59 protein-coding genes and 1 pseudogene (1 of these 60 cut by a window edge) are annotated in these 52,907 nt (G+C 70.5%); 23 read left to right on the top strand and 37 right to left on the bottom strand.

The window, feature by feature from the left end; genetic code table 11:
* A pseudogene (locus ASE44_RS18695) lies at positions 1-414 on the top strand (hypothetical protein); the annotation flags it as partial.
* Positions 415-704: 290 nt separating this feature from the next.
* Here the strand turns inward: ASE44_RS18695 and ASE44_RS09970 are convergent.
* From ASE44_RS09970 to ASE44_RS09995, 6 genes are all read right to left on the bottom strand, one after another.
* Positions 705-1,883, bottom strand: a complete 1,179-nt coding sequence (locus ASE44_RS09970) for a glycoside hydrolase family 1 protein (protein WP_056779358.1) — start codon at positions 1,881-1,883, stop codon at positions 705-707.
* Positions 1,884-2,019: 136 nt separating this feature from the next.
* Complete coding sequence (locus ASE44_RS09975) at positions 2,020-3,789, bottom strand: ABC transporter ATP-binding protein (protein WP_056009084.1); 1,770 nt, start codon at positions 3,787-3,789, stop codon at positions 2,020-2,022.
* The gene (locus ASE44_RS09980) at positions 3,786-4,706 is read right to left on the bottom strand and encodes an ABC transporter permease (protein WP_056779362.1); all 921 of its coding nucleotides are present in this window, start codon (positions 4,704-4,706) and stop codon (positions 3,786-3,788) included. The genes ASE44_RS09975 and ASE44_RS09980 overlap by 4 nt, the downstream gene beginning before the upstream one ends.
* Positions 4,703-5,674 carry an ABC transporter permease gene (locus ASE44_RS09985; protein ID WP_056011596.1) on the bottom strand — a complete coding sequence of 324 codons (972 nt, stop codon included), beginning with the start codon at positions 5,672-5,674 and terminating at the stop codon, positions 4,703-4,705. The genes ASE44_RS09980 and ASE44_RS09985 overlap by 4 nt, the downstream gene beginning before the upstream one ends.
* An 8-nt stretch (positions 5,675-5,682) precedes the next feature.
* The gene (locus tag ASE44_RS09990) at positions 5,683-7,359 is read right to left on the bottom strand and encodes an ABC transporter substrate-binding protein (protein WP_082455941.1); all 1,677 of its coding nucleotides are present in this window, start codon (positions 7,357-7,359) and stop codon (positions 5,683-5,685) included.
* A 187-nt stretch (positions 7,360-7,546) separates the two neighbouring features.
* A complete protein-coding gene (locus ASE44_RS09995) occupies positions 7,547-8,656 on the bottom strand; it encodes a LacI family DNA-binding transcriptional regulator (RefSeq protein WP_056779365.1) in 1,110 nt (369 codons plus the stop codon).
* 218 nt (positions 8,657-8,874) lie between these two features.
* Between ASE44_RS09995 and ASE44_RS10000 the strand changes: the two genes are divergently transcribed.
* Positions 8,875-9,675: an isocitrate lyase/phosphoenolpyruvate mutase family protein gene (locus ASE44_RS10000; protein ID WP_056009092.1), complete on the top strand. Its 801-nt coding sequence runs from the start codon at positions 8,875-8,877 to the stop codon at positions 9,673-9,675.
* A 98-nt stretch (positions 9,676-9,773) separates the two neighbouring features.
* Here the strand turns inward: ASE44_RS10000 and ASE44_RS10005 are convergent, their stop codons facing one another.
* The 6 genes from ASE44_RS10005 to ASE44_RS10030 are packed head-to-tail and all read right to left on the bottom strand — an operon-like array spanning position 9,774 to position 14,982.
* Positions 9,774-10,640: a prenyltransferase gene (locus tag ASE44_RS10005; protein WP_056009095.1), complete on the bottom strand. Its 867-nt coding sequence runs from the start codon at positions 10,638-10,640 to the stop codon at positions 9,774-9,776.
* On the bottom strand, positions 10,637-11,017 hold the full coding sequence (locus ASE44_RS10010; RefSeq protein WP_056779367.1) for a lycopene cyclase domain-containing protein: 381 nt from the start codon (positions 11,015-11,017) through the stop codon (positions 10,637-10,639). The genes ASE44_RS10005 and ASE44_RS10010 overlap by 4 nt, the downstream gene beginning before the upstream one ends.
* A complete protein-coding gene (locus ASE44_RS10015; protein ID WP_056009101.1) occupies positions 11,014-11,367 on the bottom strand; it encodes a lycopene cyclase domain-containing protein in 354 nt (117 codons plus the stop codon). Before ASE44_RS10015 ends, ASE44_RS10010 begins: the two co-directional genes overlap by 4 nt.
* Positions 11,367-12,947, bottom strand: a complete 1,581-nt coding sequence (gene crtI, locus ASE44_RS10020; protein ID WP_056779370.1) for a phytoene desaturase family protein — start codon at positions 12,945-12,947, stop codon at positions 11,367-11,369. Before crtI ends, ASE44_RS10015 begins: the two co-directional genes overlap by 1 nt.
* Complete coding sequence (locus tag ASE44_RS10025) at positions 12,944-13,912, bottom strand: phytoene/squalene synthase family protein (RefSeq protein ID WP_082455942.1); 969 nt, start codon at positions 13,910-13,912, stop codon at positions 12,944-12,946. Before ASE44_RS10025 ends, crtI begins: the two co-directional genes overlap by 4 nt.
* Positions 13,909-14,982, bottom strand: a complete 1,074-nt coding sequence (locus tag ASE44_RS10030; RefSeq protein WP_082455943.1) for a polyprenyl synthetase family protein — start codon at positions 14,980-14,982, stop codon at positions 13,909-13,911. The genes ASE44_RS10025 and ASE44_RS10030 overlap by 4 nt, the downstream gene beginning before the upstream one ends.
* An 85-nt stretch (positions 14,983-15,067) precedes the next feature.
* Here ASE44_RS10030 and idi point away from each other — a divergent pair, with 85 nt between their 5' ends.
* Positions 15,068-15,613, top strand: coding sequence for an isopentenyl-diphosphate Delta-isomerase (idi, locus tag ASE44_RS10035; protein ID WP_056779373.1), 546 nt, complete (start codon positions 15,068-15,070; stop codon positions 15,611-15,613).
* Positions 15,614-15,656: 43 nt separating this feature from the next.
* On the opposite strand, the gene ASE44_RS10040 is transcribed toward idi, so the two are convergent.
* Together ASE44_RS10040 and ASE44_RS10045 are read right to left on the bottom strand one after the other, a co-directional pair.
* Complete coding sequence (locus tag ASE44_RS10040) at positions 15,657-16,094, bottom strand: YdeI/OmpD-associated family protein (RefSeq protein ID WP_056779377.1); 438 nt, start codon at positions 16,092-16,094, stop codon at positions 15,657-15,659.
* Positions 16,091-17,014, bottom strand: a complete 924-nt coding sequence (locus ASE44_RS10045) for an EamA family transporter (RefSeq protein ID WP_056779380.1) — start codon at positions 17,012-17,014, stop codon at positions 16,091-16,093. The genes ASE44_RS10040 and ASE44_RS10045 overlap by 4 nt, the downstream gene beginning before the upstream one ends.
* 45 nt (positions 17,015-17,059) lie before the next feature.
* On the opposite strand from ASE44_RS10045, the gene ASE44_RS10050 reads away from it, so the two are divergent.
* The gene (locus ASE44_RS10050) at positions 17,060-17,539 is read left to right on the top strand and encodes a MarR family winged helix-turn-helix transcriptional regulator (protein WP_056779382.1); all 480 of its coding nucleotides are present in this window, start codon (positions 17,060-17,062) and stop codon (positions 17,537-17,539) included.
* Between the two features lie 20 nt (positions 17,540-17,559).
* On the opposite strand, the gene ASE44_RS10055 is transcribed toward ASE44_RS10050, so the two are convergent.
* Positions 17,560-18,087, bottom strand: a complete 528-nt coding sequence (locus ASE44_RS10055; protein WP_056009120.1) for a hypothetical protein — start codon at positions 18,085-18,087, stop codon at positions 17,560-17,562.
* Between the two features lie 63 nt (positions 18,088-18,150).
* A complete protein-coding gene (gene dcd / locus ASE44_RS10060; RefSeq protein WP_056009122.1) occupies positions 18,151-18,741 on the bottom strand; it encodes a dCTP deaminase in 591 nt (196 codons plus the stop codon).
* Between the two features lie 135 nt (positions 18,742-18,876).
* On the opposite strand from dcd, the gene ASE44_RS10065 reads away from it, so the two are divergent.
* Positions 18,877-19,626 (top strand): type 1 glutamine amidotransferase, encoded by a 750-nt coding sequence (locus ASE44_RS10065; protein WP_082455944.1) that lies wholly within the window; start codon positions 18,877-18,879, stop codon positions 19,624-19,626.
* A 91-nt stretch (positions 19,627-19,717) separates the two neighbouring features.
* On the opposite strand, the gene ASE44_RS18815 is transcribed toward ASE44_RS10065, so the two are convergent.
* The 5 genes from ASE44_RS18815 to hxlB all read right to left on the bottom strand — a co-directional run bounded on the left by ASE44_RS18815 (position 19,718) and on the right by hxlB (position 23,411).
* On the bottom strand, positions 19,718-19,882 hold the full coding sequence (locus ASE44_RS18815; RefSeq protein ID WP_162852292.1) for a hypothetical protein: 165 nt from the start codon (positions 19,880-19,882) through the stop codon (positions 19,718-19,720).
* 153 nt (positions 19,883-20,035) lie between these two features.
* Positions 20,036-20,212: a hypothetical protein gene (locus ASE44_RS18485; protein WP_157579855.1), complete on the bottom strand. Its 177-nt coding sequence runs from the start codon at positions 20,210-20,212 to the stop codon at positions 20,036-20,038.
* 80 nt (positions 20,213-20,292) lie between these two features.
* Positions 20,293-21,825: a carboxylesterase/lipase family protein gene (locus tag ASE44_RS10070; RefSeq protein ID WP_082455945.1), complete on the bottom strand. Its 1,533-nt coding sequence runs from the start codon at positions 21,823-21,825 to the stop codon at positions 20,293-20,295.
* Between the two features lie 267 nt (positions 21,826-22,092).
* Positions 22,093-22,719 (bottom strand): 3-hexulose-6-phosphate synthase, encoded by a 627-nt coding sequence (hxlA, locus tag ASE44_RS10075; RefSeq protein WP_056779385.1) that lies wholly within the window; start codon positions 22,717-22,719, stop codon positions 22,093-22,095.
* Between the two features lie 71 nt (positions 22,720-22,790).
* On the bottom strand, positions 22,791-23,411 hold the full coding sequence (gene hxlB / locus ASE44_RS10080; protein ID WP_056779389.1) for a 6-phospho-3-hexuloisomerase: 621 nt from the start codon (positions 23,409-23,411) through the stop codon (positions 22,791-22,793).
* 101 nt (positions 23,412-23,512) lie between these two features.
* Between hxlB and ASE44_RS10085 the strand changes: the two genes are divergently transcribed.
* On the top strand, positions 23,513-24,793 hold the full coding sequence (locus ASE44_RS10085) for a LuxR C-terminal-related transcriptional regulator (protein ID WP_056779392.1): 1,281 nt from the start codon (positions 23,513-23,515) through the stop codon (positions 24,791-24,793).
* A gap of 39 nt (positions 24,794-24,832) precedes the next feature.
* Here the strand turns inward: ASE44_RS10085 and ASE44_RS10090 are convergent, their stop codons facing one another.
* The 7 genes from ASE44_RS10090 to ASE44_RS10120 form a co-directional block, all read right to left on the bottom strand.
* Positions 24,833-25,426 carry a short chain dehydrogenase gene (locus ASE44_RS10090; protein ID WP_056779394.1) on the bottom strand — a complete coding sequence of 198 codons (594 nt, stop codon included), beginning with the start codon at positions 25,424-25,426 and terminating at the stop codon, positions 24,833-24,835.
* Between the two features lie 38 nt (positions 25,427-25,464).
* Positions 25,465-26,085, bottom strand: coding sequence for a hypothetical protein (locus ASE44_RS10095; RefSeq protein WP_056779397.1), 621 nt, complete (start codon positions 26,083-26,085; stop codon positions 25,465-25,467).
* Complete coding sequence (locus ASE44_RS10100) at positions 26,082-26,849, bottom strand: hypothetical protein (RefSeq protein ID WP_157579857.1); 768 nt, start codon at positions 26,847-26,849, stop codon at positions 26,082-26,084. Before ASE44_RS10100 ends, ASE44_RS10095 begins: the two co-directional genes overlap by 4 nt.
* Positions 26,846-27,229 (bottom strand): PadR family transcriptional regulator, encoded by a 384-nt coding sequence (locus ASE44_RS10105; protein WP_056779402.1) that lies wholly within the window; start codon positions 27,227-27,229, stop codon positions 26,846-26,848. The genes ASE44_RS10100 and ASE44_RS10105 overlap by 4 nt, the downstream gene beginning before the upstream one ends.
* Positions 27,230-27,308: 79 nt before the next feature.
* Entirely contained in the window at positions 27,309-27,920 is a 612-nt protein-coding gene (locus ASE44_RS10110; RefSeq protein ID WP_056779407.1) for a DUF1349 domain-containing protein, read from the bottom strand.
* Positions 27,921-27,943: 23 nt separating this feature from the next.
* Complete coding sequence (locus ASE44_RS10115; protein ID WP_056779410.1) at positions 27,944-28,603, bottom strand: YigZ family protein; 660 nt, start codon at positions 28,601-28,603, stop codon at positions 27,944-27,946.
* A 30-nt stretch (positions 28,604-28,633) separates the two neighbouring features.
* The gene (locus ASE44_RS10120; protein WP_056779414.1) at positions 28,634-29,497 is read right to left on the bottom strand and encodes a CPBP family intramembrane glutamic endopeptidase; all 864 of its coding nucleotides are present in this window, start codon (positions 29,495-29,497) and stop codon (positions 28,634-28,636) included.
* A 134-nt stretch (positions 29,498-29,631) separates the two neighbouring features.
* Between ASE44_RS10120 and ASE44_RS10125 the strand changes: the two genes are divergently transcribed.
* Positions 29,632-30,012 carry a metalloregulator ArsR/SmtB family transcription factor gene (locus tag ASE44_RS10125; protein WP_056779417.1) on the top strand — a complete coding sequence of 127 codons (381 nt, stop codon included), beginning with the start codon at positions 29,632-29,634 and terminating at the stop codon, positions 30,010-30,012.
* A 27-nt stretch (positions 30,013-30,039) separates the two neighbouring features.
* The gene (locus ASE44_RS10130; protein WP_056779419.1) at positions 30,040-30,525 is read left to right on the top strand and encodes an SRPBCC domain-containing protein; all 486 of its coding nucleotides are present in this window, start codon (positions 30,040-30,042) and stop codon (positions 30,523-30,525) included.
* Positions 30,526-30,676: 151 nt separating this feature from the next.
* Here the strand turns inward: ASE44_RS10130 and ASE44_RS10135 are convergent, their stop codons facing one another.
* The 3 genes from ASE44_RS10135 to ASE44_RS10145 form a co-directional block, all read right to left on the bottom strand.
* The gene (locus ASE44_RS10135; RefSeq protein ID WP_056009158.1) at positions 30,677-31,519 is read right to left on the bottom strand and encodes a nucleotidyl transferase AbiEii/AbiGii toxin family protein; all 843 of its coding nucleotides are present in this window, start codon (positions 31,517-31,519) and stop codon (positions 30,677-30,679) included.
* Positions 31,516-32,055 carry a hypothetical protein gene (locus ASE44_RS10140; RefSeq protein WP_056009160.1) on the bottom strand — a complete coding sequence of 180 codons (540 nt, stop codon included), beginning with the start codon at positions 32,053-32,055 and terminating at the stop codon, positions 31,516-31,518. The genes ASE44_RS10135 and ASE44_RS10140 overlap by 4 nt, the downstream gene beginning before the upstream one ends.
* A gap of 105 nt (positions 32,056-32,160) precedes the next feature.
* A complete protein-coding gene (locus ASE44_RS10145) occupies positions 32,161-32,655 on the bottom strand; it encodes an FBP domain-containing protein (RefSeq protein WP_056779422.1) in 495 nt (164 codons plus the stop codon).
* Between the two features lie 328 nt (positions 32,656-32,983).
* Between ASE44_RS10145 and ASE44_RS10150 the strand changes: the two genes are divergently transcribed.
* Positions 32,984-34,192 (top strand): cysteine desulfurase-like protein, encoded by a 1,209-nt coding sequence (locus ASE44_RS10150; RefSeq protein ID WP_056779425.1) that lies wholly within the window; start codon positions 32,984-32,986, stop codon positions 34,190-34,192.
* 11 nt (positions 34,193-34,203) lie between these two features.
* Here ASE44_RS10150 and ASE44_RS10155 read toward each other — a convergent pair whose 3' ends face one another.
* Positions 34,204-34,482 (bottom strand): hypothetical protein, encoded by a 279-nt coding sequence (locus ASE44_RS10155; protein ID WP_056779428.1) that lies wholly within the window; start codon positions 34,480-34,482, stop codon positions 34,204-34,206.
* A 97-nt stretch (positions 34,483-34,579) separates the two neighbouring features.
* Complete coding sequence (locus ASE44_RS10160; protein WP_056009170.1) at positions 34,580-35,062, bottom strand: MarR family winged helix-turn-helix transcriptional regulator; 483 nt, start codon at positions 35,060-35,062, stop codon at positions 34,580-34,582.
* An 84-nt stretch (positions 35,063-35,146) separates the two neighbouring features.
* Between ASE44_RS10160 and ASE44_RS10165 the strand changes: the two genes are divergently transcribed.
* Together ASE44_RS10165 and ASE44_RS10170 are read left to right on the top strand one after the other, a co-directional pair.
* Positions 35,147-36,031 carry a PD40 domain-containing protein gene (locus tag ASE44_RS10165; protein ID WP_056779431.1) on the top strand — a complete coding sequence of 295 codons (885 nt, stop codon included), beginning with the start codon at positions 35,147-35,149 and terminating at the stop codon, positions 36,029-36,031.
* A 26-nt stretch (positions 36,032-36,057) separates the two neighbouring features.
* Positions 36,058-36,756: an IclR family transcriptional regulator gene (locus tag ASE44_RS10170; protein ID WP_056779434.1), complete on the top strand. Its 699-nt coding sequence runs from the start codon at positions 36,058-36,060 to the stop codon at positions 36,754-36,756.
* A gap of 6 nt (positions 36,757-36,762) precedes the next feature.
* On the opposite strand, the gene ASE44_RS10175 is transcribed toward ASE44_RS10170, so the two are convergent.
* Entirely contained in the window at positions 36,763-38,136 is a 1,374-nt protein-coding gene (locus tag ASE44_RS10175) for an MFS transporter (protein WP_056779436.1), read from the bottom strand.
* Positions 38,137-38,292: 156 nt separating this feature from the next.
* On the opposite strand from ASE44_RS10175, the gene ASE44_RS10180 reads away from it, so the two are divergent.
* The 8 genes from ASE44_RS10180 (at position 38,293) to ASE44_RS10215 (ending at position 46,154) form a co-directional block, all read left to right on the top strand.
* Complete coding sequence (locus tag ASE44_RS10180) at positions 38,293-39,075, top strand: 2-keto-4-pentenoate hydratase (protein ID WP_056779438.1); 783 nt, start codon at positions 38,293-38,295, stop codon at positions 39,073-39,075.
* The gene (locus ASE44_RS10185) at positions 39,060-39,872 is read left to right on the top strand and encodes an HpcH/HpaI aldolase/citrate lyase family protein (RefSeq protein WP_056779440.1); all 813 of its coding nucleotides are present in this window, start codon (positions 39,060-39,062) and stop codon (positions 39,870-39,872) included. Before ASE44_RS10180 ends, ASE44_RS10185 begins: the two co-directional genes overlap by 16 nt.
* A gap of 58 nt (positions 39,873-39,930) precedes the next feature.
* A complete protein-coding gene (locus ASE44_RS10190; RefSeq protein ID WP_056779443.1) occupies positions 39,931-41,451 on the top strand; it encodes a fumarylacetoacetate hydrolase family protein in 1,521 nt (506 codons plus the stop codon).
* On the top strand, positions 41,448-42,167 hold the full coding sequence (locus ASE44_RS10195) for a GntR family transcriptional regulator (RefSeq protein ID WP_056779447.1): 720 nt from the start codon (positions 41,448-41,450) through the stop codon (positions 42,165-42,167). The genes ASE44_RS10190 and ASE44_RS10195 overlap by 4 nt, the downstream gene beginning before the upstream one ends.
* Positions 42,164-43,678, top strand: a complete 1,515-nt coding sequence (gene hpaE / locus ASE44_RS10200) for a 5-carboxymethyl-2-hydroxymuconate semialdehyde dehydrogenase (RefSeq protein ID WP_056779450.1) — start codon at positions 42,164-42,166, stop codon at positions 43,676-43,678. Before ASE44_RS10195 ends, hpaE begins: the two co-directional genes overlap by 4 nt.
* A 52-nt stretch (positions 43,679-43,730) precedes the next feature.
* Positions 43,731-44,870, top strand: coding sequence for a 3,4-dihydroxyphenylacetate 2,3-dioxygenase (gene hpaD, locus ASE44_RS10205; RefSeq protein WP_056779453.1), 1,140 nt, complete (start codon positions 43,731-43,733; stop codon positions 44,868-44,870).
* 94 nt (positions 44,871-44,964) lie between these two features.
* Complete coding sequence (locus tag ASE44_RS10210) at positions 44,965-45,567, top strand: GNAT family N-acetyltransferase (RefSeq protein WP_056779457.1); 603 nt, start codon at positions 44,965-44,967, stop codon at positions 45,565-45,567.
* The gene (locus ASE44_RS10215; RefSeq protein ID WP_157579859.1) at positions 45,564-46,154 is read left to right on the top strand and encodes a DUF6578 domain-containing protein; all 591 of its coding nucleotides are present in this window, start codon (positions 45,564-45,566) and stop codon (positions 46,152-46,154) included. Before ASE44_RS10210 ends, ASE44_RS10215 begins: the two co-directional genes overlap by 4 nt.
* A gap of 7 nt (positions 46,155-46,161) precedes the next feature.
* Here ASE44_RS10215 and ASE44_RS10220 read toward each other — a convergent pair whose 3' ends face one another.
* Positions 46,162-46,740 (bottom strand): TetR/AcrR family transcriptional regulator, encoded by a 579-nt coding sequence (locus tag ASE44_RS10220; protein WP_056779465.1) that lies wholly within the window; start codon positions 46,738-46,740, stop codon positions 46,162-46,164.
* Positions 46,741-46,785: 45 nt separating this feature from the next.
* On the opposite strand from ASE44_RS10220, the gene ASE44_RS10225 reads away from it, so the two are divergent.
* Complete coding sequence (locus ASE44_RS10225; protein WP_056779466.1) at positions 46,786-47,982, top strand: DUF418 domain-containing protein; 1,197 nt, start codon at positions 46,786-46,788, stop codon at positions 47,980-47,982.
* Positions 47,983-47,986: 4 nt separating this feature from the next.
* Positions 47,987-49,384 (top strand): epoxide hydrolase N-terminal domain-containing protein, encoded by a 1,398-nt coding sequence (locus ASE44_RS10230; RefSeq protein ID WP_157579861.1) that lies wholly within the window; start codon positions 47,987-47,989, stop codon positions 49,382-49,384.
* Positions 49,385-49,510: 126 nt separating this feature from the next.
* Here ASE44_RS10230 and ASE44_RS10235 read toward each other — a convergent pair whose 3' ends face one another.
* Positions 49,511-50,494: an alpha/beta fold hydrolase gene (locus tag ASE44_RS10235; protein WP_056009199.1), complete on the bottom strand. Its 984-nt coding sequence runs from the start codon at positions 50,492-50,494 to the stop codon at positions 49,511-49,513.
* 128 nt (positions 50,495-50,622) lie between these two features.
* Here ASE44_RS10235 and ASE44_RS10240 point away from each other — a divergent pair, with 128 nt between their 5' ends.
* A complete protein-coding gene (locus tag ASE44_RS10240) occupies positions 50,623-51,852 on the top strand; it encodes an FAD-dependent monooxygenase (RefSeq protein WP_056779468.1) in 1,230 nt (409 codons plus the stop codon).
* Positions 51,849-52,613: a YqjF family protein gene (locus ASE44_RS10245; protein WP_082455947.1), complete on the top strand. Its 765-nt coding sequence runs from the start codon at positions 51,849-51,851 to the stop codon at positions 52,611-52,613. Before ASE44_RS10240 ends, ASE44_RS10245 begins: the two co-directional genes overlap by 4 nt.
* A 6-nt stretch (positions 52,614-52,619) precedes the next feature.
* On the opposite strand, the gene ASE44_RS10250 is transcribed toward ASE44_RS10245, so the two are convergent.
* A protein-coding gene (locus ASE44_RS10250; protein WP_056779471.1) for an SRPBCC family protein crosses the window boundary here: on the bottom strand, positions 52,620-52,907 show its 3' portion. 198 nt of this gene lie beyond the right edge of the window; only the last 288 of its 486 coding nucleotides appear in the window; the start codon falls outside the window, past its right edge; it ends in the stop codon at positions 52,620-52,622.

Below are 52,907 nucleotides of genomic sequence, written 5' to 3' on the forward strand. Positions count from 1 at the left end.
GACGGCCACCCCGGCCGCGACCACACCGTCGGTCACGGACGGCCCGGCGGTCCCGGCTTCGGTCACGATCACCACTCCGGTGGCGCGCCGTTCGGCCGGGGCCACCACCGTGGGCACCGCGGTCCGCGTCGCTCGACCGCCGAGATCGTCATGGACTTCGCCGCGCGAGGCTGGGTCACCGTCGACACCGACGGCATCACCCTGACGGACACCGGACGCGAGGCTCACGACGCGCTCCGCACGAAGGTCGACGCGGTCCGCCAGACCGTCACCGACGCCGTCTCGCCCGAGGACCTCGCGACGACCCTCGCCAGCCTCGGGAGCATCGCCCGGGCCTTCGGCTGGGACGAGCGCACCGCCCACGGACGCGGCCCAGGTGGTCGCTCCGGTCGCGGCCCGCACGGCGACCGCTGACCGGTCGCCGGCGTCACCGGCCCATGCGTCCCGCACCGGACCACCACACGAAGAGCCCCGGGCAGCAACCGCTGCCCGGGGCTCTCTCCGTCCACAACTCAGGACCAGCACCGCGCGTCGCGGACGACCGGACCGCAATCGGGCGCGCCGCGCCGGAGGCGTCCTGAATTGCGGACACACACCATCTGCGGTCCCTTCGTTCACAACTCAGGAGACCCGTCGCGTGGCGCGACTCGTCAGCGGGGCCCGGGGACGGACACGCCGGAGACGTCCTGAATTGCGAACCTCAGTTAGTCGGTGAGGCCGTTCACCTTCGCGACGTTCCCGAGCCACGCGAGGCTCGGCTTGGGCGTCCGCACGAAGGTCTCGCGGTCGACGGCGATGAGGCCGAAGGTCGGCCGGAAGCCACTCGCCCACTCGTAGTTGTCGAGGGCACTCCAGTGCAGGTAGCCCTCCAGCTGGATGCCGTCCTCGATGCACGCGTGCAGCTCGCGGAGCGCACCGTCGGTGTAGTCGATCCGGCGCGGGTCGTCGGAGGTCGCGATGCCGTTCTCGGTGATCATGATCGGCACCCCGCCGGACAGCTCCCACGCACTCCGCACGCCCTCGGCGGCAGCCGGCGGGTAGAACTCCCACCCGGTGAGCGTCGTCTCGACGCCGTCCTCGACGGGCAGCGGACCCTTCGGCCCGATGAACGTGCGCGTGTACGCCTGGACACCGAGGAAGTCGTCGCCGGCGGACTGTTCGAGGTACCAGTCGTCGCGCGGGTAGCCGTACTCGCGCAGCATCTCGTCGGAACCGGGCTCACCGTTCGAGCGGAACGCCTGCGTCGCGATGGTCCAGCCGGACTTCAGGCCAGACACCTGCGACAGCACCTCACGCGAACGCTTGTGCGATTCGAGGAGCGCGTCGGCGACGAAGAGGTCCGGGTTGGGGAGCCCGTACGCGACGAGGTTCGCGGCGTCCTCGCCACCGGCGAGCATCGCGGCGATGTTCGGCTCGTTGATCGTGCAGACGTGCTCGACACCCTCGCCGACGATCGGCAGGGTCAGCTCGGTGTACCGCGCGAAGAGGTCGGCGGCGTCCTTCGCCCGCCAGAACCCGTCACGCTCGAACCAGCGCGGCACCGTGAAGTGCATGAGCGTGACGACCGGGTTGAGCCCGAGCTCGTGCGCGGTGTCGACCATGCGGCGGTAGTGGTCGACCTCGGCCCGCGAGACGACGCCGCGCTCGGGCTCGATGCGTGCCCACTCGATGCTGAAGCGGTAGGTGTTGAGCCCCGCGTCGGCAAGGAGCTGCATGTCCTCGCGGTAGCGGTGGTAGCTGTCCATCGCGTCGCCCGAGGGCTCGACGATGTTCGTCCCGGCTTCGTGCTCGTGCACCCACCAGTTGCTGTTGATGTTGTTGCCCTCGATCTGGTGGGCAGCGGTGGCGGCGCCCCAGAGGAAGCCGTCGGGGAAGGTCAGCACGGGTGTTGCTCCTGTTTCATGTTGGGGTGTGGCCCTTCGACAAGCTCAGGGACCGGGAGTGGTGTGGCCCTTCGACAAGCTCAGGGACCGGGAGGGGTGGCTCAGGGACCGGAGAAACCGCAGGGACGGGACGGGCTCAGCGCTTGGCGCGCGCCGGGTTGGGGACCGCGTCGAGCAGCTGGATCGTGTACGGATCTTGCGGGTGCTGCAGGACGTGCGCGGTCTCGCCACGTTCGACCACACGGCCCTGATTGAGGACCATGATGTTGTCGGTCACGAGTCGCGCCGACAGCAGGTCGTGCGTGATGTAGAGCATCGAGACGCCCCACTGCTCGCGGAGGTCCTCGAGCAGCGCGAGCACACCGGCCCGGAGCGACACGTCGAGCATCGACACCGGCTCGTCGGCGATGAGCACCTGCGGGTCGCTCGCGAGCGCCCGGGCGATCACGACGCGCTGCCGCTGCCCACCGGAGAGCTGGTGGGGAAGCTTCGCCGCGAACTGCTCGACCGGCGAGAGCCCCACCGTCTCGAGGAGCTCGAGCACACGCTTGCGGACGGCGTCGCCCTTCAGCCCGGTGAAGTTCACGACCGGACGGGTGAGCGTGTACTCGACCGTGTGCAGCGGGTTGAGCGCCGCATACGGGTCCTGGAAGATCATCTGCACGTTCTTGTGCAGATTCCGGATGCCCTTGCGGTTCAGCTGGGCGACGTCGAGGTCGCCGAAGCGGACCGCGCCGGACGTCGGCTTCTCGATGCCCGTGATGAGCTTCGCGATCGTCGACTTGCCGGAGCCAGAGGCCCCCACGAGGGCGAGCGACTGCCCGGGTTCGAGCGTGAACGACACGTCGTCGACGGCCGTGACCGCGGACTCACCACGACGCGGCGGCGGGTACACCTTCGAGACGGCGTCGACGATGACCGCCGACTCCGCCGAACGACCGGCGCGCGACGAGGCCTTGCCCGACTCGGAGCTCGCGCTCGTCGCGGTCGGGACACTCGTCGTCGTGCCGGAGACGGGAGCCGTGCCCCGGTTCGCCCGTGAGGGGAAGCCGGGCAGCTCGACGACCGCTGCACGCGGGTCGGCGTAGTGGCTGAGCAGCATCCGTGTGTACGGATCCTGCGGACGCTCGAGGATGTCGCGGCTCGGGGCGTCCTCGACGATGCGGCCCTCGTGCATGACGAGCACGCGCTGGGTCGCCTCGAGGACGACGCCGAGGTCGTGGCTGATGAGGATGGCGGTGAAGCCCTCCGACTGCTGCAGCTCGGTGATCGTGTCCATGATCGCGTGCTGCACGAGCACGTCGAGCGCGGTGGTGGGCTCGTCGAACACCATGAGTCGCGGTTCGAGCGAGAGGGCGAGCGCGATGGACACGCGCTGACGCATACCGCCGGACAGTTCACCTGGGAACCGGGCGAGGACCTGCGGCGTGAGCCCGACCTTCTCGACGAGCTCCGCCATCCGTGCATCCCAGCGGTCGCGGGAGACGTGCCCGTGCGCCTTGAAGATGTCGACGAAGTGGTTGCGGATCGTGCGGACCGGGTTGAGCGCGTTCATGCCCGACTGCAGCACCATGGCGAACCCGCCCTGACGCTGCTCGCGGAGCGCTTCCTCGTCGAGCTCGCGGATGTCGGATCCCCCGAAGAGGATCTGGCCACCGTTGATGCGCGCCGGCGGCTTCTGCAGCCGGGTGGCCGCGAAACCGAGCGTCGACTTGCCCGAGCCCGACTCGCCGACGAGACCGATGAACTCACCGGCACCGACGGAGAACGACACGTGGTCGACGGCCTGCACCGGTGCGGCACCGACGGACTCGTAGACGACGGAGAGGTCGCGGACCTCGAGCAGCGCTCCCGTGCCGGGGGCCGGAGCCGGTGCGCTGTCGGCCTGGAGGTTGACGGCGTTCATCGGGACTTCCCTTCACGGAGGCGCGGGTTGCTGATCGCGTCGACACCGAAGTTGATGAGGGTGAGGCTCATCGCGAGGAGCGCGATGCAGAGACCGGGGGCGAAGAGGAGGATCCACTGACCGGTGAGCAGGGCGTTGGAGTTCTGCGCCCAGTAGAGGATCGTGCCCCAGCTGACGATCGACGAGTCGCCGAGTCCGAGGAACTCGAGGCCCGCCTCGGCCAGGATCGCGCTCGTCGCGGCACCGAAGAAGCCACCGGCGATGAGCGAGGTCATGTTCGGGAGGATCTCGTTGAACACGATGCGGAACGGGCGGTCGCCGGAGAAGCGGGCGGCCGTCACGAAGTCCCGCGAACGCAGCGACTGCGTCTGGCTGCGGAGCACGCGGGCACCCCACGCCCACCCGGTGATGACGATGACCGCGACGATCATCACCAGCCCACCGTTCTGGAGGTACGCGGCGATGACGATCATGAGCGGCAGACCCGGCACCACGAGGAACAGGTTGACGATGAAGTTCACGACCTCGGCGCCGAAGCCCTTGATGTAGCCCCAGCTGAGACCGATCAGGACGGCGACGATCGTCGACAGGATGCCGGCGATGAAGCCGACGGTGACGCTGATCTGCGAGCCGTAGATGAGCTGACTGAGGACGTCCTCGCCCGCCGCCGTCGTCCCGAACCAGTGCTCGGGGCTCGAGTCGGCGTTCCGCGGGAAGCCGTCCTGGCTGGCACCGTACGGGGCGAGGAACGGGGCGAAGATCGCCACGAGGATGAAGAAGCCGAGGATGATCAGGCCGAGGCGTGACTTCCAGTTGGCCCAGAGCGTCGCCGCCGATCGACCGATGAAGGCGAACTTCCTCGGCGGACGGACGGCTTCGTCGGACTGCAGTGTCTTGACGTGCTGTGTGGTGGTCATCGGCGGGTCCTTGGGTCGAGTACGCCGTACAGGATGTCGACGAGGAAGTTGGCGACGAGCACGCTCACCGTGATGAGGAGGAAGAGCGCCTGCATGAGCGGGTAGTCCTGACCGATCACCGCGTTGAACAGGAGGAAGCCGATACCGGGGTATCCGAACACCTGCTCCACGAGGATCGAGCCACCGACCACACCGCCGAGCGCGAGCCCGAAGCCGGTGAGGTTCGGGAGGATCGCGTTGCGGGCCGCGTACTTGACGGCGACCGTGCGACCGCGGAGTCCGTTCGCCTCGGCGAAGGTCACGTAGTCGTCACCGAGCGTGTTGATCATCGCGTTGCGCATGCCGATGATCCACCCGCCGAGGCTGGTGACGAGGATCGTCAGCGCCGGCAGCACCGCGTGGTACGCGACGTCGACGATGAAGTCCCAGGTGAAGGCCGGCGAGGCCGTCGGTCCGAAGGCGCCCGAGGTCGGGAACCAGTGGAGGACGTACCCGGCGAAGAACAGCAGGAGCAGCGCGGTCCAGAAGTACGGGAAGGTGCTCGCGAAGGTACCGGTCAGGGTCGGCAGGGCGTCGAGCCAGGTGTTCCGTCGCCAAGCCGCCAGCACACCGATGAGCGTGCCGAGGATGAACGCGACGATCGTGACGATGCCGAGCAGGATGATCGTGTACGGGAACGCCTGCCAGATGAGCTCACCGACCGACTGCGGGAAGAAGGTGTACGAGACCCCGAAGTCGAGGGTGACGACCTGGTGGAGGTACGTGACGTACTGCTCCCACAGGTTGCCGCCGGGGACACCGAGCTGGGCCTCGATCGCCGCCCGCGTCGCCGCGGAGACGGGGCCGTTCTGCGCGAGCTTCGCGATCGCGGCGTCGGTCGGGGAACCGGGCATGAGCCGCGGCAGGAGGAAGTTCAGCGTGACGGCCGCCCAGAGGGTGAGGACGAAGAGGCCGAGTTTGCGCACCATGTACACGGTCACTCACCGTCCTTCCGGAGCTTGAGGTGCGTGAACACGAGGAGCGGGGTCTGGTCGTAGGTCTGCAGCGGCGCGTACGGGTTGTCCGCATCGGGCCAGCCGGTGAACTTCTTGTCGTTGTACAGGCCCCAGAGTCCGCCGTAGTACATCCCGATGACCGGGAAGTCGCTGTAGACGATCTGCTGCATCTGGTGGCTCAGCCCCAGGCGGGTCGCCTCGTCGGTGGTCGCCTTGTACTGCGCGAGCAGTGCGTCCATCTGCGGGTTCCGGTAGCGACCGAAGTTGCTGGACGTCGTCTCGCCGAGCGGCTTCGCGAACTCGCTGTTGAAGCTGTTGTTGAAGCCCTGGAACATGATGCCGTTGCCCATGCCGCCCATCGCGACCTCGAAGGTGCCGCTCTGGATGGCCTGCTGGTAGCCCGGGGGCTGCGGCTGCTTGATCTGCACGTCGATGCCGAGGGCGCCGAGCTCCTTGCGGACCTCCTGCACCGCACGCAGCCAGTCGGCGTAGCCGTTGGCCGTCGTGATCGAGAAGCTGAACTGCTTGCCCGCCGCGTCGACGAGCTTGCCGTCCTGCTGCGTGTACCCGGCGGCGGCGAAGGCCTCGAGGGCCCCGGCGGTGTCCTGGGTGATCATGCCCTGGTTCGGCAGGGTCGGGTCGAGTTCGTCCTCCTGGTTGGGGAGCATGAGGCTCGACTGGCCGGCGGCACCGAGGTAGCCCTCGGTCGCCGCGTCGGCGATCTTGTCGCGGTCGAGCGCCAGGGCGATGCCGCGACGGACGTCGACGTTGTCGAACGGGGCGACGTCCATGTTGGGCACGAGCCCGATCACGCCGCCCGGCGGGAACCAGAACTTGTTGTGGTCGTTGGCCGCGCCCCAGGTGCCTTCGACGTTCGACAGGAACGAGTAGGCCCAGTCGAAGCCCTTCGTCACGATGTCGAGCTCGCCGGTGGCCGCGGGGATCACGAGGTGGTTGACCTCGATCTTGTCGGCCTGCCAGTACGTCTCGTTCTTGTCCATCGTGTACTGCTGCGAGGTGTAGTTGCCGAGGACGTACGGACCGGTGCCGACCGGGTTCGGGTTCCGCCAGGTGTCGGGGCTCTTGACGTCCTTCCAGATGTGCTCGGGGACGATCAGCGTCTGCGAGACGATGTCGGCCGCGGGGGCGTCGTCGTCGAGCAGGTGCATGATGACGTGCTGGCCCTTCACCTCGACCGTGTCGATGTGCTGCCAGGCGCCCTTCTGGTCGAGCGTCGGGTACTGCTTGATGAGGTCGAAGGTGAACTTGACGTCCTCAGGGGTGAAGGCCTCGCCGTCCGACCAGGTCGCACCCTCGCGGATCGTGTAGTCGATCGTGCGCGCATCGGGGAGGTCGACCTGCTCGGCGAGCCACGGCGTCTCCTTGCCGTCGAGCACGTTGATGATCACGAGGGGCTCGTAGATGTAGCTCGAGGCCGAGCGCTTGTTCACGAGGTAGGGGTTGAAGTTCCGCTCGAGCATCGGGGTGCCCTTGTCGGAGGCCAGCAGCATCGTGTCGGCGGGGATCGAGGGATCCGGCTCGCTCTTGATCTGGATGCTGCAGCCGGAGACGAGCAGGGCCGCCGCGGCGATCATCGCCGCCGCTCCGAGTCGTCTGCGCCTGCGGACCTGGGTCCGCTCATGCGTCGTGTGCGTCATCGCCACCGTCCTTGCTGAAGTCTGTACCCGTTGAGTGTAAGCGCATACATTGCCCTGTGCAACCCGTGTCGGATTTCCCGGCTCGTTCGCAACTCAGGACCGCGCCGGCGCGGCGGGCTCGCGGCGCACGGACGCGGCGCGGCACGCCGAGGACGTCCTGAATTGTGAACGCGAGCAGAGGCGATGGTCAGGACGTGACCGGCTCGGAGCTCTCCCGGAGGACGACCTCGACCGGCAGACGGACGGACATCGCCGGGAGCTTCGGTTCGGCCAGCCGGCGGGTGAGCGCCTGCACCGAGACCCGGCCGAGGGTCTCCATCGGCTGGCGCACGGTCGTGAGCCGGGGCGTCGAGAGGCGGCCGGCGTCGATACCGTCGAAGCCGGTGACGATGAGCTCGTCCGGAACCCCCACCCCGGCGATCCGGGCGGCGTCGATGACACCGAGCGCCATCTGGTCGTTGGCGCAGACCACGGCGCGCGGCAGCACACCGCGACCGAACAGCTCCCGACCGACGCGACGACCGCCCTCCCGCGTGAAGTCACCGCGCAGCGTCGGCGCGTCGGGGACGTCGAGCGACCGCTCGGCGAGGGCCGCCTGGAAGCCGCTCCACCGCTCCGCGTCGTCGGGCGAACCGAGGCTCCCCGACACGTACTCGAGCTCGCGGGCGCCCAGGTCGTCGATGAGGTGCGCCGTGAGGGTCCGCATGCCCTCGGTGTTGCTGACCGAGACGTGGTCGAGGTCGTCGCCGCGACGGGGTCCGGCCATGACCACGATCGGGACGTGGCGCGACAGCCTCGCGAGTTCCTCCTCGCTCGCACTGCCGGCGAGGACCATCAGCCCGTCCACCCGGCCCGCCATGTCGCGCACGGTCTGCGTCGCCGTCGACCCACGGCCGACCCCGACGAGGAGCGCGAAGCCGCTCCGCCAGGACTCGAGCTCGCAGCCGCGAAGGACCTCGTCGAAGTACAGGTTGAGCGTCCTCGTGTCGGTCCGCTCGGGGATGTCGCGGACGACGCGGGCTCCCCCGGCGGCGGCCTCGTCACCCTCGAGCGCGATGTCGCCGAGATCGTCCATGGCGTCGAGCCCCTGGAAGAACAGGCCGATGACGCCCGTGCGCCGGGCCGCGAGTCCGCGGGCGGCACCGCTCGGGACGTATCCCAGCTCCGCGACCGAGGCCAGCACCTTGTCGCGGGTGGCCGGCTTCACATCGTCCGGCCGGCCGAGTACCCGCGAGACGGTGGCGATGGAGACGCCCGCGTGGTGCGCGACGTCGTAGACCGTCGGCGGTTTCGTCATGGGAACGCCTTCCTTCGGGGACCAATGATACGCAGGGCATCACGGTCGTCCGGTCGGCGACGGCCCCGGGATGCCGTGTGTGACCGGTCCGTCTTCCGTCACGGGACCCCGCGCTTCGGACGGCTCGCGCCGTCCGCGGAGCGCATCGAACCCGAACGTTCGCTGAATTCCGGACGCTTGTCGGGCAGCCGGTGGACGCGCGCTGGCAGACTGCGGAGATGACCGATCTGCAGGCGAAAGCCACCCTCCTCAACTCCCTCCACCAGCCGGGTACGCCCCTCATCGTGACGAACGTGTGGGACGCCATCACCGCCAAGGTCGTCTCCGAGGCGCCCGGCGTGGTCGCCCTCGCCTCCGCGAGCCACTCCGTCTCGAACGTGCGCGGCCTCGAAGACGGCGGCGGGCTCGACGTCGACGAGGCGATCGCCGCCGCGAAGATCATCGTGAGCGCCGTCGACCTGCCGGTGACGATCGACTTCGAGAAGGGCTACGCCGACGACGCCGCGGGTGTCCGCGAGAACGTCCGTCGCCTGATCGTCGAGGCCGGCGCCGTCGGCATCAACCTCGAGGACTCCGTCGGCGCGGCGAAGGCTCCGCAGTTCCCGATCGAGGAGGCCGCGGCCCGTGTCGCCGCCGCTCGTGCCGGAGCCGAGGACGCCGGTGTCCCGCTCGTCATCAACGCCCGCGTCGACACCCTCGCCGGCGACCCCGAGGCGTGGGACGAGGCCGTCGCACGCGCCAACGCCTACCTCGAGGCGGGCGCCGACGTGATCTTCTTCCTCGGACTCGGCACGGAGGAGCTCGTCGCGAAGGCGATCGAGCAGGTCCACGGCCGCATCTCCGTCATCGGCTACCCGGGCGCCGTGCCGCTCAAGCGACTCGCGGAGCTCGGCGTCTCCCGCGTCAGCTTCGGACCCGGCACGCTCGGCCTGACGCTCGCCGCCCTGCAGCGCGCCGCGACCGGCCTCACCGAGCTCGGCGAGTACCCCGAGGACCTCGGCTTCTCCTTCGAGCTCTAGCCTCGACCGACGACCCTGTCTCAGGAGTTCCCGGGCGCGGCGCCGCATGACGCGGGCGGCGCACCGACGGACTCCTGAGACAGGGTCGCGGCGTTCGATCAGGACGTCAGGAACCAGTACCAGATGATGAGCATCGTGACAAGGAACCCCGTCAGGAAGTTCAGGCGGAGGAACCGCTTCCAGCCGGCGTTCGCGCCCTCGGCGTCCTCCTCGCGGAGGTTCCAGAACGGCAGCACACTCGCGGCGTACGGCAGGGCGAGCAGGCCGGCCAACGGGATCGGCCACGGCGTCACGAGCATCAGCGCACCACCGGCGAGGTAGGCGACGAAGGCGAACCGCACCGTCGGGGCCGCTCCGATGACGGTCGCGATCGACCCGATGCCGCCCTCCCGGTCCGCGATGATGTCCTGCACCGCGCCGAAGGCGTGGCTGGCGATGCCCCAGAGGAAGTAGCCGACGAGCAGCGCCCAGAGCGCCGGGGTGAACACCGCGCCGGCGAGCACGAGCCCGTAGACCGCCGGGCTCACGAAGTGCGTGCTCGAGGTGAGCGAGTCGAGGAACGGCCGTTCCTTGAACCGCAGGCCGGGCGCACTATAGGCGACGAGTGCGAAGACGCTGATCGCGAGCACGAGCCAGGACAGCGGCGACCCGACGACCACCAGGTAGACGAGGAACGGGACGTTCGTCGCGATCGCCGCGAAGATCGTCAGCCGGTGCATCCGCCGGTCGAGCACCGCGCCCTCCACACCGCCCTTGCGCGGGTTCCGGAGGTCGGACTCGTAGTCGAACACGTCGTTGATCCCGTACATGGCCAAGTTGTACGGGATGAGGAAGTAGAGCGTCCCGAGCCAGAAGGTCAGGTCGAGCTCGCGGGTGGTCAGCAGATAGGCCGCCGCGAACGGATAGGCGGTGTTGATCCACGACAGCGGTCGTGAGGACAGCACGAGCTGGCCGAGTCGGTTCATGCCGGGTCCTCCTGGGACGGGGATGGGGAGACGGGAGCCGGGGTGCGACGTTCGAGCAGCACCCAGAGCGAGGGCAGCAGGACGGCGGCGGCGATGGCGTAGGCGAAGTCCTCGAGCGGGGCGACCCCGATGAAGGCGCCGGAGATGAGCTCGGGGTCGTAGCCGACGAGCCCGATCCCGATCATGACGTTGTCGAACAGGGCGGTCATGAGGAGCAGCACGACGAGGACGCCGCCGACACCGAGCAGCCAGGTGCCGGCCGTCGGGCCACTCCCTGGCGCGCCGCGGCGACGGCGGGCGTCGAGCCGCACGACGGCGAGGAGGGCGACGACCGCCACGACGGCGAGGAACCACGCGTTGAGTCCGGCGTACGTCATCGTCCGCTCACCCCGGTGGCGGCGTCCGTCCCTCTGGCTGTGCGCCCGGTCAGGTGCCGCGCCGCCCCGAAGAGGTTCATCGTCAGGTAGCAGAGGAGAGTCAGGAAGAAGACCTCCTCGATCGGCAGCTCCGGAGCGATCTGCAGTCCGGTCATGAACGAGGTCTCGCCGCGGAAAAAGATCCCCAGGCCGATGCCGAACAGGTCCCAGACGAGGAAGAACACGACGCCGACCGGCAGGATGACGGCGGCCCGCCGCCGGTCCGCCCAGAAGAACAGGCGGAACCGGCGGTCGAGCATGACCATCCCGGTGATCGAGACGAGGAGCGCGAGCAGGTACAGCAGACCCATCAGTCGGCGGCCACGGAACGTCTGCGCAACGGCACGGACATCGGCCCGGTCGTGATGTCGCCGCGCATGCGCTTCACAACGAGCTCGGCGCTGATGAGGCACATGGGGAGCCCGATGCCGGGGATCGTGGAACCACCCGTGTAGTAGAGGCCGTCCACCTTCTTGCTGACGTTGCCGCTGCGGAACATCGCGCTCTGCGAGAGGATGTGCGCCGGCCCGAGCGAGGTGCCCTTCCACACGTTGAGGTCGTTCACGAAGTCGGCGGGACCGACGTCGCGGCGGACGACGATGCGGTCGGCGAGGTCGGGCACGCCGGCCCAGGCGGCGATCTGCGCGATGGCCGCGTCACCGATCTCCGTGACCTGGGCGTCACCGCCACCGCCGATGGTGGGGTCGGCGGGAATGGGCACGAGGATGAACAGGTTCTCGTGTCCCTCGGGGGCGACCCCGGCGTCGGTGGCGCTCGGGCGGCAGACGTAGAGCGATGCCGGGTCGGGCACGCTCGTCACCTCGCCGAAGATGCGGCCGAAGTTGTCGCGCCAGTCGGTGGTGAAGAACAGGCTGTGGTGCAGCAGTTCCGGCAGCTCACCGCGGACCCCGAGCATGACGAGCACGGCGCCGGGGCCGGCGGTGCGCTTCTCCCAGTACTCGGCGGGGTAGGTCTGCAGCTCACGCGGGAGGAGCGTCGTCTCGGTGTGGTGGAGGTCGGCGGCCGACACGACGTTGTCGGCGTGCAGGAGCTGACGGCGACCGTCGGCGTCGAGGTAGTTGATCCCGGCGACACGCGAGCGACGACCGGCGGGCATCGTCGTGATGCCCGTGACCTCCGCGCCCGTGACGATCTCCACGCCCTCGGCACGCGCCAGCTCGGCGATGGTGTCGATGATCCGGGAGAACCCACCCTGCGGGTAGAGCACGCCGTCCTCGAGGTCGAGGTAGCTCATCAGGTGGTACATGCTCGGCGCGTCGAACGGTGAGGACCCGAGGAAGACCGCCGGATACCCGAGGATCTGCTGCAGGCGGACGTCGGAGACGGTGCGGGCGGTGAGCGTGTCGAGGTCCTCGGTCAGGAGCTTCGCCAGCTTCGGCATGCGCGCGAGGACCTCGCGGCTCGCGAGCGTCCGGTACGACTCGAAGGTCGTGTAGAGGAAGCTCCGGATCGCGATCTCGTACGTCTCCTTGGCGCTGCGGAGGTACTCGTCCATCTTCGCGCCGGCACCGGGCTCGACGGATTCGAACAGGGCCAGGTTGTCGGCGCGGTTCGCGGCGAGGTCGAGGTGGCCGTCGCGGCCCTCGGAGTAGACCCGGTAGGCCGGGTCGAGGCGGCCCAGGTCGAGCTGTTCCGCCGCCGAGGTGCCGAGGAGTCGGTAGAAGTGGTCGAAGACCTCAGGCATGAGGTACCAGCTCGGCCCCGTGTCGAAGGTGAACCCGTCCTGCTCCCAGGTGCCGGCCCGCCCGCCGAGCACGTCGCGGCGTTCGAGCAGGGTGACCTGCTGACCGTCGCGGGCGAGCAGGGCCGCGGTGGCGAGTCCGCTGATGCCGCCGCCGATGACGACGGTGCGGGTGGGGGAAGTGGTCATGACAGGGAGCTCTCGTCGATCGTCGGGATGGAGGCGGTGGTGCCGGTGGAGGTGGGCGTCCGGCCGGCGAGTGCGCCGGCGGCGATCCGCAGCTTCACGGGGTCGGGGACGCGCACGCGGGTGCGGACGAGGTCCGAGGCGGGGGTGGTGCGGATCCGTCTCGCCAGTTCGGAGAACAGCTCCTGCGCGAGTGCGACGGCACGACGACTCGACTTCGGCAGCTGGGCGAGCACGGCGGCCGAGCGGTCGAGGTCGGCCTCGATGTCGTCGAGCAGGCTGTGCTTCTGCGCCTCGGTGAGGTCGTCGACGGCGACGCCCGGGAAGTAGCTGCGACCCAGTTCGTCGTGGTCGGCCGAGAGGTCTCGCAGGAAGTTGACCTTCTGGAACGCCGCGCCGAGGCTCCTGGCTCCGACGACGAACGCGGCGCGCTGGGCGTCGTCGACGTCGTGGCCGCGCAGGAAGATCCGGAGGCACATGAGGCCGACGACCTCGGCGGAGCCGTACACGTAGTCGCGGAAGGTCTCGGGCGTGTGGACGGTGCGCGAGAGGTCCGCCCGCATGGACGCGAAGAACGGCCGGGTGAGGTCGGTCTCGATGCCCGCCGACCGGGCGGTGATGGCGAAGGCGTGCACGACGAGGTTGCTGCTGTACCCCGTCTCGACGGCGTCCTCGGTGTCGCGCTCGAGGGCGTCGAGCATGGCGAGGACCCGCTCGGGGTCGAGCCCGGCGGCCGCTGCGACCCCGTCGACGATCTCGTCGGCGATCCGGACGAGCGCGTAGACGTTCTCCACGTCCTGCCGGATCTCGCCGCCGAGGAGCCTGGCCGCGAGCCCGAAGGAGGTGGAGTAGCGCCGGATCACGATGCTGGCCGTCTCCTGCGCGACCCGGTCGTAGAGTCGTCGGGCGTCGCCGACGGCCGAGTCGTCGTCGTTCGGGTGCCCCGTCCCGTTGCCGCCCGCGGTCATCGCGACCGCTCGAGCACCGTGGCCACGATGGGACGCAGTTCCTCGCGGAGCTGCTGTGGGATGCTCGGCGACGCCAGTTGCTCCCAGGCCCGATTGGCGTAGTCCCCCGCGAGCAGCGTCGCGTGCTGGCGTGCACCCGTGGAGGTGAGCACGTCGCGCAGCACGGCTGCACCGTCCTCGTCGAGGTCCGGGTCGCCGAAGAGGTGCTCGACGGCGTGCCATTCGGGCTGCTCGGCGGCGAAGGCCACCATGACCGTCAGCTTGCCCTCTCGGAGGTCGCCGATCGTGGTCTTGCCCGTGGTCTTCGCGTCGCCGAAGACCCCGAGGACGTCGTCGATGATCTGGTAGGCGATGCCAATCTGCTGCCCGAACGCGCCGAGGGCGTCGATCGTGGCCTCGGGCGCTCCGGCCAGGACCCCGCCGGACTGCAGCGGCGCCTCGAAGGAGTAGTACGCGGTCTTCAGGCGTTCCATGCGGATGATGTCGTCGACCGTCGGGACGACGCCGCCGACGGTGAAGTCGACGTCGGCGAGTTCACCGGCGGCCGACGCGGAGATGGCGTCGTCGAGGATCTCGCGGAGGCGGGTGCGGACCGAGTCGGCACTGCCGGCGCGGTCGATCAGGCGGTAGGACGCCGACAGGGCGAGGTCGCCCGCGATGACGGCGACGGACATGCCGCGGTGCTCGGCGAGCGGCAGGGGGATGCCGGCGGTCTGCGCGATGTCCCGGTAGCTGCCGGAGACGTTGGGGCTGCCGCGTCGGACGAAGTCGCGGTCGATCACGTCGTCGTGCACGATCAGCGCGGTGTGGAGGAGCTCGTAGGCGGCCGCGACGTGGGCCGCGGCGACGACGTCGTCTCCGCCGAGCGCCTCGTAGGCGGTCATGACCATGCGGGGGCGGAAGCGCTTGCCGCCGGCCATGCTGCGTTCGATGGTCTCCCAGAGCCGCAGGTACCCGGCGCCGCCGAACGACACCGCCTGCGTCTTCGCCAGTTCGAGGAACCGCTCGAGGGCGTCCTCGACCTGGTGCTGTTGCCGGTAGGGCACGTCGACGACGTGGTGGGTCTCCATAGCACGAGGCTACTTCACCGAGCCTGGAGATTAGTACGCTAGCTGTCCATTCGCGTTCGCCCCGATCGTCGGGGAGAATGGACACATGTCGGTACCCGAAGAACTCGTCGTCCTGCTCGCCGAGGACGGCACCCGCATCGGCACCACGCCGAAGGCGACCGTCCACACGCAGGAGACGCCCCTCCACCTCGCGTTCTCCTGCCACGTCATCGGTCCCGACGGCCGCATCCTCGTGACCCGCCGCGCCCTGTCGAAGCTCACCTGGCCGGGCGTCTGGACGAACTCGTTCTGCGGTCACCCGGGCCCCGAGGAGGACAGCGTCGACGCGGTCCTCCGCCGCGCGAGCGCCGAGCTGGGCCTGCCGATCTCGGCGCCGCACCTCGTGCTGCCCGACTTCCGGTACCGCGCCGTCGACGCCTCCGGCGTGGTCGAGTACGAGATCTGCCCGGTCTACGTCGCCTACACCGACGCTGTGCCCGAACCGAACCCGGCCGAGGTCATGGAGTGGGCTTGGGCCGAGCCCGCATCCCTCCTGGAGTCGGTCGAGCGCGCGCCATTCGCCTTCAGCCCGTGGCTCACCCTGCAGTTGCCGCTCGTCGTACCGCTCCTCGCCGAGACGCCTGCGCGCTGAGTCTGCTCGGTGCGGTGCCCGTCCGGAGGCGTCGGCCTCGCCGTCACGCGCCGCGGAGCGCCTCGACGGCCGCGGCCAGGCGTTTGTCGCGCGTCGAGTCCGTCTTCGCGAGCGCGATCGGCTCGGCGAGCGCACGCTGCCGACTGAACGACAGCGCCCCGTAGGCGGCGAGCGCCTGCTCGTCACCCGCGAGCGCCTGTTCGAGTTCCGGCGGCAGGGGGAAGACCCGCGGAGCCGTGTCGACCTCGAGTTCCACCTCGACCTCGTCACCGCCGGCGACCCCGGCCGCAGCCCGGTTCGCGGCGCTGAGGGCGATGAGGAAGCGGCCACCCATCGGCGTGATCGTGCTGCGGTAGGTGGTCGCGCCGACGGTCACGACGACCGGGACGCGCTTGCCGGCGCCGAGCTCGTCGATGACGGCGTCGGGGACGAGGATGCCGGTGTTGTTGCCCTGCAGCTCGATGACGGTGCGGAATCTCATGCGCTCAGTATGGTCTTCGGTGCTCGCGCCGTGAAGACCAGGACGAGGGAGCCGGCGACGACCCCGATGCCGAGGAGCTGGCCGAGGCTCAAGCCCTCACCGAGCACGGCGACCCCGAGGAGCACGGCGACGACCGGACTCAGCAGCCCGAGGAACGAGACGGAACCGACCGGGAGGACGCCGATGCCCCGGAACCACAGGGCGTAGGCGAGTGCGGTGCCCACGACGGCGAGGTAGGCGTAGCCGCCCACCGCGGCGGGACCGGGTGCGTCCGCGGGCAGCCCCTCGACGACGAGGAGGACCGGCACGAGGACGAGCCCGCCGGCGACGAGCTGCCACGCCGTGACGGCCAGACCGGACGCGGTGCTCGCCGAACCCGTGCGGCGGCCACCGAGCCGCCGACCCGTCGACGGCCGGCCCCACCGCTTGCTCAGCACCGAGCCGAGGGACATGGACACCGCACCGGCGAGCGCGGCGACGACCCCGACCACGTCGAGGCGTGCGTCCGCCTGCAGCACGATGAGCGCGACGCCGCCGATCCCCGCGAGGCCGGCGAGGACGCGGCGGAGGGTCAACGCCTCCCCGACGAGCAGGCTGGCGAGGACGGCGACGAGGACGGGACCGATCGCGCCCATGGTGGCCGCGACCCCGCCGGGCAGGCGGTAGGCGGCGAGGAAGAGGAAGGCGAAGAAGGCGCCGATGTTGAGGGTGCCGAGGACGAGGGACCGCCACCACCAGTCACCGACCGGCAGGGTGCGGGTGATCGCGAGCAGCAGCAGTCCGGCGGGCAACGCCCGGAGGACCGCGGCGAGCAGCGGCCGTCCGGGCGGGAGCAGTTCGCTCGTGACGAGGTAGGTGGTCCCCCAGCTGACGGGGGCGAGCGCGGTGATGGCGGCGACGCGGAGGTTTTTGCTTAGCACTGAGCAAATATAGCTCAGCGCTAAGCGAATCGCTAGAGTGGTCGCATGAGCACGCACGTCGACGACATCCTGAACCAGTGGCGGGCCGAGCGACCCGAGCTCGACGTCTCCCCCATGGCCGTGATCGGACGACTCTCCCGGGCCGCGACGACGGTGGACGCCCGCCTCGCGGCGACCTTCGCTGCACACGGCCTCGACAGCGCGTCGTTCGACGTCCTCGCGACCCTCCTCAGGGCCGGCGCCCCGCACGAGCTCCCCCCGAAGGACCTCACCCACTGGTCCATGGTGACGTCGAGCGCGATCGCCCAGCGCGTCAACAAGCTCGTCGACCGCGGCCTCGTGACCCGTCGACCGAGCGACCACGACGGGCGCGGGACGGTCGTCGCCCTCACGCCGTCGGGGAAGGACCTCGTCGAGGAGACCCTCCCGGACCACCTCGCCGCCGAAGAGCGGCTCCTGGCCGGCTTCTCCGCCACCGAGCGCGAACAGCTCGCGTCACTCCTCGAGCGCCTCGCGGGCGCCTGAGCCCGCCGCAGACGAGACCCTCAGACGATGCGGCGCCCCTCGTTGTGCTCCTGCAGCCACCAGCTGGCACCCTCGTCGTCGGACACCCAGCTCTCCCATGTGTAGGAGGACTCGGTGATCGCGCTGAAGTTCCACCGGATCAACTTGTCGTCGTTGCGGGTGCCGTCCTGCCGGATGCCGTCCGAGCGGTGCGGCGTCGCCACGAGCTGGCAGAACTCGCCGCGGCGCGGTTCGACGTAACTGACCCGCCACGCACCCATCAGCCGGTCGTAGACCCGCAGCGCGGTGCTCACCGTCTCCCAGCCCGACGGCTCGTCGTCGTTCACCACGAGTTGGACGTCCTGTACGGCGCGGCCCTCGAGGACGTACGACACGATCCAGCGGAAGTCGGACTCCACCCACTCGCCGGTCTCGTCGTCCAGCCGCTTCGAGTGCACGTCCCAGGAGCCGACGAACTGCCCGAACCGCACCATCCGGCGCGGGTAGAACGGCGTCGGCCCGTCTGCCGTGATCGCGCTGGCGAAGTCCGGACGCTCTGACGTGCTCATGGCGGAGCCTTTCTACTGGTCCACCAGCGGGCCCGCGGTCGGAACGCCCGCCTCAGACCTCCGTCAGCGCTGCGTCTCGCCGACGTCGGTCCGGTGGAAGTTCTGGAAGGAACGGGAGGCGGTGGGTCCACGCTGTCCCTGATACCTGGAACTGTACTCGCTCGACCCGTAGGGGCGCTCGGCCGGCGAGGTCAGCCGGAAGAAGCACATCTGGCCGATCTTCATGCCCGGCCACAGCTTGATCGGCAGGGTCGCGACGTTGCTGAGCTCGAGCGTGACGTGCCCCGTGAACCCGGGGTCGATGAAGCCGGCGGTCGAGTGCGTCAGCAAGCCGAGGCGGCCGAGCGAGCTCTTCCCCTCCAGCCGCGCGGCGACGTCGTCCGGGAGGGACACGCGCTCGTAGGTGGACCCGAGGACGAACTCGCCGGGGTGCAGGATGAACGGCTCGTTCGGCAGGGTCTCGATGAGCCGGGTGAGTTCCGGCTGGTCTTCGGCGGGATCGATGAACGGGTACTTGTGGTTGTCGAAGAGCCGGAAGAAGCGATCGAGCCGCACGTCGATCGACGAGGGCTGGATCATCTCCGGCGAGTACGGGTCGAGCGCGATGCGGGAGGCGTCGAGTTCGGCTTTGATGTCACGGTCCGAGAGCAGCACGCTGTCAGTGTATCGGCCGGGAGCGCGGCGCCGAGGGCGGGTGCGCTCGCGCGGATTCGCTACGATGCTCGCACGGCGACGACTCCCCCGACCGGGCGGCGAGCAGTCGGCGCCGCAGCGACCCGGAGGCCTCTGATGACCAGACCGCACGTCCTGATCCTGCAACACGTCGCCTGGGAGCAGCCCGCCGTGCTCGGTGAGGTGCTCACGGCGTCCGGCATCGACTGGACGCTCGACACCGTCGTCTCGCGTCGCGAACTCCCGCCGGAGCGCGAGATCACCGGCTTCGACGGCCTCGTCCTCCTCGGCGGTCCGATGGGGGCGCTCGACGTGGAGGAGCACCCGGGCCTCGGCCTCGAGGCACAGCTCGTCCGCGACGCTGCGGTGCTCGGCATCCCGGTGTTCGGCATCTGCCTCGGGCATCAGCTCATCGCGACGGCCCTCGGGGCGACGCTCCACAGCGCGTCCGCGCACGAGGTGGGGGTCGGCGACGTCGAGCTGCTCGTGGACGGCGAACTCGGGATGCGTGGCGAACAGGTCCCTGTGCTGCACTGGCACGGCGACGTCGTCGAGGCACCGCACGGGGCCACCGTGTTGGCGTCCTCGCCCTCGACGCCGAATCAGGCGTTCCGGATCGACGACCGGGTGTTCGCGACCCAGTTCCACCTCGAGGTGGACCCCGCGACACTCGACCACTGGCTCCAGGAGCCCGCGATGCTCCGCGACCTGCCGTTCGTGACGGGCACCGCCGCCGAGGCCGCCGATCGGTTGCGGGCGGACCTCGCCGCCATCGCGGAGCCGATGCGAGCGGCCGGCGAGCGACTGTTCGGCGCCTTCGCGGACGCGGTGCTGCGCCGGACGAGCGTCGATCCGTCACTGCGCTGACGACGGGGGCACGGGCCCGAGCTCCGGCCCGGACACAGCGAAGCGGCCGGAACCCTGAGGTTCCGACCGCTTCGTGAAGCTCGAGTTCGAGCTAGAGGGCCTTGCGACCCGTGATCGTCCTGATCAAGAACGCGATGATCGCGATCGCGAGCAGCACGAGGCCGACCCACAGCAGGAAGTTGAGGGACTGGACGAACCCACCGGTGATGGCGAGAACGATGGCAACGACGATGACGATGATGAGCAGGATGTTCATGGTGAAGCTCCTTTCGCAGAACTGTGACCACCGTATTGGGGTGCGGTCATTCCGTCCTGGGGTTGACATCGTCCGCGGCCGTTCCGATACGCGCGCGGAGCGCCCCCGCGTTGCACACCGCGCGGGGGTCGGGCGACGACGCCTCTTCGGCGGTTACAGGAGGCCCGGCTGGTCCGCCGGGTCGCCGTCGCCGGGCTCGGGACGCGGGTCGTCGTCCGTCGGCGCCGCCATCGGGTCGTCGCTCTCGGGGGCGTTGTCGGGCAGCGCTCGGGAGATGGCCTCCTGGGCGTCGCCGATCGCGTCGTCGATCTCGTCTCGTGGGTCGCTCATGCTGATTCCTTTCGTCGTGTGGAGACCGTAACGCGCAGCACGCGCTCGTGACAGCCCCTGGCGGGACCACCCGGATCGGCCTACGCGGTCGGTGATCCCGTCGGAGCTGTGACCGCGAGCCGTCTGGCCTCGGCGATCACCCGGGCGCTCGCGAACGGCTCCGTCGCCGGCGCGCCCGCGGCGTCGAACACCTCGATGTCCGACGCCGACCGCCCGGCGGGTGCCCAACCCGGCGAACCGCCGCGGACGAAGGCGACGGCGGCGCCGTGGAGGCGGTCCGCCAACTCCTGCGGTGCGGCGGGACCGGCGACCCGCGTGACGTCCGGGTCGTCGAGGAGGTCGAAGAAGAAGGGGACGTCGAGACAGTGCTCGGCGATGCCGCTGACCGCCGACGGCCACACGAAGTCGGAGACCCAGGTCTCGGCGTCACCGCGCGCCGCCGCCCAACGGATGATGCGCTCACGGAACATGACGTCGCTGATGAAGCGGCCGGCGACGAGGCTCGTGGGCTCGCCGACCTGCGTCGCGACGTATGCGTCGGCGAGCGCCTCGGGAGCCCCCATGAGGTGCACGGCACAGGCCGGCGGTACGGCGTCGAAGGCGTCCGGCCGCCCGGTGAAGAAGCCGGCGAACTCCTCACGGGTCGCGCTGACGAGCAGGGGTTTGTCGGCCCCGCGTCCTGCGGCCAGGCCGGCGTCGACCGTGTCCACGAGGAGTTCGCCGTCGACCACCGGTCCGAGGCCCAGGCGGCCGTCCATGGTCGTCATCCCGCGGAGGATCGACTCCGCGTCGCGAGGCCCGCCGGCGGTCGCCTCGAACCCCTGCGCCTCGATGAGGGCGGTCTCCGGCACGCTCGCGAAGCCGGCGGCCGTCGGCGCGACCCCGAGGTGGGCGGCGAGACGCTCGGTCAGCGAGCGGGCCTGCTCGAGCGGCACGTCTCCGGGGACGCCGGACAGCGAGATCGCCCGGTGGAACAGGTGCTGGGCGGCAGGTGTGGCGAGCAGGGTCATCACCGAGCCACCGCCGGCGGACTGGCCGGCGATCGTCACGCGTCGCGGATCGCCGCCGAAGGCCTGGATGTTGTCACGGACCCATTCGAGGGCGAGGATCCAGTCGAGGGCCCCGCGGTTCGCCGGGGCGTCTGGCAGCCAGCCGAAGCCGTCGAACCCGAGTCGGTACGAGATCGACACGGTGATGACGCCGTCGCGGTTGAACGAGCGGCCGTCGTACCAGGGGCTGGCGGGCGAACCGGCGATGAAGCCGCCGCCGTGGATCCAGACGAGGACCGGGAGTCCGGCGCCGTCCGATGCGGGCGAGGGGTCCGGGGTGTAGACGTCGACGTTGAGGGTCGACTCGCCGGGGATGGACGGCTCGGGGATCGTCGTGATCTCGGCCATGGCCTTCCGCTGCGGCGTCGGACCGAAGGCGGTGGCGTCGCGCACGCCCTCCCATGGGCCGGTCGGCTCCGGCGCCTGGAAGCGGCGGGCGCCGAACGGGGGTTCGGCGAACGGGATGCCGAGGAAGGCGGACGAGCCGTCTGGCCGACGAATGCCGCGGACGGCACCGGCGAGCGTGTGGACGACGGGGTGCGTCGAGCTGGTGTCGGGCGTCATCGGCAGATCCTCCGGGTGCTCGTCCGGCACGATATGCGACGAACGTCGGGCGGTGATCTGCTCAGTATGCCGCTCCGGACCCGAATCCCGTCCAACGCCCGGGGTTCACCCAGCCACCTGTCGGGGAGGCCAGCGCGGTGCTGCCGCGCGAGCGCGCCCCACACACGTGAGCGCGGGTCTCTGGAGACCCGCGCTCACGTCCGGTGCACCGCGCTCGGCTCAGCGCACCGCGCTGGCCGAACCCGAGGGGTGCGGGATGGGGAGGGGTTACGCGACGATCGCTGCGCGGAGCTCGGCGGCGGAAGCAGCCGGGTCGTCGGCCGAGTAGATGGCTCCACCGGCGACGGCGACCTGCGCGCCGGCCTGCTGGACCGAGGCGATCGTCGAGGCGTTGACGCCACCGGCGACCGAGAACGGCACGGCAGCGGCCTCACCGTCGGAGAGGAGCGTCTGGAAGGTGAAGCCCTCCTCCGCCTGCTCGTCGAGCCCGGCGTGCATCTCGACGAAGGCGGCACCGAGGGCGGTGACCTCCTTGGCGCGCGCGACCTTGTCGGCGACGCCGATGAGGTCGACGACGACGGACTTGCCGTGCGCCTTCGCCGCCTTCACCGCGCCGACGATGGTGCTGTCGCCGGCGGTGCCGAGCACCGTGACGATGTCCGCACCGGCCGAGAACGCGATGTCGGCTTCGAGCTCGCCGGCGTCCATGGTCTTGAGGTCGGCGAAGACGATCTTGTCGGGGTGGGCGTCCTTGATCGCGGTGACGGCGCGGAGGCCCTCGGCCTTGATCAGCGGGGTGCCGAGCTCGAGGATGTCGACGTAGGGCGCGACCTTCCCGGCGAGTTCGAGGGCTGCCTCGGTGGTGAGGACGTCCATGGCTACCTGGAGCTTCATGTGGTGCTGCTTTCTGTCGTGAGGGGAGACGACCGACGTCCGTCGGTCGCGTGGGGAGCGGATGGGGCGGACTATTCGAGGTTCGCGTGGCGCGGCCACAGCTCTTCCGCGCTGACCCCGGCGGACTGCCAGAGCGCGTGGAAGATCGCGTCGCCGAGGAGCATGACCGACTGCTCGAAGAGACCGCCGGAGTACTGCACCGACCGCGTGCCGCCGTGGTCGGTCTTCTGTGCGGCGGGCACGACGACGACCACGGAGGCGAGCTCGGCCAGTTCGGAGTCGGCGTCGGTCGTGATGGCGATGACGCCGGCACCGACGGACGCCGCCGTCGAGGCAGCCCGGACGATGCCCGTCGTCGTGCCCGAGCCGCTGGCGACGAGCAGGACGTCGCCCGCGGCGATCGCCGGCGTCGTGGTCTCGCCGACGACGTGGACGGTGCGTCCGAGGTGCATCAGCCGCATGGCGGTCATCCGCAGCGCCAGGCCGGAACGACCGGCACCGAGGACGAAGATCCGCTCGGCATCCTGGAGCCGCGTGAGGGTCTCGGCGAACGGCGCCGCATCGGCGGAGAGCAGCGTCGTGACGGTGCGGTGCAGTTCCGTGTCGATGGCGGCGAGCGCACCCTGCACGGTCGTCGGCGGACGCCGCGGGTCGGTTCCGGGCTGGTGATCGGGGGGCGTCGTACTCGGCATCCATTCATCCTGTCGTCGAACGGGTAGGTATACCGCTGGTCAGGCGGACGGTTTCCCCTACCCGAACGGGTGGGTCGGACGGGCTGGGGTAGGGTTCGACGATGGACGGACACCGAGACACCTACCCGATCGAACTGCTGCAGGGGATGGCCGTCGTCGCGTCCAGCTCGCTGCTCCGCATCGCCGGCGCCTTCCGGGCGGTCCTCGAACCCGTCGTCCAGCACTCAGCCCTCGTCATCTTCACCGAGGACTGCACCGGGCGTCCGCGCAAGAAGGCGGGCGACCCGTCGATCGTCGAGGGCGTCACCATCGCCGAGCTGGACGCCGTCCGGCAGCGCACGCCGCGTCGGCGGGACGCTTCAGCGCACGCGGCGCCCACCGACCGCCCGACGACCGCCGTCATCGCCGGAGCGGAACGGCCCATCGCTGCCTGGCTGGCCGACACCGGGGCGCTCCTCGTCCTGACCGACCCCCGAGGACCGATCGACGACTCCCTCATCGGCGCGCTCTGGGAGATCGTCGCGGCCGAGATCCGACAGCAGGTCACCACCGCGGCTCCCGACTACCTCCGCGACTCGCGCGCCGCATCGAGCGAGCGGGCGGACGCGATCGCCGAGCTGACCGACGCCCACGCGACGACCCTCGAGTCGATCCTCGCCGTCACCCGGTCGCGGCAGACCACAGCGGAGGACGCGCGCCGGGCGGTCACGGAGATCGCGTCGGCGGCCATGGTCCAGCTCCGCGCCGTCTCCGACCGCGACCGCCAGCTCGCCTCGGAACCCGTCGCGCAGGCGTTCGCGCGCCTGAAGGACGACCTCCGTCCGCTCGCCCGCTTCGGCGGCCCGGAGGTGCAGTTCATCGAGCCACCCGTCGACGGTCGGGCGCTCCCGGGCGAGGTCGCGCACGCCGGACGAGCCATCGTCCGCGGGACGGTACTGGCGCTCGTGGAGCAGTCGACCGTCGGACGCGTGCGGGTGCAGTGGGACTGCGACGGCAGCAACCTCCTCATCGGCATCCGCGACGACGGCCCGGGCGAGCTGACGATCGACACCCCGAGCGTGCAGCAGCTCGGTGCGCGCGTCACGGCGTTGCGTGGCGATCTGCAGGTGCAGGCGACGCCCGGCTGGGGATCCGAACTGCACGTGTCACTCCCCCTCGACCCACCTCCCGCCGCGCAGAGCCGTTCCGGTGCAGCGGCGGCGCTGACGGAACGCGAGTGGAGCGTGGCCGAGCTGGCCGCCGGCGGCGCACGGAACCGTGCGATCGCCGAAGCCCTCACCATCAGCGAGAACACGGTGAAGTTCCACATCGCCAACGTGCTGCGGAAGCTCGGTGTCGCGAGCCGCGTCGAACTGGCCGCCGCTCTGTCCTCCGGCCGCTGACCGACCGCCGGATCGCCACCGCTCAGCGGCACAGCGCGGTCAGTCGAGCGCGAGCACCCGGCCGGTTCCGACGCCCTCGACGGCCTTGACGAAGGCGAGGCCGACCACCTCGGAGGAGACCGGGAGGAAGCCGGGGAAGGTGTCGTGGTACCCGGGGGCGTCGGCGAGGACCGTCGGGCTGACGGCGTTGATGCGGATGCCGCGAGGCAGTTCGACGGCGGCACCGATCACGAACGACTCGAGCGCACCGTTGGCCATCGACGCGGCGGCACCGCTCGCGATCGCCTCGCGGGCGAGGATGCCCGTGGTGAGGGTGAACGAGCCGCCGTCCCGGACGAACGGGGTCCCGATCCGCACGACGTCGAGCTGGCTCAACACCTTGCCGAGGAATGCGGCACGGTAGTCGTCGCGGGTGAGGGCGTCGAGCGGCTTGAACCGCACGGACCCGACGGCGACGATCACGGCGTCGACCTCACCGACCTCCGCGAACAGCGCTTCGATCGAGGCCTCGTCCGTCGTGTCCACCGCTGGCGACGTCGACCGCGACACCGCGATCACCTCGTGCCGGTCGCCCAGCGCGGCCTCCGCCGCTCGTCCGATGTGTCCACTCGCGCCGATCAACAGGATTCTCATGCGAGCGACGCTAGCACCGGGCTCCGACGCCGGTCCCGTCAGTTGGCGTCGTCCATCCCGGTGACGTGGACGGCGTAGCCGTTGCACCCGGCCCGCGTCCAGTCGTAGGCATCCCCGAGCGGGGTGTCCCCGTACTGTGCCAATTCGGCGGCCGGACTGTCGTCGGAGAGGATCATCCCGCGCGTCGGGTCGGCCAGCGCGCGGTCGTTCGTCCACGCGTACCAGAACCCCTGATCCGCCATGCATTTCGCGGTGATCTGCCGCTGCTTCTCCCAGATCCCGGTGCTCGGCTCACCCCGGTCGTCGGTCGGCGGGATCACGACGTCGGCCGGGTCGGTGGTGGCGTCGAACCATCCCTCGGGGGTCTTCGAGTAGTCGACGCCGGCGGCGGGCGACACCGGTGCGCCGGGATCCTGCGAAGGGTCGGCGGGAACCACGGGCTCGACGGGTGGGAGCTCGTCGATCGACGCCGCCGCCTCGGCCACCGCCTCCATCGACCGAGCGTCGTCGGCCGCTGCTCGGGCGTTGGTGACACCGACGAACACCCCTCCGGCCACGACCGCGAGCACGCCGCTCATCGCGATGCCGAGTCCGATCCGACGACGGATCGCTCCGGCAGGCCTTGGAGTGGTCGACTCCTCGATCCCGTCCTGCGTCATGCCGACGCCCCCTGCATCCGTCCGGACCCGTCGGCGTCCCGCCCGACCACCCGTCGGCCACCCGGCCACCACCACACGGCGGCACCGATGAAGCCGAGCGCTGCACCGACGCCGATGGACAGACTCAGCACCCACCAGGGTTCGAGGCCACCACTGTGGGAACTCAGCCGGGAGATCAGGAGGACACCTGTCGCGCTGACGCGGTACAGGATGTCTCCGGCGAGCAGGCCGACGAGCGCGGCGGCCTGGGCCAGCACCGCCGATCCGAGCCACCGCGACCGCTGACGCATCGCGAGCAGGAGCCCGACCACGGCCAGCAGTGCGGCGAGCGCCACCCCGACCGCTCCGATCGGCGCTTCGACGACGTCCCCGATCCAGAGCGCGCGGACCACGCGGACGAGGAGGAAGACCGCGGCTGCCGCGACCATGACGCCGCCGCACAGGACGAGGGCGGTGAGGACGTTCCCGGTGCGTCTCGTGCCGAGCGACACCGGGTCGAGGCCGCGGCCGGCACGCAGTTGTCCGGAGCGCCAGGACAGGTCGTGCGGGATACCGCGGACGGCACGCAGCAGGATGTCGCGGCGCAGTCGCGTCGGTGGAATCCCCTCCGCGTCCGCCCAGACCGCATGCTCGTGGAGGTCGGAGGCGATCTCGTCCCGACGCTCGCCGGCCACTTCGGGCACGAGGTCGCGGGTGTACCAACCGCACCAGCCGAGCACCCGCCGCGAGGCCGTGCGGTACTGGGGTGTCCGGAGGGCGCTCACGCGATGACCCCCGGCGTCTGCGACCAGGCGGCGCCGGCCGGGCGTGCTGTGGCAGCCGCCTCGCTCGCGAGCCGGGCGTGCTCCCGGTCGCGAGCGGTCGCGCCTTCGCCGGTGACCCGGTAGAGCCGGCGGCGTGGCCTACCCTCTCCCTCGGCGACCGCCGGGTCCTCCCAGCTCGCCTCGATGAGGCCGGCCTCGGTCATCCGGGACAGCGCCTTGTACAGGGTGCCGTGGGCGGTGAGGCCGCCGTCGCCACCCGCGGCGAGCTGCTTCGCGATCGCGAACCCGTAGAAGCTGCCGTCCGCGGACTGCAGCACCGTGCCGACGTCGAGGATGTCGAGCTCGAGCGGGAAGAGCGTGCCGGGTCGTCTGCGTGCCATGCGATCACTCTAGGAAGATAGGTTCCCAATCGCAAGCGGAGCGACGCCGCAGCGCAGCCGAAGCGCGGCCGAGCCTCCCTCAGCTGCCGTCGCGGAGGTCCGACGGCGGCTCGTCGCCGAGCACGATGTCGTCGAAGCGTGCCGTGCACGGCGGACCGACCGGCGCCTGCGACAGGAAGCCCACCTGCACCGGGGCGTCGGTGTGGAGTCGGAACAGTCGGACGAAGTCCCAGCGCACCCCGTCGGTCGAACTGTGGAACGCCCACGCCTCGCCCAGCCGGCTGACGCGCATCCACACCGCGTCGTCGTCGACGGGCGTCGAGTTCACGTCGTCCGACCAGGTGTTGGTCACGACGCTGACCACCATCGCCTGCCCCTGCGGCGACTGCTCGAAGCAGAGTTTCGCCCAGTGGTCGCCGTCCACCCAGAGCGCGATGGCCCCGGCGTCGAAGGTGCTGCGCTCGCTCACGACGGCGATGCGGGCCGACAACGTGAACCGCTCGGGCGCTGCGAACGCGAGCGCCGTCGCCCCGAGCTCCTGCGGGCCGCCGCGGGAGCTGTTGCTCCAGTCCACCTGCGCGGCGGAGGTCATCGTCAGCGCTCCGGCGTCGGCGTCGTAGTCGGCGTGGCCGGTGGTCGAGGTCCAGGTGAGGTCGGGAAGCCCGGCGATGCGGGTCACGTCGGTGTGCATGCTGCGACCCTATCGGTGAGGGGTCAGGACGCGCCCGGGACGTCGACGACGCGCTCCTCGCCCACTGTGACCGCGAGCGAGCCGTTGGAGGCCGACGCGATGTCCGCCTCGAGCCGCGCGAGATTGGCCCGCGGCACCCACAGTTCCAACTCGGCCCGAGCCGCGTACCGCGTCTCACCGAGCGTCGCGCCGTTGCCCTGGGCCCAGTCCCGGAGCAGGTGGTCGTAGCTACCGGCGTCGGCGTGGGGCACGACGAGGGTCGCCTGGGTGAGGGTCTCTCGGCGCACGATCGTCGCGAGGTCGAGCGTCTCGGATGCCGCTGAGGAGTAGGCGCGCACGAGGCCGCCGGCACCGAGCTTGACGCCGCCGAAGTACCTCGTGACGACCACGACGACGTCGGTCAGCTCCCGTCGGCGCAGGACCTCGAGGATGGGCATGCCGGCGGTACCGGACGGTTCGCCGTCGTCGGAGGACCTCGCCTGGTCACCGAGCAGCCCGGTGACCATCGCGACGCAGTGGTGCCGGGCATCCCAGGCATGCTTCTTCACGCGGGCGATGACCTGCTCGGCGTCGTCCGGGGAGGAGACCGGGTGCGCGAGCCCGATGAACCGCGACTTCTTGACGACGAGCTCGTGCTCGACCGGCGCTGCGATCGTCGACGGGTACTGCCGCACGGTGGTCATCGTGTCGAGCGTACCGAGCGCGGCACGTCGCTACGGCCGGAGCACGTCGTCGACGGGACGGGCCTGCACGTGTCCTCGGACCAAGACGAGCCCGACGACGGCCACCAGCATGATGACGAGGTTGGCGGGGCCGGCGATCGTCAGGAAGACGTTCTGCCCGGCCGCCGCACCCGCGTGGTCGATGCCACCGGTGGAGAGGAAGAGGGTCGGGTCGAAGAGGGCGTGGAGCAGCATCGGCCAGACGAGGTTGCCGGTCGCGCGGAGCGTCAGGTACATGCACACGCCGAACCCGAAGGTGTAGACGACGGTGACGAGCACGGTGGTGAGCGGTTGGCCCGACAGCAGGTTGGCGGAGTGGAGCAGCGCGAACACCAGCGAGGAGATCACCATCACGATCCACTCGGAGCTTCCGGCGTCGCGGAGCATCTTCACGACGATGCCGCGGGTGAGGAGTTCCTCGGCGAACCCGATGAAGATCCCGGAGAGCATCGCGACCACGACCACGGAGCCCTGGTAACTCCCGTAGTCGATGCCGAGGAGTCGGAGGACGATGGCGGCGAGGATCAGAGCGGGCGCGACCCACATCCACCAGCGACCGCGGATCGGCTGCCGGGCGAACAGCTCACGGAACCAACCGACGGAGAGGACGAAGGCCGTGAGCAGGAGCGACCCGACGATGAGCGGCAGCATGAGCCCGAAGAACACGCTCTGCGGTGTCGCGAAGAGGTCCGCACCGATCTGGTCGCCGAACACCAGCTCGATGAGTCGGCCCGCCCCGAGGTAGAGCGCCAGGTAGACGACGGCCAGCACGAACGAGCGCCAGACGCCACCCTTCGCCCAGAAGTCGTGCCATCCCCGTGTCGTCAGTGTCCGCTGACCTCGCCGATCGCCCACTCGTCCGCCCTCCCGCCGCGTCGGTACGCCTCACGCACCTGCTCGAACCGTACTGGAGCGCGGCGCTCGGCGCACGGCGCGCCGCCGATCAGGGGCTTGCGCCGCCCATGGCGGGCCGCGTAACCTACAACCAAATGGTTGTACAAACTGACGCAGGACCGGAGCTGCCCGCCGACGAGGTGGACCGCCTCTTCCACGCGCTCGCCGACGCGACCCGACGGGACATCCTCACGAGGGTGCTCGCCAGGGAGCAGTCGGTGACGTCGCTCGCCGAGCAGTACGAGATGTCGTTCGCCGCCGTCCAGAAGCACGTCGCCGTCCTCGAACGGGCTGCACTCGTGACGAAGGAACGACGCGGCCGACAGCAGATCGTGCACGGCGACGTCAGGACCGTGCAGCGATCCGCCCGCCTCCTGGACGCCTACGCGGACGTCTGGAACCAACGGGCGCTGCGCATCGGAGCGATCCTCGCCGAGGACGGTCCGGAGCGCGGCGACACACCGAACACCCCCTGACACACCGACCGGAAGCAGGACTGGACCATGAGTACGCTCACCGCCGAGAAGGACCTCGACCAGCTCACCTTGACCTTCGTCGCCGAGTTCGACGCACCGCCGACGCGTGTCTGGGAGATCTGGGAGGACCCGCGTCAGCTGGAGCGCTGGTGGGGACCACCGACCTGGCCGGCCACGTTCACGCAGCACGCCCTGACCCCGGGGTCCGAGTCCGCGTATTTCATGACCGGGCCGGACGGCGAGCGCGCGCACGGCTGGTGGGAGATCACCGCGGTCCGGGCGCCCGACTCCCTGAGCTACGAGGACGGGTTCGCCGACGAACACGGCGCACGCCAGGAGGGGATGGGCGTCGTGCACGCCACCGTCACGCTCGAGGCCCTCGGGACCGGCACGCGCATGACCATCGAGAACCGCTTCGACAGCCTCGAACAGCTCGAGCAGCTGCTGGCAATGGGCATGGAGGAGGGCATGGGACAGGCGATGGGCCAGATCGACGCCCTCCTCGCGGCGTAGACCGCCGGACGACGAACCCGCTGGCTACGCACCGCCCGCCGCCCCCGGTCACGGGGACGGCGGGCGATGCGGTCGGTTCAACTCGGGGCGCGGCCGGTGGCGTACGCGCGAGCAGCCATACGCTCGATGAACGGATCGGGACGGGTCACTGTCAGATTGCAGCCTCAGCCGTCGCCGCGTCGATTCGGCGAATGAAGTCGTTCGCCCACACTGCGGCAGCCTCGGCATCCGGCAGGACCTCGACCCCGTCTGCAGCCGTTTCGTACAACGTGTCCCAGTCGGCGTTCACGACGACGAGAGGCGGCCATTCGTGCCCGCCGCGGTAGGCGAACAGTCGCGTGCACGTCTCGCGCACCAGTTCCAAGTCGAGGTCTTCCTCGCGATCGAGGAGCTGCAAGTCGATGAGGTCGTGTGCGCGCTGGCTGTCGACCCCGGTCGCTGCGTGGAGCTTCTGCGCGATCTGATGGTCGCTGCGCATCACGTGGACCGGCTCCGGGCGGGGAAGTCCGACCGCTTCGAACAGGTCCGCGAGGTCATCCGAGAGCACGATCTCGGGCTCGTCGGCGTCGCCGATCTCGTTGTGACCGAGCTCGAACGTGACGGTGCACCACGGCCTGCCCCGATAATCGAGTTTCACGTCGAACGGCTGCATGACGTATGTCGCCGGAACCCCGGCCGGTTTCGGTGGCGTGCGCTCGATGAGTCGCCCGGTGAATCCCGCCCACCCGTTGCGCAACCGTTCCTCGAACTCGCTGACGAACTCCGCCAGGGTGCCCGATCGCGCAGCATCGAGATCCCTCGTGAATCGGGTGGCCCGACCGTATCGGAGCGCCATCGCGCTCCCACCCTTGATGGCCCCGGCTGGAAGCATCTGACCGACCACGACGAGTGCCATCGCAACGGTACGCCTGTTCACCAGCCCGTCGTCGCCTTCGAGGTTCGCGACCCGCTGACGGAGTGAACGGAGGCTCGGCGGGACACTGTCGTACGTCATACGTCCAGCGCCGTTCGCACGCGCGCGAGCTCCGCGGTCGTCAGGTAGCCCTCCGCACGCGCTTGGTCGGCGGCTTCACGGAGCCGACCAGTCTGGACACGCCCCCGGCATTCGAGGAGCGCATCCACGACGGGCTGCGCCGCGATGCCCTCGTACATCGTCGGCCTCGCATCCGCAGGAGCCCGGGTGATGGCGATTCGATCGGGTACCGTACGCCGAGTACGCCGAGGAGTTGCGACGGAGATGGTCTTCGGGTTCACATCCGCGAGGCCGAGGAGCGCAAGAACCGTCTCCCCGCGCAGGAACGCACCCTCTCCTGCGCGCAGCGTCGCCTCCGCGTATTCGTCCAGCGGGGTGTGCGGGATGGTCTCGTCGCGGTACAACCCGTACGCGATGTGCGCGAACCTGTTGCGTGTAGCGAGCTTCACCAACTCGACCTTCGGGACACCGGCGTCCTCCGCATCACGGGTGGTCACATACCCGTAATTGTCGGCTGCGATCTCATGCACGACATCTCGATAGGTTCCCTGCGACATGTCAAAACTATACCATTATCAGTATACTTTTGCCGCGCTGCACTGGACATCGTCGACGCACCGCCCACCGCCCCCGATCACGGGACGGCGGGCGGTGCGGCCTGCTCAGCCGACGCCGTTGAGCACGGACGAGGTGAACGCGACCGCCCGCTGCTGCAGGGTCGCGATGCGCTCCTGGCGCGCGGCCTCCGCGTCGAATCCGACGTAGGCGAGCGGCGGCAGCTTGCGCACGTTGGCCGAGCACTGGAACTCGGCGCACACGAGCGTGCCGACCGTGTCACCGTTCTTCCCGGCCTGGCCGGCACGCTTGGAGCTGTAGAAGACGACGTCGTTGCTGAGGGTCACGTCCTGGCACCAGGCGCACTGCGGCCGGGTCCGTGGCATGGCGTCGGCCTGCCGGAGGAGGATGCCGACGGGTGCTCCGTCGACGACCGTCACGACATAGGCGCGCCGCGGCAGCTTCTTGTCGCGCCACCCGAGGAAGTCGCGGACCTCGAAGTCGATCGTCTCGAGCTCGGCGGGCAGTGACACGTCACTCACCTCCTTGCGTGAGGCGTTGACGAAGGAGGCTCTGATCTGGGAGTCGTTCAGGGGGATCATGTGGTTCACCGGTTTCGGCTGGGCCGTCGGAGCGACGGCGGAGAGACCCTCCGGGCGCCTGAGCGCCGCAGCGGGCATGTCGGGTGCGCGACCCCGTCGGCGGCTCGGATGAGCGCGCTGGACGGGGCCGACGTCCTCACCGCGTGGGTGAGGTGATCGACCGGATGGACCGTGCTCTCGGGCCGGCGTTGGGGACGCCGACGACCTCCAGACGCCCGACACGGGGCGGAGCGATGATCAGGGACACACACGCACTGTATCAAGCGACGGCGCGCCTGCTCCCCCGTCGTTCCCGCCCTCGACGCTCAGCGCGCGGCAGGATGGACGTATGACCCTCGACGTCGCACGACTCCGGACCGCGTTCCCCTCCCTCGCCTCGGGCATCGCCCACTTCGACGGCCCGGGCGGCACGCAGACGCCGCTCGCGGTGGGGCAGGCGATCCTCGACACGCTCACCGGCCCGCTCTCGAACCGCGGCACCTCGGTCGCCTCGGAGCGCCGCTCCGACGACGCGGTCACCGCCTTCCGAGCCGCCTGCGCCGACCTCCTCGCCGCTGACCCGCGCGGGATCGTCTTCGGACGCAGCGCGACCCAGCTCACCTACGACTTCGCGAAGCACCTGTCCCGCGACTGGTCGGCGGGTGACGAGGTCGTGGTGTCCCGCCTCGACCACGACGCGAACGTCCGGCCCTGGATCCAGGCCGCGGAACACGCCGGGGCGACCGTCCGGTGGATCGAACTCGACGCCGCGACGGGCGAGCTCGACCTCGACTCCCTCGACGCGGCCCTCGGCGAGCGCACCCGCCTCGTCGCTGTGACGGCGGCGTCGAACCTCATCGGCACCATCCCGCCCGTGCGCACCATCGCCGACCGGGCGCACGCGGCAGGCGCGCGCGTCTGGGTGGACGGCGTCCACTACACGGCGCACCACGTCGTCGACGTCGACGCGCTCGGCGCCGACTTCTTCGTCTGCTCGCCGTACAAGTTCTTCGGCCCGCACTGCGGCGTCCTGGCCGCATCGCCGGCGCTCCTCGAGTCGATCCACCCCGACAAGCTGCAGCCGTCGACGAACGTGGTGCCGGAGCGCTTCGAGTTCGGCACCCTGCCCTACGAGCTCCTGGCCGGCGTGACCGCGGCCATCGGGGTGCTCGCCACGATCGACCCCGGTGCCGCCGAGAACCGACGCGACCGCCTGGTCGCCTCCGCCGTGTCCGTCCACGAGCGCGAGCTCGCGCTGCGCACCCGCATCGAGGAGGAACTCGGCGCCCTCGCCCCCGACGTCGAGCTGCACTCCCGGGCCGCGGAGCGCACGGCGACCCTCTTCATGACCTTCCCGGGTCGACGTTCGGCGGACGCCTCGGCCTTCCTCGCGGCCCGCGACGTGCTCGCACCGTCGGGCTCGTTCTACGCGGTCGAACCCTTCGCGGCGCTCGGCCTCGACGACGTCGGCGGCCTGCGCGTCGGCGTCGCCCCGTACACCTCGGACGAGGACGTCGACCGCCTGCTGGACGGCGTCAGGGCGTTCCTCGCGAGCTGACCCGTCGCGGGTCAGGAACGCTTGGTGGTCTCCCGTCGCAGCACGACGAACCCGGCGACCATGACGACCGCCCCGAGGACGAGGGTGATGATCCGGAAGAACCCGAAGTCGTTGATGCCGAAGATGAGCGGTCCGGCGAAGAGGAACGTGGCGCCGACGAAGTACCAGACGGCGGTGGAGCCCCCGATGGACGACGTGGGCTGCGACGACGTGGGCTCCGACGACGCGGGGCCGGCCACCGGCACCTCGTCTCGTTCCGGTCCCGGTTCGGGCTGGGTCGATCCGGTCATGGTTCGCTCCGATCCGCCACGCTGTCGGTGGTGCACGTGGCATCCGTCGACACGCTACGCCCAGCCGCGCCGGCCGGAATCCCCCGCGCGACGGAGATCAGGCCTCGCTGGCGAACATCCGCCCGTCGGGGTCGAGGCGTGTCAGGAGGGCCGCGGAGATCGCGCCGAGCTGCTCGACCTGCTCGGCGCTGAGCGCGTCGAGCACCAGTGAGCGGACGTTGCCGACGTGCCCAGGCGCTGCCTGGACGACCTTGTCCCATCCGGCGTCGGTGAGCGTCACGTTCGTCGCGCGCCGGTCCTCCAGCACCGGTGAGCGTGCGATGAAGCCCTCCCCCTCGAGGCGGGTCAGCACCCGCGAGAGACGAGGGAGCGTCGCGTTCGTCCGCGCGGCCAGCGCCGAGGTGCGGAGCGTGCGCTCGGGGGCCTCGGACAACATCGCGAGGGTGAAGTAGTCGAAGTGGGTGAGGTGTTCGTCCCGCGTCAGCTGCAGATCGAGGGCAGCGGGGAGGAGCTCGAGGACGGCCGCGAACCGCACCCAGTCCCGCTGCTCCGCGTCGCTCAGCCAGCGGGTGTCCGTCATGGTCCCAGCGTAATGCTTGCCGCTACAACGAAGACCCCGCGATCGGGCCGTGCGGGCGCCGCCCCGGAGGAGGACGATGGACCCATGACCTTCCGCGCCCTCGCCCCCGGCCAGCGTTCCCGAATCCTCCTCGGCGGCCCCTCCGATGCGGAGCCGGAGGTCCTGTTCGAGACGGACGAGCTCCTCGTCGAGGCGCCGAACTGGTCCCTCGACGGGAGCACGCTGGTCCTCAACGGCAACGGCCACCTGTGGTCGCTGAGTGTGGAGGACCCCGGTGCGGGCCTGACCCGGATCGAGTTCGCGGGACTGCCCGAGCTCAACAACGACCACGTGCTCGACCCCGACGGCGAGCACATCCTCCTCTCCGCCATGGACGGCCACATCTACCGCGGGGCCCTCACCGGCGGCTCCGTCACGAAGCTCACCGCCGACGACGGCAGCTGGCACTTCCTGCACGGCGTCTCGCCCGACGGCGCGCGCATCGCCTACGTGGAACTCGAGGGTTTCGAGCACCCCGGGCGACTCGCGGTCGCCCCGGCGGTCGAGGGCGGCGGCCCGGTCACGGTCCTCGACACCGGCGACGGGCACCTCGACGGTCCGGAGTGGTCGCCCGACGGCCGATGGCTGTTCTGCAACACCGAGCACTTCGGCACGGAGCCCGGTCACGCGCAGCTCGCCCGCATCCCCGACGGCGGGGGCACCCTCGAACACCTCGTGGCGAGCGACACCGTCGACTGGTTCCCGCATCTCTCCCCCGACGCCCGCCTCGCCGCGTACATCGCGTTCCCCGCCGGGACGATCGGGCACCCGGCCGACCTCGACGTCGAGGTCCGCCTCGTCTCGACCGACGACTGGGCGACCCCGCTCCGCCGGTACCCGGTGTTCGGCGGCCAGGGCACGATCAACGTGAACAGCTGGGCCCCCGACAGTACCCGCTTCGCGTTCGTCGCCTACCCGACCGCGCCCTGACCGTCGCCACTGGGTACTGTCGAGAGGTGACCGATGCCAGAAGCGCCCATTCGCAGACGCTCTCGCGCGGCATCCGCATCCTCGAGGTCCTCGCCGACGCCCGGGCACCACTGACGATCGACGAGCTGAGCACGGCGCTCGGCCTCCACCGCAGCGTCACCTACCGGCTGCTGCGCACCCTGGAGGACCACCGGCTCGTCGTTCGCGACACCGCCGGTCGGATCGCCCTCGGCTCCCGACTGGCCGCCCTCGCCGCCGGCGTCTCCCACGACCTGCAGGCAGCCGCCCTCCCCGAGTTGACGGCCGTCGCCAACGAACTCGGTATGACCTGCTTCCTCACGGTGCTCGACGGCGACGAGATCGTCACGCTCGTCAGCGTCGAACCTCGCCACGCGATGGGGTCGATCGCGCAGCGGCCGGGCACCCGACACCCGATCGGTGTGGGCGCGCCGGGCAAGGCGATCGCCTCGCGGCTACCGCTCGCACAGTGGCCCGACACCCTCGCCGACGCACATCGCGCCGAGCTGACCGACGTCGGCGAGCGGGGCTGGGCATCGAGCCACGACGAGGTCATCACGGGCCTCCGTGCCGTCGCCGTCCCGCTCGCCGTGCACGGGTCGCCGGCCGCGGCCCTCGCCGTCGTCTACGTCGCGAGCAGCCGCCCCGAAACCGAGATCGCGGCCCGCCTCATCGAGGGGGCCGCGACCATCGCGTCGTCGGTCTGAGCCCGGCTACATCCGCGTGCCGTACACCTGGCCGCGACCCTGCTGCTCCTCGGCCTCGCCACCGAGCGGGATCCCGGTGCGGTCGCGGAGGAGCAGCGTCGCCGCGAACGCGATGACGATCATGCCCGCGATGTAGAACGCGACGCTCGTCGCCGAGCCGGTGAGCTGCACGAGCCAGGTCGCGATCGTGGGCGCGAACGCACCGCCGAGGATCGCACCGATCGCGTAGGTGACCGAGACGCCGGTGTACCGGATGGACGCGGGGAACAGCTCGGCGAAGTACGCCGCCTGGGGTCCGTAGGTGAAGCCGTTGCCGATCGTGAACAGCGCCAGTCCGAGGAACAGGAGGACCGGGTTGCCCGTGTTCACGAGGGGGAAGAGCACGAACACGGTGGCGAGGAACGCGACCCAGCCGATGATGTACGTGTTGCGTCGCCCGATGCGGTCCGACAACGAGCCGGCGAACCAGGTGACGATCAGCCAGACCACGGCCGAGCCGGTCACCGCGAGGAGGACCGGTGTGCGTTCCATCCCGACGAGGCCGCCGTCGGCGAGGGGCGTGGTCGCGTAGTTCTGGATGTACCCGCCGGTGGTCATGTACCCGGCGGCGTTGTTGCCCGCGAAGGTGAGGGCGGCGAGCAGGACGAGCAGCCAGTGGTGACGGAACAGCTCGACGATCGGGACGCGGCGACGCTCCTTGTTCCGCGCGAGGGCGACGAAGACGGGGCTCTCGTCGACCTTGCGGCGCACGACGTAGCCGACGATGATCAGCACGAAGCTCAGCAGGAACGGGACCCGCCAGCCCCACTCGAGGAACGCGGCCCCGGGCGAGATCACGCCGGTCATGAGCGCGAGCATGCCGGACGCGAGCAGCAGCCCGATGGGCACGCCGATCTGAGGGAACGCGCCGAACCGCCCACGCCGGCCGGTCGGCGCGTGTTCGACGGCCATGAGGACCGCACCACCCCACTCGCCACCGGTGGACAGCCCCTGGAGGATGCGGAGGAAGACGAGCAGTGCCGGCGCGAGGATGCCGATCTGGTCGTAGGTGGGCAGCAGACCGATCAGGGTCGTCGCCGCGCCCATGAGGAAGAGCGTGATGACGAGCATGCGCTTGCGCCCGATCCGGTCACCGAAGTGGCCGGCGACGAACGCCCCGAGCGGACGGAACAGGAAGCTGACACCGACGGTCGCGAACGACAGCAGGAGCGCCGCCTGCGGACCGGCCGGTTGGAAGAAGAGCTGCGAGAAGACGAGTCCGGCGGCACTCGCGTAGAGGAAGAAGTCGTACCACTCGACCGTGGTGCCGATGACGGTGGCGAAGGCCACCCGGCGGAGTTCCGCGGGCGTCGTCGCCCGCGCCAGAGATGCGGTTGTCATTGTCTCGAGACCCCTTTGTCCGTGGCGACCCGTCGTTGGGCCGCCAGAATGTACACCACATCGTATACAATCGTCGGGAACGCGCAAGAGGCAGTCGATGACGACGCACCGTATCGTGATCGCAGACCGCAGTCGACGCAGATGAGGACGGGACCGATGCAGGATCACGAACGCCGGGCGATCGCCGCCGAACTGGCCACCGCCCACGACGAGCGGAGCATCATCCCGCTCCTCACCGCCCGCCATCCCGACATGGACGTCGAGGACTCCTACGCCGTACAGGCACTGTGGGCGGAGAGCCGCATCGCCGCCGGACACCGCGTCGTCGGCCACAAGATCGGCCTCACCTCCAAGGCGATGCAGCAGGCCACCGGCATCACCGAACCCGACTACGGCGTGATCTTCGACGACCAGGTGTTCGACTCCGGCGCCACGCTCGACTTCGACGCCTACTCCAACGTGCGGGTGGAGGTCGAGCTCGCCTTCGTCCTCGGCCGCCCGCTCCAGGGGCCCGGCTGCTCCATCTTCGAGGTGCTCGACGCGACCGACTACGTCGTCCCGGCGCTCGAGGTCCTCAACTCCCACATCGAACTCGAAGGCCGCACGATCGTCGACACGATCGCCGACAACGCGGCACTCGGGGCAATGGTGCTGGGTGGCACGCCGGTCCGACCCGACGCGATCGACCCCCGCTGGGTCTCGGCGCTCCTCTACCGCAACCAGACGATCGAGGAGTCGGGCGTCGCTGGAGCCGTCCTCGGGCACCCGGCGCTCGGCGTCTCGTGGCTGGCGGGCAAGCTCGCCCAGCACAGCGGCAGCCTCGCAGCCGGGGAGATCGTCCTCGCCGGGTCCTTCACGAGACCGATGTGGGTCGAGCGCGGCGACACCGTGCACGCCGAGTACCAGGGACTGGGAGCCGTGACATGCCGATTCGAATGACCCTGCCGCCCACCTTCGGCGAGCGCCTGCGGACCGCCGACCGCCCCCTGGTGGGCATGTGGGTGGTGTCGGGGAGTCCGGTCGCTGCGGAGATCGCCGCGGGCAGCGGCCTCGACCTGCTCCTCATCGACGGCGAGCACTCCGCGAACACGCTCGAGAGCATCCAGCTGCAGCTGCAGCTCGTCGCGGCGTTCCCGGTGTGCCCGCTCGTGCGGGTGCCGTTCGGCGATCCCGTCGTGATCAAGCAGGTCCTCGACCTCGGAGCCCAGAACCTCATCGTGCCCATGGTCGAGTCCGCCGCTCAGGCCACCGAGCTCGTCCGGGCCGTGCGCTACCCACCACAGGGCGTCCGCGGGGTCGGTAGCGCCTTGGCCCGATCGTCCCGCTGGAACCGGGTGGACGACTATCTGTCACTGGCGAACGGATCCGTGTCGCTGACGGTGCAGATCGAGTCGGCGGACGCGGTGGAGCACGCCGCCGAGATCCTCGCGGTGGACGGTGTGGACGCGGTGTTCGTGGGGCCGGCCGACCTCTCGGCCTCCATGGGCCTCCTCGGCCAGCAGGGGCATCCGACGGTGATCGCGGCGGTCGAGCGCGTGCTCGACGCCGCTGCCGCCGCTGGGAAGCCGGCCGGCGTGAACGCCTTCGACCCCGTCGTGGCGGAGCACTACCTCGACCACGGCGCGTCGTTCGTCCTCGTCGGGGCCGACGTCTCGCTGCTCGCGCGAGCCTCGGAGGGCTTGGCCGAGCGGTTCATCGACGGCCGTCGTGCCGCCCCGCGTGGCGACGGCTACTGACCCTTTCCGAATCCATTGGGATCGTATATGATTCCGTATACCAAGCTGAGGACGGACGATGACGAACCAGGATGACGACGGCGACCTTTGGGCTGCTGCGGGCGGCAAGATCATCGCCGTACACCTCAACTACCCCTCGCGTGCCGCACAACGTGGACGCACCCCCGAGCACCCCTCGTACTTCCTCAAGCCCTGGTCCTCCGTCGCCCGCAGTGGCGACACCATCGAGCGGCCGACCGGCGCGGAACTCCTCGCCTTCGAGGGTGAGATCGCGATCATCATCGGCACCGCAGCCCGGCGCGTCACGGTCGAGGACGCCTGGCAGCACGTGTCCGGCGTGACCGCCGCGAACGACTTCGGCGTCTACGACCTGCGCACCGCCGACAAGGGCTCGAACCTCCGATCCAAGGGTGGCGACGGCTACACGCCCCTCGGCCCGACCATCATCCCCGCCGACCGCATCGACCCCGCTGGCCTCCGCGTCCGCACCTGGGTCGACGGCGAGCTCGTCCAGGAGGACACGAGCGACACCCTCCTCTTCCCGTTCGCCCAGCTCATCGCCGACCTCTCACAGCTGACGACGCTCGAGCCCGGCGACGTGATCCTCACGGGCACGCCGGCCGGTTCCTCCGTCGTCGTCCCGGGCGACGTCGTCGAGGTCGAGGTCGACGCCCCCACCGCCTCCGGCACCCCGTCGAGCGGCCGACTCGTGACCACCGTCGTCGACGGCACCGTGCCCTTCGGCGACGTCGGCTCGAAGCCCGCCGTCGACGACCGGCAACGCGTCGAGGCCTGGGGCGATGCCGAGCTGGCGGGTGTGCCCTCCGACACGCTCGGGGACCAGGGAACGCTCACAGACCAGGGGGCCACCGCCCGGGTGGTGGAACCGCTCGATCCCGCGGTCGCCGAGCAGCTCGCGGCGGTCTCAACCGCGACGCTCAGCGCCAAGCTCCGAGCACGGGGCTACACCGAGGTCTTCGTGGAGGGCGTGCACGCCTCGCGTCTCGGAACGCGCATGGTCGGCGTCGCCCGCACCCTCCGCTTCGTCGCCCACCGGCCCGACCTCTTCGCCGAACGCGGCAACGGCTTCAACGCGCAGAAGCGCCTCTTCGACACGGTCGAGTCGGGCGAGGTCATCGTCATCGAGGCGCGCGGCGAGCGCGGCACCGGCACCGTCGGCGACGTCCTCGCCCTGCGTGCCCAGCAGCGCGGTGCGGCCGGGGTGGTCACCGACGGCGGGATCCGCGACGCCGAACAGGTGGCCGGCTTCGCGCTCCCGACCTTCTCGCAGGGACCGCATCCCTCCGTCCTCGGGCGCCGGCATGTGCCGTGGGAGATCGACGTCGCCGTCACCTGCGGCGGCGCGACCGTCCTGCCCGGCGACGTGATCGTCGGCGACGGCGACGGGGTCATCGCGATCCCCCGGGCGCTCGCCGCCGAGGTCGCCGCCGAGGCGGTGACGCAGGAGGCCGAGGACGCCTGGATCGCCCAGCAGGTGCTCCAGGGTGCCGCGGTCGACGGCCTGTTCCCGCTGAACGCCGAGTGGCGGGCACGATACGAGAGCGAGCAGGGCCGATGACCGCCGAGCGACCCACTCTGAGCAAGTCCGAGCGGGCCTACCGCTTCATCCGCGAGGGCATCGACGCGGGTCGCTTCGTCCCCGGCTACCGCCTGGTGCTCGGGCAGATCGCCGGCGAGCTCGACGTCAGCGTCGTCCCCGTGCGCGAGGCGATCCGCCGGCTCGAGGCGGAGGGGCTCGTCACCTTCGAACGGAACGTCGGCGCGCAGGTCGCGCTGCTGCAGGAGACCGAGTACCTCTTCACCATGCAGACACTCGCGCTCGTCGAGGGCGCCGCGACGTCGATGAGCGCCGCGTACCTCACCGAGAACCACCTCGCTCGCGCCCACGAGATCAACGAGCGGATGCGCCGCACCCTCGACGACTTCGACCCGCACGCCTTCACGGCGCTCAACCTGGAGTTCCACGCCGTGCTCTTCGAGGAGTGCCCGAACCCGCACGTGCTCGACCTCGTGCACCGCGGCTGGAGCCGTCTCAACGCGCTCCGCGATTCGACGTTCAGCTTCGTGCCGGGCCGTGCTCGGGAGTCGGTCGCCGAGCACGACGGCATCCTCGAGCTCATCACCGCGGGAGCACAACCGCTCGAGATCGAGATCGCCGCACGCGACCACCGCACGGCGACCCTCGACGCGATGCTGGCCTACCAGGCCGACCACAAGCCGCCGAGCGCGGCTCCGTTGTCGCCATCCACCACCCACCGGAGGAACCACTCATGACCCAGCACGTTCCGGCAGCGCTGCCCGACCGTATCCGGCACTTCATCGACGGCGAGTTCGTCGACTCGGTCGACGGCGACACCTTCGACGTCCTCGACCCGGTGTCGAACGAGACCTACGTCCAGGCCGCCGCGGGGAAGCAGGCCGACATCGACCTCGCCGTCGCCGCCGCCAAGCGCGCCTTCGACGAGGGGCCGTGGCCGAAGCTCCTCCCCCGCGAGCGCAGCCGGATCCTGCATCGGGTCGCCGACGCCGTCGAAGCCCAGGACGCTCGTCTCGCAGAACTCGAGAGCTTCGACACCGGCCTGCCGATCACCCAGGCGCTCGGCCAGGCGAAGCGGGCCGCCGAGAACTTCCGGTTCTTCGCGGACCTGATCGTCGCCCAGCACGACGACACCTACAAGGTGCCCGGTCGCCAGGTGAACTACGTGAACCGCAAACCGATCGGCGTCGCCGGGCTCATCACCCCGTGGAACACCCCGTTCATGCTCGAGAGCTGGAAGCTCGCCCCCGCGCTCGCGACGGGCAACACGGTCGTGCTGAAGCCCGCCGAGTTCACCCCGCTGTCGGCGAGCCTCTGGGCGGACATCTTCCGCGGTGCGGGGGTTCCGGACGGCGTGTTCAACCTCGTGAACGGCCTCGGCGAGGACGCCGGCGACGCCCTCGTCAAGCACCCGGACGTGCCGCTCATCTCCTTCACGGGCGAGAGCAGCACCGGTCAGCTCATCTTCGCGAACGCCGCGCCCTTCCTGAAGGGGCTGTCGATGGAGCTCGGCGGCAAGTCGCCGGCGGTCGTGTTCGCCGACGCCGACCTCGACGACGCGATCGACGCGACCGTGTTCGGCGTCTTCTCCCTGAACGGCGAGCGCTGCACCGCAGGAAGCCGCATCCTCGTGGAGCGCAGCGTGTACGGCGACTTCGTCGAGCGCTACGCGGAGCGGGCCCGCAACATCGTCGTCGGTCACCCGAACGACCCGGCCACCGAGGTCGGTGCCCTGGTGCACCCGGAGCACTACGAGAAGGTCATGGGCTACGTCGAGATCGGCAAGGGCGAGGCCCGCCTCGTCGCCGGTGGCGGGCGGCCGGAGGGCTTCCCGACCGGCAACTACGTCGCACCGACCGTGTTCGCCGACGTCGCCCCCACCGCACGGATCTTCCAGGAGGAGATCTTCGGTCCGGTCGTCGCGATCACCCCGTTCGACTCCGACGAGGAGGCGCTCGCGCTCGCGAACGACACGAAGTACGGCTTGGCGGCCTACATCTGGACGAACGATCTCAAGCGCGCACACACCTTCTCGCAGAACGTGCAGGCCGGGATGGTGTGGCTGAACTCGAACAACGTCCGCGACCTCCGGACCCCGTTCGGCGGCGTGAAGGCGTCGGGGCTGGGTCACGAGGGCGGCTACCGCTCCATCGACTTCTACACCGACCAGCAGGCGGTCCACATCACGCTCAACCAGGCGCACTCCCCGCGCTTCGGCACGGGCGGGCCGCTGCAGCCCGCTCACTGACGCGCCACCCGCGACACCCCTCTCCCATCAGACATCACGCAAGGACGCATTCATGTCGAACCCCATCACCCCTGCCGGCCCCGAGCCCGTCGTGACCGACACCGACCCGATCCCCACGCCCGGGAACCGGATCCCGACGCCCACCGCCACGCCGCCGGACATCCTGCGGTGCGCGTACATGGAGATCGTGGTGACGGACCTCGCGGCGAGCCGGAAGTTCTACGTCGAGGTCCTCGACCTCGTGGTGACAGAGGAGGACGAGCAGACGGTCTACCTGCGGAGCTTCGAGGAGTTCATCCACCACAACCTCGTGCTGCGGCAGGGGCCGGTGGCGGCCGTCGCGGCGTTCAGCTACCGGGTGCGGAGTCCTGAGGACCTCGATCGCGCGGTCGCGTTCTACACCGAGCTCGGCTGCCGCGTGGAGCGCCGTGCGGAGGGGTACGTGAAGGGCATCGGCGACTCGGTGCGGGTCGAGGATCCGCTCGGGTTCCCCATCGAGTTCTTCTACGACGTCGAGCACGTCGAGCGTCTGGCATGGCGGTACGACCTGTACACGCCGGGGGCGCTCGTGCGGCTCGACCACTTCAACCAGGTGACACCGGACGTGCCGCGCGCGGTCGCCCACATGGAGGACCTCGGCTTCCGAGTGACGGAGGACATCCAGGACGAGGCCGGCACCACGTATGCGGCGTGGATGCGGCGGAAGCCGACCGTGCACGACACCGCGATGACGGGTGGCGACGGTCCGCGCATGCACCACGTGGCGTTCGCGACGCACGAGAAGCACAACATCATCGCGATCTGCGACAAGCTCGGTGCGCTGCGGATGTCGGACGTCATCGAGCGCGGGCCGGGGCGTCACGGGGTGTCGAACGCGTTCTACCTGTACATCCGCGACCCCGACGGCCACCGCATCGAGATCTACACGCAGGACTACTACACGGGCGACCCGGACAACCCGGTGGTCACGTGGGACGTGCACGACAACCAGCGTCGCGACTGGTGGGGCAACGCGGTCGTGCCGAGCTGGTACACGGACGCCTCGCTCGTGCTCGACCTCGACGGTGAGCCGAAGCCGGTCCTCTCCCGCACCGACGACTCGGAGCTCGAGGTCACGATCGGCGCCGACGGCTTCTCCTACACGCGGAAGGGCGACGAGGCGCAGGGCTTCAAGCTCGGCAACACCCTCTAGGGCGCGTTTCGTTCGCCCATCTTTGGGCGAGCGAACGCCGCGTCGCCCAAAGATGGGCGAATGAACGGGGACTTCGCCTCCCTATGCTGGCCTGATGACGAACCCGGTCGCCTTGGAGAGTTTCTCCGGATCCGCACCCGATGCGGTGTGGGACGACGTCACCGCGCTGTTCGTGGAGGCGTTCACCGCCGAGCCCTACCTGGAGGACGCACTCGACCTCGGGACCATCCGGCAGTGGGGTCCCGAGCACCTCGGGCACCGGGGTGGGCGGCTCGTCACCGCATCCACCGATGGTCGCCTCGTGGGGTTCGCGCTCGCACACGGCCTCGACGCCGACCCGGCTTGGCTCGGCATCCTCGCGCAGCTCGCCGAGGGAAGCGACGCGGCGAGCGCAGCGCTCGCCCGGCCGGACGACGCGGTCGTCGTCCACGAGCTCGCGGTCACGGCATCCGAACGCGGACGCGGCATCGGGCGGCAGTGCCTCGCCGCGCTGCTGCAGGATCGCACGGAGTCGCAGACCTTCATCGGAGTCTACGACCGGGCGACCGCGGTCGCCGCGATGTACCGCCACTGGGGACTGGACGAGATCGGTCGGGTACCGATGCCGGGTGACGCGATCGCGCTGCGGGTCCTCACCGCGCCCACCGCGGAGCTGGCGTCGTCGCTCAGCGTCCCGGACCCGGAGGTGGGCGGATGAACCGGCGCACGCTGTGGCTCAGCTGCTGGGAGTGGGGCTGCTGTGGCGGGCCACTGGAACCGGGCCAGCGGGTGACCCTCTCGGTCTGGCCCGTGGACGACGGGCAGCGGAGCTGGCTGACGGAAGCGGTCGGGGCGGATCTCACGGCCCAGATCGACGGCGTCGAGATGCATCACGAGGAGCACCCCGCCCCGGAACGCCTCACCGGCACTCTGGCAACCCTGTCGACGGTGTCGATGCCCTCGCGTCTCGTCCACAACGAACGCCCTCCGCTGCCACTCGGAGCCCTGCCTGCGGCGAGGCGCCTCATCGGGCCTCCGGGCAGCGCCGTGTACATCGGCGTACCGCACTCCCCGTTCGTGACGCACCACGAAACCGTGCCAGGGCCGCCCATCGTGCAGGAGACGCCGAGGATCCCACCCCGGCACGGGGCCGAGAGCGCCGACGCCCGGTCGGCTGCACGGGCAGCGGAACACGCGGCCGCGGAGGCGGAAGCCGAAGCGCATGAAGCGCGCGGGACCGTCCCACCACCCGGTGAGGTCGAGCCACGACTCGTCGGCTATCTCGTCGAGCTCGACGTCGACTGAACCGCGTTCATCCCGCGTGCCCGACGCACCCCAGGGTCGTTTCGATCAGGCGCTCGGCCCGCGCCGGCGTCATCCGGTCGGACTGCTCAGCGGCACGCGCCACGGCGATGCCGTCGAGGACGGCCAGGAGGAGTGCCGCGTCATCGGCGGTGAGGTCTACGTCGGGGAAGGCGGCGACCAGGAGGCGGAGCAGCACATCCTCGGTCCGCGCCCAGTCCTCGGCGTGGATCGCCCGGATGTCGGTGTCCGTGCTGGCCCGCGCTGCGAACGCCACCCAGACGATCCCGTCGGTGAGGTCCGAGCCCTCGATGCAGGCGATCTCGCGGCAGAAGACGCGGAGCCGCTCCTCGTCCGAGGTGAGCGCCTCGAGACGCTTGGCGACCCGGGCCCGGAACCGCTCGTTCACCTCGGTCATCGCCGCGACGAGCAGGCGGTCCTTCGTCGCGAAGTGATGCTGGACGGCGCCGACGGAGACGCCCGCCTCGCCCGCGACGGTGCGGATCGTCAGCGCGTCGGCACCCTGCGTCGCCATGATCCTGAGCAGGGCGTCGACGATCCGCACCCGACTGCCGTTCTCGTCCGCCATCGCCTCCGCTTTCACCTCGCCCTCTCGACAGGGTACGGTCTTCCCATGACCAATACGAGCGTATTGCCCGCGGCCGTGCGGCCGTCCCCGCGGATCGCCGCCCTCGACGTCGTCCGCGGACTCGCGATCCTCGGCACGCTCGGCACGAACATCTGGGTCTTCTCGCACCCCTGGGGGCTACTCGGCATGCTCGCCGCCCCGGTCACACCGGAGACCGGCCCCGCTGCCGGGGTGACCCAGCTCGCATTGATGGCGCTCACCCAGGGCAAGTTCCTCGCCCTGCTGACCCTCATGTTCGGCGTCGGCCTCGTCATCCAGCACGACGCCGCCCGACGCCGCGGACGCCGTTGGCCCGGCCGCTACCTCTGGCGTGCCACCCTGCTGCTCATCGACGGCGCGGTGAACTACGTCCTCATCGCGGAGTTCGACGTCCTCATGGGCTACGCGGTCACCGGCGCGATCGTCGCCTGGCTCCTGCTCACGAGACCGAGGACGCAGCGGGTGATGATCGTCGTCTTCGGCGCGCTGCACGTCCTCCTCATCACCGCGATCGTCGCGTTCGTCGCCACGACACCGTCGGCGTCAGGCGACCTCGATCTCCCCGCCGGGCCGAGCCCGTACGCTAGCGACTCCTTCCTCGGGCTGGCGGCCTTCCGCCTCGACAACCTCGCGGTGTTCCGAGCGGAACCGGTCCTCATCGGGTTCCTCACCCTGGCCATGTTCCTCGCCGGCGCGCACCTCTTCCGCGCCGGCGTCTTCGGTGAGCCCGGCGGTCCGCTCCGACGCCGACTCATGATCATCGGCGCCTGCGCCCTGCCGGTCGACCTCGCGCTCGGCATCGCCGGAGGCACCGCGGGGCTCCTCGCCGAGCGCTATCTGGCCGCACCACTCGTCGCTCTCGGTGTCCTCGGGGCGACCGTTGAGCTGTGTCGCCGCTTCGGCACGGACGGATGGCTCGCGCGACGCCTCCGGGAACTGGGCAAGGTCGCGCTGAGCGCCTATCTCCTGCAGAACCTCCTCGGCGGCGCGATCTTCTACGGCTGGGGCTTCGGCCTCGCCGAACTCACGGCCGAATGGCGCGTCCCGGTCACGGTCGCCGCCTTCGTCGTGGTCGCCGCCCTCGTGACCGGCTTCGCCCATCTCTGGCTCCGCCGCTTCACCCTCGGCCCCGTCGAATGGCTCTGGAAGCGCGGTGCGGAACTCGGAACGCAGGGCTCCGAGGACCGACCCTCGCTACGGTGAGACCATGACCACCGTGCACCTGACCGGCCAGTTGATCTGCGCGACACCGACCGAGGCGGCGACCGTCGAAACGCATCTCGCGCAGCACCTCACGCTCACCCGCGCCGAACCGGGGTGCGTGTCGTTCGAGGTCACCCGGTCGGACGACCCGCTCGTCTGGGACGTCGCCGAGGTCTTCGACGGCGACGAGGCGTTCGAAGCCCACCAGGCCCGCGTCGCGTCGAGCGAGTGGGGCCAAGCGACCGCCGGCATCGAGCGCCGCTACCAGGTGACACGGTCGCCAGCGGGCCAGGCCGTCATGGACGTCGGTACCGACGCGCTCGCCGACCTCCGCCGCCGACTCCGCGACACCCGCTGGCCCGAACGGTGGCCGACGGACGCTTGGGAGGCCGGCACCGACCAGGACGAGCTGCGGCGGCTCGTCACCTACTGGGCGGACGGCTTCGACTGGACAGCGCAGCAGTCGGCGATCAACGCCCTGCCGTGGCACCGGGCCGAGATCGACGGTGCGGACATCGGCTACCTCCGGTTCGACGCCGAGACTCCGGGTGGGATCCCCATCGTCCTCACGAACGGGTGGCCGAGCACCGCGCTCGAACTCGTCGAACTCGCCAGGCGCCTCGCGGCTCCGTCCCATTTCGGCGGCGACCCGGCGAGCGCCGTCACCGTCATCGTCCCCGCACTGCCTGGGCTGCCGTTCTCGCCGCAGCGGCCGACCTTCGGCCAGCAGACCCACGAGCTGTGGCACACCCTGATGCACGATCACCTCGGGTTCAGCCGGTATGCCGCGCACGGCGGGGACCTCGGCGCGGGGATCACCTCGAGGCTCGGGCAGGCCCACCCCGAGGCGGTCGCGGGTATCCACCTCCTCGCGGTCGCCGCGCCACGCGAGGTCGACGCCGAGACGCTCACCGCGGAGGAGCGGGCACATGTCGCCCGGGTGGAGGTCTGGGACGCCGAGGAGGGCGCGTACGAACACCAGCACCACACGCGTCCGCTCACCCTCGCTCCCGCACTGTCCGACTCCCCCGTCGGCCTGCTCTCGTGGATCCTCGAGAAGCACCGGGCCTGGAGCGACTGCGATGGTGACGTCTCTACACGGTTCAGCGACGACTACCTCGCGACGCTCGCCTCCGTCTACTGGTTCACGAACGCGATCGGCACCTCCCTCCGCCCGTACTACGAGTCCGCGACCGGGATCACGACGCGCGTCGACCGGGTGGACGTGCCGACCGCGGTCGCGCTCTTCCCGCACGATCTGGCGAGCCCGCCGCGCAGCTGGGCCGAGCGGAGCTACGACGTGCGTCGGTACACGGTCATGCCCCGCGGCGGCCACTTCGCGCCCCACGAAGAGCCCGAGCTCCTCGCGGACGACATCCGGGCATTCCTGGCGACGCTGTAGCGGACACACGCGCGACCAGCGCTGTCACCGGCAGGCTGCCCCGACCACCGGCCTCATGGAGCGATCCTCGCTAGACGCGCCTGAACCGGGCCGGAGCACCCCGATCCGTCACACCGCGGAGACCGCTCAGTCGTGGTCGATGGAGGAGACCGCGTCGGCCACCTGGGACTTGCCTTCGGCGACGCGGTCGTCGTCGTCCGTGACGATGCCGATGGTCTCCACGATCCGCCCCTGCACGGCCTCGAGGACCGCCTTCGGCTGCGGCGCCTCGGGCTCGCGGTCGTCGCTCCGCTCCTCGTCCTCCGGGTAGACCTGGAGCCGGTCGTCGTCGCCGTCCGCCACCGTGCGTCGGGCGTGGTCGACGCAGAGTTTGGCGACCTCCTCGGCGTGCGCGTACATGACGGAGTGCGCCGCGCCCGGGATCTCCCAGAGCCGCGAGGAGGGGAGCAGCTCGCCGACCCGCTCCACCCATTCGCGTGGAGCGACCGCGTCGTACTCGCCGCGGATCACGAGCGTGTGCGCCTCGACCTTCGGCAGCGCCTCCTCGATGGGATAGCTGAGCATCTCCGGGAGGACCCGCGAGAACCACTTGAACCCGCAGAAGACGTAGGCGCTGATGGCGAGCACCTTGACGGTGAGCGGCTCGTGCCAACTCGACTGCAGGAAGCGCACCGCCTGGGTGAGCACGCGACGCTGACCGGGGACGACCACCGGACCGATGAGGATGAGCGTCGACAACTCGGGACGACGCGAGACGAGGTCGCTGACCACCTGGCTGCCCATCGAGTGACCGACGATGATCGGGTCCTTCAGGTCGAGCTCGTCGATGACCCGGCCGACGAGGTCGGCGTACTCGCGGATCGTGAGCGTCGACGTCGGGTGCGGGACGCCGCCGAACCCGGGCAGGTCGAGGGCGTGCACGGGGCCGAACTCGTTGAGGTGCGGAGCGAGCCGCTCGAAGTAGGTCGAGGAGACGCCGATACCGGGGATGAGGATGAAGGAGCGGTCGCCGCTGGAGCCCACGGAGTTGACGCGGACGTAGACGTCGCCGTCGTACACGCGATCGACCCGCACACTCCGCTTGCGACGCTTGCGCTCGATCCTCGACATGCCCCAAGCGTACAAGTGGCGGGCACCCGGATGACGAGAGCTGTCAACCGTGCGCGATCCGGCCAGGCGGGCGCGAAGATGGGAGTGACCGGAGCGGCCATCCCTCGCTCCTCGAGAGGTGCACCATCATGACCGTCCCCCGCGTCCTCATCTCCGGAGCCAGCATCGCCGGCCCCTCCCTCGCCTTCTGGCTGAACCGCTACGGCTGGGACACCACCGTCGTCGAGCGGGCACCGGCGTTCCGCGACGGCGGCCAGAACATCGACGTGCGCGGGGCGGCCCGCGAGGTCCTGCGACGGGCCGGCCTCGAGGACGCCGCGAAGGAGGCGACGACCGGCGAACGCGGCACCCGGTTCGTGGGCGACGCCGGCGAGACGATCGCCGAGTTCCCGGTGTCCGAGTCCTCGGAGACCGACGGCGCGACCGCCGAGGTCGAGATCCTCCGCGGCGACCTGGCACGCATCTTCGTCGACGCGACCGAGGGCGCGACCACCTACCGGTACGGCGACCACATCACCGGACTCGACGACGACGGCGAGCGCGTGCGCGTGTCGTTCGCGCACGGTGACGACGAGGAGTTCGACCTCGTCGTCGCGGCGGACGGCATCCGGTCGTCGACGCGCGAGCTGGCGTTCCCGGGTGAAGCGGTCATCAGGTCCCTGGGGCTCGAGATGACGTACCTCACCATCCCCCGCGACGCCGCGGACGTCCCCTGGTGGCAGTGGTACTCGGGGGTCGGCGGCCGCAGTGTCACCCTGCGTCCGGACCGCCACGGCACCACCAGGGCCGTCCTCACGGAGGTCACCTCCGACCGCGGCGACGGGGTCGTGCCGGCACGCCGCGACCTCGAGGCGCAGCGACGGCACCTGCGGAGCCGGTTCGCCGGGCTCCCGTGGCAGGCGAACCGGGTCCTCGACGCCCTGGACCACGCCGACGACGTCTATTACGAGTCCATCGGCCAGGTCCGGACGCCGCGCTGGGCGTCCGGCCGGGTCGCGCTGCTCGGTGACGCCGCCTGGTGCGCGTCGCCGGTGAGCGGCATGGGGACGAGCCTGTCGATCGTGGGCGCCTACGTCCTCGCGGGCGAGCTGGCCGCGCACGTGCACCACCGGGACGCGTTCCGCGGGTACGAGCGGATCATGCGTCCGTACGTCGAACAGGCGCAGACCCTCCCCCCGGGCACGCCGCAGCTCGCCAACCCGACCTCCAAGGCCGGCGTCGCCACCTTCCGCACGGCGCTGCGGGTGGCCGGGTCGAAGCCGGCGAAGTTCGTCGGCGCACAGCTCTTCTCGCCGCCGGCCGACACGATCGACCTCCCGGAGTACGAGCACCTCGAACCCCTCCGGGACCGCGCGTGACCGACGCACCGGAAACCCGTCTCGCCGCCATCTCCCCCACGGCGACGGCGCTCGCAGGTCCCGTCGTGGCTGCCCAGGAGTGGCGACACCTCGCCTTCGTGCACTGGCGGGTCCCGGCGAGCGCCGTCGCGCCGCTCCTGCCGCCGGGCGTCGTCCCCGACGTCTTCGACGGCTCCACCTGGGTCGGGCTGATCGCGTTCGAACTGGGTGACGCCCGCATCGGACCCCTGCCGCCGTCGCCGATCGGCGGGTCGTTCACCGAGGTGAACGTGCGGCTCTACGGGGTCGACGCCGAGGGGCGCCGCGGCGTCGTGTTCCGTTCGCTCGAGGCGTCGAGCCTGCCCGCGGTCCTCGCGGCCCGGGCGATGTTTGGCCTGCCCTACGAGTGGGCGCGGACCGCGCAGCGCCCGACGACGGACGGCTGGGAGTACGCGTCCCGCCGGATCACGGCGTCACCGACGAAGCGCGGTCCCGGGTTCCGGCTCGGCGTCGACGTGGACGGCACCACGACCGTCGACGACGAGCTGTCGCGGTTCCTCACGGCGCGCTGGGGTCTGTTCCAGAGCCGCTTCGGGCGGACGCAGTGGTTGCCGAACGAGCACGAGCCGTGGGTACTCCACCCGGCGCGGGTGACCACGCTGCGCGACGAGCTGACGGCGGCGGCGGGTCTCCCCGGCGTCGTAGAGCGGGAGCCCGACTCCGTCCTGTTCAGTCCGGGCGTGAACGCCCGCTTCGGGATCGGGTCGTTCCTGCGCCCCTGAGCCCGGTCAGTCGGCGGCGGTGACCGCGGCGACGACCACCGGGTCCTCGCAGCCGCGCGCGAACCCGCGGATCCGGCGGTCGATGTCGCGTTGGAGGACGAACGCGCCGATGCGTTCGGCGATGGGCGCCAACCACCGCGGCTGGCAGGTGAAGTTGTACCGCCATACGGCGAGCGTGCTCCCCTCATCGCCCTCGACCGCGCTGAAGCGCCACCCGCCGGCGAGCCGCTCGAAGAACCACGAGCCCTTCGTCATCTTCATGCCGACGTTGGTGGGTGGGTGGTAGGACACGTA

This window comes from Plantibacter sp. Leaf1 (genome assembly GCF_001421315.1).
Lineage (GTDB): Bacteria > Actinomycetota > Actinomycetes > Actinomycetales > Microbacteriaceae > Plantibacter.

What these genes read in the sequence shown, in the direction of transcription:
- ASE44_RS09975 (WP_056009084.1), bottom strand. Translation starts at nt 3,789, where the DNA reads ATGAACGCCGTCAACCTCCAGGCCGACAGCGCACCGGCTCCGGCCCCC.
- ASE44_RS09980 (WP_056779362.1), bottom strand. Translation starts at nt 4,706, where the DNA reads ATGACCACCACACAGCACGTCAAGACACTGCAGTCCGACGAAGCCGTC.
- ASE44_RS09985 (WP_056011596.1), bottom strand. Translation starts at nt 5,674, where the DNA reads ATGGTGCGCAAACTCGGCCTCTTCGTCCTCACCCTCTGGGCGGCCGTC.
- ASE44_RS09990 (WP_082455941.1), bottom strand. Translation starts at nt 7,359, where the DNA reads ATGACGCACACGACGCATGAGCGGACCCAGGTCCGCAGGCGCAGACGA.
- ASE44_RS09995 (WP_056779365.1), bottom strand. Translation starts at nt 8,656, where the DNA reads ATGACGAAACCGCCGACGGTCTACGACGTCGCGCACCACGCGGGCGTC.
- ASE44_RS10000 (WP_056009092.1), top strand. Translation starts at nt 8,875, where the DNA reads ATGACCGATCTGCAGGCGAAAGCCACCCTCCTCAACTCCCTCCACCAG.
- ASE44_RS10005 (WP_056009095.1), bottom strand. Translation starts at nt 10,640, where the DNA reads ATGAACCGACTCGGCCAGCTCGTGCTGTCCTCACGACCGCTGTCGTGG.
- ASE44_RS10010 (WP_056779367.1), bottom strand. Translation starts at nt 11,017, where the DNA reads ATGACGTACGCCGGACTCAACGCGTGGTTCCTCGCCGTCGTGGCGGTC.
- ASE44_RS10015 (WP_056009101.1), bottom strand. Translation starts at nt 11,367, where the DNA reads ATGGGTCTGCTGTACCTGCTCGCGCTCCTCGTCTCGATCACCGGGATG.
- crtI (WP_056779370.1), bottom strand. Translation starts at nt 12,947, where the DNA reads ATGACCACTTCCCCCACCCGCACCGTCGTCATCGGCGGCGGCATCAGC.
- ASE44_RS10025 (WP_082455942.1), bottom strand. Translation starts at nt 13,912, where the DNA reads ATGACCGCGGGCGGCAACGGGACGGGGCACCCGAACGACGACGACTCG.
- ASE44_RS10030 (WP_082455943.1), bottom strand. Translation starts at nt 14,982, where the DNA reads ATGGAGACCCACCACGTCGTCGACGTGCCCTACCGGCAACAGCACCAG.
- idi (WP_056779373.1), top strand. Translation starts at nt 15,068, where the DNA reads ATGTCGGTACCCGAAGAACTCGTCGTCCTGCTCGCCGAGGACGGCACC.
- ASE44_RS10040 (WP_056779377.1), bottom strand. Translation starts at nt 16,094, where the DNA reads ATGAGATTCCGCACCGTCATCGAGCTGCAGGGCAACAACACCGGCATC.
- ASE44_RS10050 (WP_056779382.1), top strand. Translation starts at nt 17,060, where the DNA reads ATGAGCACGCACGTCGACGACATCCTGAACCAGTGGCGGGCCGAGCGA.
- ASE44_RS10055 (WP_056009120.1), bottom strand. Translation starts at nt 18,087, where the DNA reads ATGAGCACGTCAGAGCGTCCGGACTTCGCCAGCGCGATCACGGCAGAC.
- ASE44_RS10065 (WP_082455944.1), top strand. Translation starts at nt 18,877, where the DNA reads ATGACCAGACCGCACGTCCTGATCCTGCAACACGTCGCCTGGGAGCAG.
- ASE44_RS18815 (WP_162852292.1), bottom strand. Translation starts at nt 19,882, where the DNA reads ATGAACATCCTGCTCATCATCGTCATCGTCGTTGCCATCGTTCTCGCC.
- ASE44_RS18485 (WP_157579855.1), bottom strand. Translation starts at nt 20,212, where the DNA reads ATGAGCGACCCACGAGACGAGATCGACGACGCGATCGGCGACGCCCAG.
- ASE44_RS10070 (WP_082455945.1), bottom strand. Translation starts at nt 21,825, where the DNA reads ATGACGCCCGACACCAGCTCGACGCACCCCGTCGTCCACACGCTCGCC.
- hxlA (WP_056779385.1), bottom strand. Translation starts at nt 22,719, where the DNA reads ATGAAGCTCCAGGTAGCCATGGACGTCCTCACCACCGAGGCAGCCCTC.
- hxlB (WP_056779389.1), bottom strand. Translation starts at nt 23,411, where the DNA reads ATGCCGAGTACGACGCCCCCCGATCACCAGCCCGGAACCGACCCGCGG.
- ASE44_RS10085 (WP_056779392.1), top strand. Translation starts at nt 23,513, where the DNA reads ATGGACGGACACCGAGACACCTACCCGATCGAACTGCTGCAGGGGATG.
- ASE44_RS10090 (WP_056779394.1), bottom strand. Translation starts at nt 25,426, where the DNA reads ATGAGAATCCTGTTGATCGGCGCGAGTGGACACATCGGACGAGCGGCG.
- ASE44_RS10095 (WP_056779397.1), bottom strand. Translation starts at nt 26,085, where the DNA reads ATGACGCAGGACGGGATCGAGGAGTCGACCACTCCAAGGCCTGCCGGA.
- ASE44_RS10105 (WP_056779402.1), bottom strand. Translation starts at nt 27,229, where the DNA reads ATGGCACGCAGACGACCCGGCACGCTCTTCCCGCTCGAGCTCGACATC.
- ASE44_RS10110 (WP_056779407.1), bottom strand. Translation starts at nt 27,920, where the DNA reads ATGCACACCGACGTGACCCGCATCGCCGGGCTTCCCGACCTCACCTGG.
- ASE44_RS10115 (WP_056779410.1), bottom strand. Translation starts at nt 28,603, where the DNA reads ATGACCACCGTGCGGCAGTACCCGTCGACGATCGCAGCGCCGGTCGAG.
- ASE44_RS10125 (WP_056779417.1), top strand. Translation starts at nt 29,632, where the DNA reads ATGGTTGTACAAACTGACGCAGGACCGGAGCTGCCCGCCGACGAGGTG.
- ASE44_RS10130 (WP_056779419.1), top strand. Translation starts at nt 30,040, where the DNA reads ATGAGTACGCTCACCGCCGAGAAGGACCTCGACCAGCTCACCTTGACC.
- ASE44_RS10135 (WP_056009158.1), bottom strand. Translation starts at nt 31,519, where the DNA reads ATGACGTACGACAGTGTCCCGCCGAGCCTCCGTTCACTCCGTCAGCGG.
- ASE44_RS10140 (WP_056009160.1), bottom strand. Translation starts at nt 32,055, where the DNA reads ATGTCGCAGGGAACCTATCGAGATGTCGTGCATGAGATCGCAGCCGAC.
- ASE44_RS10145 (WP_056779422.1), bottom strand. Translation starts at nt 32,655, where the DNA reads ATGATCCCCCTGAACGACTCCCAGATCAGAGCCTCCTTCGTCAACGCC.
- ASE44_RS10150 (WP_056779425.1), top strand. Translation starts at nt 32,984, where the DNA reads ATGACCCTCGACGTCGCACGACTCCGGACCGCGTTCCCCTCCCTCGCC.
- ASE44_RS10155 (WP_056779428.1), bottom strand. Translation starts at nt 34,482, where the DNA reads ATGACCGGATCGACCCAGCCCGAACCGGGACCGGAACGAGACGAGGTG.
- ASE44_RS10160 (WP_056009170.1), bottom strand. Translation starts at nt 35,062, where the DNA reads ATGACGGACACCCGCTGGCTGAGCGACGCGGAGCAGCGGGACTGGGTG.
- ASE44_RS10165 (WP_056779431.1), top strand. Translation starts at nt 35,147, where the DNA reads ATGACCTTCCGCGCCCTCGCCCCCGGCCAGCGTTCCCGAATCCTCCTC.
- ASE44_RS10175 (WP_056779436.1), bottom strand. Translation starts at nt 38,136, where the DNA reads ATGACAACCGCATCTCTGGCGCGGGCGACGACGCCCGCGGAACTCCGC.
- ASE44_RS10180 (WP_056779438.1), top strand. Translation starts at nt 38,293, where the DNA reads ATGCAGGATCACGAACGCCGGGCGATCGCCGCCGAACTGGCCACCGCC.
- ASE44_RS10185 (WP_056779440.1), top strand. Translation starts at nt 39,060, where the DNA reads ATGCCGATTCGAATGACCCTGCCGCCCACCTTCGGCGAGCGCCTGCGG.
- ASE44_RS10190 (WP_056779443.1), top strand. Translation starts at nt 39,931, where the DNA reads ATGACGAACCAGGATGACGACGGCGACCTTTGGGCTGCTGCGGGCGGC.
- ASE44_RS10195 (WP_056779447.1), top strand. Translation starts at nt 41,448, where the DNA reads ATGACCGCCGAGCGACCCACTCTGAGCAAGTCCGAGCGGGCCTACCGC.
- hpaE (WP_056779450.1), top strand. Translation starts at nt 42,164, where the DNA reads ATGACCCAGCACGTTCCGGCAGCGCTGCCCGACCGTATCCGGCACTTC.
- hpaD (WP_056779453.1), top strand. Translation starts at nt 43,731, where the DNA reads ATGTCGAACCCCATCACCCCTGCCGGCCCCGAGCCCGTCGTGACCGAC.
- ASE44_RS10210 (WP_056779457.1), top strand. Translation starts at nt 44,965, where the DNA reads ATGACGAACCCGGTCGCCTTGGAGAGTTTCTCCGGATCCGCACCCGAT.
- ASE44_RS10215 (WP_157579859.1), top strand. Translation starts at nt 45,564, where the DNA reads ATGAACCGGCGCACGCTGTGGCTCAGCTGCTGGGAGTGGGGCTGCTGT.
- ASE44_RS10220 (WP_056779465.1), bottom strand. Translation starts at nt 46,740, where the DNA reads ATGGCGGACGAGAACGGCAGTCGGGTGCGGATCGTCGACGCCCTGCTC.
- ASE44_RS10225 (WP_056779466.1), top strand. Translation starts at nt 46,786, where the DNA reads ATGACCAATACGAGCGTATTGCCCGCGGCCGTGCGGCCGTCCCCGCGG.
- ASE44_RS10230 (WP_157579861.1), top strand. Translation starts at nt 47,987, where the DNA reads ATGACCACCGTGCACCTGACCGGCCAGTTGATCTGCGCGACACCGACC.
- ASE44_RS10235 (WP_056009199.1), bottom strand. Translation starts at nt 50,494, where the DNA reads ATGTCGAGGATCGAGCGCAAGCGTCGCAAGCGGAGTGTGCGGGTCGAT.
- ASE44_RS10240 (WP_056779468.1), top strand. Translation starts at nt 50,623, where the DNA reads ATGACCGTCCCCCGCGTCCTCATCTCCGGAGCCAGCATCGCCGGCCCC.